Source organism: Massilia sp. X63 (assembly GCF_041023745.1).
GTDB lineage: Bacteria > Pseudomonadota > Gammaproteobacteria > Burkholderiales > Burkholderiaceae_D > Telluria.
Map to the genome: position 1 here is coordinate 571,821 of NZ_JBFTEF010000002.1, position 56,270 is coordinate 628,090.

The following is a 56,270-nucleotide window of genomic DNA, read 5'->3' on the forward strand; positions in this document are numbered from 1 at the left end:
CCTGACCGCGGACTTCGTCTACATCCGCCTGCATGGCGACAAGGAGCTGTATGCGAGCGGCTACGAAGACGCTGCGATCGCGGCCTGGGCCGCGCGCATCCACGCCTGGCGCAGCGGCGGCCAGCCGGAGAACGCGCGCCTGGTCTCGGACCAGGCGCCGCCGCAGCGCAAGGCGCGCGACGTCTACTGCTACTTCGACAACGACATCAAGGTGCATGCGCCCTACGATGCGCGGCGCCTGATCGCGGCGCTGGATGCGATCGCGGCGCAGCCGGGCTAGAATGGTCGTCCACCCACGCAGTGTTTGACCAGGAGGCTATTATGAAATTGCTTCGCGTCAGTACCGCTGTCCTCGCCCTGCTGTTTTCCACCACCGCCCTTGCCGCCGACAGCGCCCCCTTGAAGGTCGCCAACGGCATGCTCGTCGATCATGCCGGCATGACGGTCTACACCTATGACAAGGACACGCCGAATAGCGGCAAGAGCGCCTGCGTCGCCACCTGCGCCAAGAACTGGCCGCCGGTGCTGGCCAAGGGCAGCCCGCCCGCGCCCTACTCCGTGGTCACGCGCGAGGATGGCAGCAAGCAGCTGGCGCACGACGGCAAGCCACTGTACACCTTTGTGAAGGACAAGAAAGCGGGGGATAAGGCCGGCGACGGCGTCGGCGGCGCCTGGCACATCGTCCCAGGCAAGTAAGCAAGCAAGTGAGCAAGCAAGGGCGGCGCTCAGCGCCCTTGTTCGTGGATCTTGATGACCTTGCCGCTGCCCTTGCCGGGCGGCGGCGCGGGCGCGGCCGGCCCGCAGGTGTTGCAGCTGTTGCAGCCGCTGCCGCAACTGGCCGAGGTGTCCAGCCATTTCACGAGTGCCGACTGCTTGCCGCCCTTCGACAGGCGGTGCACGATGGCGCGGCGCCAGCTGTCCGGCAGGTACTTCGCGCCGGCGTAGAGCACGGCCAGCGCGACGATGATTCCGGCTACCAGCTCCTGCCACATGCTCAGCCCCCCGTGAAGTACAGCGTGACGCGATAGACGATGAAGGACGCCACGTAGGCCAGGCCGAACATGTAGCCGGCCATGATCCAGGCGTAGCGGCGGCTGCCGGTTTCGCGCGCCACGGTGGCCAGCGTCGGCAGGCAGTGCGGCGCATAGACGTACCAGGTGAGCAGCGACAGGCCGGTGGCCAGCGACCACGATTGCGCGATCAGCGGCGCCAGCGTCTTGCCGACTTCGTCGCCGCCCGACAGCGCATACACCTGGCCGAGGGCGCCGACCGCCACTTCGCGCGCGGCCATCCCCGGCACCAGGGCGATCGCGATCTCCCAGCCGAAGCCGATCGGGGCCAGGATGACTTCGAGGGCGCGGCCGATCATGCCGGCCACGCTGTAGTACACCGGCGGATGGATCGCGCCTTCCGGGGCGCCCGGGAAGCTCGACAGCACCCACAGCAGCACCATCATGGTGAGGATCAGGGTACCGACCCGCTTCAGGAAGATCTTGGCGCGCTCCCACAGGCCCATGGCCAGGGCGCGCAGCTGCGGCAGGTGGTAGGCCGGCAGTTCCATCATGAGGGCGTGCTGCTTGTAGTCGCTGCGGCGCTTCATGAACCAGGCCACCGCCATCGCGCTCAGGATGCCGGCCATGTACAGCACGAACAGCACCAGGCCCTGCAGGTTCATCAGGCCGGCCACCTCGCGGCTCGGGATGAAGGCGGCGATGAGCAAGGCATACACCGGCAGGCGCGCCGAGCAGGTCATGAGCGGCGCGATCATGATCGTCACCAGGCGGTCGCGCGGATTCTGGATGGTGCGCGCCGCCATGATGCCGGGGATCGCGCAGGCGAAGGACGACAGCAGCGGCAGGAAGGCGCGGCCCGACAGGCCCACGCTGCCCATGATGCGATCGAGCAGGAAGGCGGCGCGCGGCAGGTAGCCGACGTCTTCCAGCAGCAGGATGAAGAAGAACAGGATCAGGATCTGCGGCAGGAACACCAGCACGCTGCCGACGCCGGCGATGATGCCGTCGACGATGAGGCTGTGCAGCACGCCTTCGCCCAGCAGCAGGCCGACCTGTTCGCCCAGGGCGCCGACGCCCGCCTCGATCAGGTCCATGGGCGTGCCGGCCCAGCTGAACACGGCCTGGAAGATCAGGAACATCAAGGCCGCCAGGATGACCGGGCCGAGCACCGGGTGCAGCACCACGTTGTCGATCTTTTCGGTCAGGTTGCCGCGGTCGCCGCTGGTGGAAACGGCGAGATCGAGGATGCGGCGCACTTCGCGCTGGGTTTCCTCGACCGGCACCGCGTCGATCGCCGACAGCGGATTGGCCTGCACCTTCGTATCGAAAGCCATGCGGTCCAGCTCGGCCACCAGGCCTTGTTCGCCGCCGGCATGGATGGCGACGGTCTCGACCACCGGCATGCCCAGCGCCGCCGACAGCCTGGCGGTATCGATGGTGATGCCGCGCTTCTTCGCGACGTCGACCATGTTCAATACCAGCACCATCGGCAGGCCGAGGCGCTGGAGCTCGAGCACCATGCGCAGGTTCAGGCGCAGGTTGGTGGCGTTCACCACGCACAGGATGGCGTCGGGCGCCGATTCGCCGGCGCGCAGGCCGGCCACCACGTCGCGCGTGATGGCTTCGTCCGGCGTCTGGGCGCTCAGGCTGTAGGCGCCCGGCAGGTCGAGCACGCGGAACGCGCGGCCCTGGGGCGAGGTGAAGCTGCCCTCCTTGCGTTCGATGGTCACCCCGGCATAGTTCGCGACCTTCTGGCGCGAGCCGGTCAGGCGATTGAAGAGCGCGGTCTTGCCGCAGTTGGGATTGCCGAGCAGTGCGACCAGGGGCGTGCGCGACGCCACCTGTTGTTCCATGACACCCATTCGCTTATTCCGGCTTGATCGACACGAGCGCCGCTTCGAAGCGGCGCAGTGCGAAGGTGGACTCGCCCACCTTGACCGCCAGCGGGCCGCCCAGCACGCGCTTGAGCACGCGGATGCGCTCGCCCGGCACGAAGCCGAGTTCCATCAGGCGGCGCTGCACGTCGCCGGCGCCCTGCTGTCCCGTCGGCGCAAGGTGGATCACGGTGGCGCTCTGACCGGGCTGGAGGGCGTCGAGCGTGGTGAGGGAAGGAGCAAGGGTCATGGTCGCGTCCGGGTAGATAAGCAACTGGGTCAGATCGGCGCCAGACTAGGTGTAGCGCTGATGAGACAGATACGTGCATGATAAACCTAAATGCGAATTATTTCTATTTGCGCTTTGATCACAGACTTAAGAAAGAGCACATCCGCACAAAATTCCTGTTGCAAACGTCGCGAATTTTCCGCAGAATAGAACACGAATGAGATTGATTCTCATTTAAGTGATGAAAACGGCAAGGGAATCGAAACGATGATCGTCTGTGTCTGCAACAACATCTCCGACCGCGAAATCCGCCAGGCGGTCGACCTCGGCATCTCCTCGGTGGCCGAGCTGCACCGCGAACTGGGCGTGGGCACGATGTGCGGCAAATGCGTCAGCTATGCGCGCGAAGTGCTGAACGAACACCTCGACAGCAAGACCGTCGTCACCGAACTGCACCGGACGCCGCAGGCGGCCTGAGCGCGGTCCGTTTTCCCCTTCCACCCCGGCTACACCGGGGTGCGCACTTCCCCTGCGCCGTCCCGGGTTTGCTATGATGTTGACATTCACATCAGCGAAAGCAATCCATGAAGGGCGATCCCAACATCATCCGGCTGCTCAACGCGCAGCTGACCAACGAGCTCACCGCGATCAACCAGTACTTCCTGCATGCGCGGATGTACCGCCACTGGGGCTTCGGCAAGCTGGCCAAGAAGGAATACGACGAATCGATCGGCGAGATGAAGCATGCCGACAAGCTGATCGACCGCATCCTGATGCTCGACGGCCTGCCGAACCTGCAGGCGCTGCACAAGCTGCTCATCGGTGAATCGACCCAGGAAATGCTGGAATGCGACCTCAAGCTCGAGCGCGCGGCCCAGGTGACGGTCAAGGAAGGCATCGCGGCGGCGGAAGCGGCGGCGGACTACGTGACCCGCGACCTGTTCCTGATGATCCTCGAGGATACCGAAGAGCACATCGAGTGGCTGGAGACCCAGCTCGACCTGATCGTGAAGGTGGGCATCCAGAACTACCTGCAGAGCCAGATCGGCGAGTAAGGCTGTTCATCGTGACATTGGATCCCCGCCTGCGCGGGGATGAGGGCTTCGGGGCTACCAGCCTTTGACACGTCGTTCCCGCGAAGGCGGGAAGCCGGTCTGCCGGCAAACAGCTAGCGCCACTTCCGCATCCACTGGTCATAAAACCCCAGGTCGCGCGGAACCGCGCCCGAAATCGCGCAGATCGCGCCGGCAAATTCGTTGGCCCGCGCCAGCGACACATCCAGCGGCCAGCCGCGCATCTTCCCCAGCAGGAAAATCGCCGAGAAGGCATCCCCCGCCCCCACCGTGTCGATCACGAAAGGCGGCGCGGGATTGTCGCGGCTCAGGATCACGCCGCCGTCCACGCCGAAGTACACCGAGCCGCGGTGCCCCAGCGTGACGATCAGCGCATCGAGCGAGAACATCTGCAGCAGCGCCTGGCAGGAGGCGCGCACTTCTTCGGCCGCCAGCGCGGGATCGTCCGGCTTGATCTGGAAGTACCAGCTGAACAGCGCCTGCAATTCTTCTTCGTTGACCTTGGCGATGTTCGCTTCCTGCAGCGAGCGCGTGACGATGCGCTCTTCGACCTGGCCCTCGCGCAGGTTCAGGTCGAGGTAGCGCAGCGCCGGTGTGGCGCCGAGCAGCGCCATCAGGGTGGTGCGCGAGCGCTCGTGGCGCTGGGCCAGGGTGCCGAAATAGAAGATGCCCGGCTGCGCGCCCATTGCCTCCAGCGCGGCCTGCGCCTGGGCGCGGTCGATGAAATCGTAGGCCTGGTTCGGCAGGATCGTGAAGCGGTGTCCGCGCGCGCTGCGCTCGACCAGCACGCGGCCGGTCTCTTCGATGGCGTCGACCTGCAGGCCGGCCTCGCTCATCGCGAAGCGTTCGAATTCGGCGCGCACCGCCAGGCCCGGCTTGTCCTTGCCGATGCGCGTGAGCATCAGTTGCGGCGCCATGAAGGCGGCCAGGTGGCGCGCCACGTTGAAGGGCGCGCCGCCGACCACCTGCTCGGTGCTGAAATCGTCGACCAGCGCCTCGCCGAATACGAGCGTGGGGGCTGCCATGGCGTGGGCCGGGGCGCTCACGCGGCGGGCGGCGCGGTGTCGCGGAACGACGGGCGCTCGGCGAGCTTGTCGGCCAGGCGCGCCAGGTTCGGGTAGTCGCCGCGCCAGTCGATGGCGGGGAAGCGGAAGGCGAGCCAGCCCAGGGTGCAACCCACGGCGACGTCGGCCAGCGTGTAGTGGATGCCCATGCAGTAGCTTGCATCGCCCAGCCTGGCGGACATCTCGCGCAGGCCGGCCTCCACCTTGCTCATCTGGCGCTCGATCCACTTGGCGTTCTGCTGTTCGGGCGGACGTTCGCGCCGCTCGAGGAACACCAGGATGGCGGCATCGAGCACGCCGTCGGCCAGCGCTTCCCAGACCTTGACCTCGGTACGCTCGCGCCCGTTCGGCGGCAGCAGCTTGCAGACCGGGGAGATGGTGTCGAGGTATTCGGCGATCACGCGCGAGTCGTACAGGGTGCTGCCGTCTTCCATGACGAGGCAGGGGACCTTGCCCAGCGGGTTGACCTGCTGGATGGTGGTCTCCGCGGCCCAGACGTTTTCCTGCTCAAAGCTGAAATCAAGCTTCTTGTCCGCCATGACGACACGGACTTTGCGCACATAGGGACTGGTGAGGGAACCGATGAGTTTCATACATGCCCGAATAAGAAGATTGGATGCCAGTATAGCATCGCCATTTCGGCGCCCGTCTGCGCAGGAATGGCTTACCGCTCGGGCCGCGCGACGGCGCGCGCAAGGCCGGCCGCCCCTCCCGGTGGTAAAATCCGCGTTTTTGCACGGACCGTTCGCCATGACCTCTACCGTCTCTTCCCCTACCCTGTCGGCCCTGTCTCCGCTGGATGGCCGCTACGCGTCGAAAACCGACAAGCTGCGCCCGATCCTGTCCGAAGCGGGCTTCATGCACCACCGCGTGAAAGTGGAAATCGCCTGGCTGCAGGCCCTGTCGCAGGCCGGCTTCCCGGAGATCAAGCCGTTTTCGAGCGAAGCGAACGCCCACCTCGAGCGCATGGCCGCGAATTTCGGCGAGCCGGAAGCGGCGCGCATCAAGGAGATCGAGGCGGTCACCAACCACGACGTCAAGGCCGTGGAATACTGGCTCAAGGAGCAGGTGAAGGACGTGCCGGAACTGGTCGCGGCGAGCGAGTTCATCCACTTCGGCTGCACCTCGGAAGACATCAACAACACCTCGCACGGCATGATGCTGAAAGCCGCGCGCGACGGCGTGCTGCTGCCGGCGCTGCAGAACATCGTCGCCAAGCTGACCGAGATCGCGCACGTCAATGCCGATCTGCCGATGCTGTCGCGCACCCACGGCCAGACCGCCAGCCCGACCACCCTGGGCAAGGAATTCGCCAACGTGGTGGCGCGCCTGCAGCGCGCGGTCAAGCGCATCGCCGACGTCGAGATCCTCGGCAAGATGAACGGCGCGGTCGGCAACTACAACGCGCACCTGTCGGCCTACCCGGGCTTCGACTGGCCGGCGTTCTCGAAAGAGGTCATCGAGCAGCGCCTCGGCCTGGTGTTCAACCCCTACACCATCCAGATCGAACCGCACGACTACATGGCCGAGATGTTCGACGCCATCGCGCGCGCCAACACCATCCTGCTCGACCTGAACCGCGACATCTGGACCTATGTCTCGCTGGGCTACTTCAAGCAGAAGCTGCGCGCCGGCGAAATCGGCTCGTCGACCATGCCGCACAAGGTCAACCCGATCGACTTCGAGAACTCGGAAGGCAACCTGGGCCTGGCCAACGCGGTGCTGCGCCACATGGCCGAGAAGCTGCCGGTCTCGCGCATGCAGCGCGACCTGACCGATTCGACCGTGCTGCGCAACATCGGCGTCGGCTTCGGCTACGCGCTGCTGGCCTACGACAGCTGCCTGCGCGGCCTGAACAAGCTGGAAGTGAATGCAGCGCGCCTGGAAGCGGACCTGGACGCGAGCTGGGAAGTGCTGGCCGAGCCGGTGCAGACCGTGATGCGCCGCTACGGCATCGAGAACCCGTACGAGCAGCTCAAGGAACTCACCCGCGGCAAGGGCATCACCCGCGAGGCGCTGCAGGAGTTCATCGGCAAGCTGGCCATTCCGCAGGAAGCCAAGGACCTGCTGATGCAGATGACGCCGGCGAACTACACCGGCCTGGCTGCCGAGCTGGCGAAAGCCATCTGATTTCGCAGGGTGGTCGGCTTCGCCGACCACCCTGCGAAACCCTCTTCAATACTCCCACATCAGCTTCACTCCCAGGCGGCGCTCGATCTCGGCGCGGTACACGACCGTGCCGTATTCCCCATGCCCGCCGGTGAGATTCTCGCCGGTCACCGACAGCTCCAGCCCCGGGCGCATGCGCCAGCCGAAACGCGCGTCCAGCGCCGTGTAGGAAGGCACGTCCGGGAAGGACTTGCCCGCCACCTTGCGCAGCGTGAACTCGACGTCGCGCCGGTCGTCGATGCCGTAGACCGAACGCAGCTGGAAGGTATGCGCGGGGTCGCGCGCGGCCACGCGGGTGGCATTGATGTCGCTACTTCCCGGTTTCAGGCGCAGCTTCTGGTGCATGGCGGTCCAGCCGGCCGACAGGCGCCAGCGCTCGGCCGCCTGCCAGCTGCCCCAGGCTTCGATGCCGCTCGCGCGCCCTTCCATCAGGCTGTCGAAGGTGATGAAGCCGGCCGGATTGGTCTCGGTGGTGCGCAGGTAGTCGTAGTCGTGGTGGAACAGCGTCACCGAATACGAGAGCGGTGCCACCGGATTGCCGCGGTAGCCCAGCTCGAACACCTGCGCCACTTCGCCGCGCACCCGCGCGCCGCCGCGCAGCAGGAAGGGCGCGCGACCCGGCAGGTAGGTGTCGACGTCGAGGCGCGAAGGCGCACGCACGGTGCGCGATGCCGCCGCCCACAGCGCGTGCTGGGGCGACAGGCGCCAGGACAGGCGCGCGCTCGGCAACCACTCGGTGCCGGTGTATTCGTTGTATTCGAAGCGGCTGCCCAGGGTCAGGTACCAGTCCTGGCCCAGCTCGACCTCGTCCTGCGCGAACAGGCTGGCCCACTGCTGGGTGGTGCGGGCCGGCAGGAAGGCGACGGTCGCGCTGTTGTCCACGCGATCGCGGCTGCTGCGGTAGTTCGCGCCCCACACGATGCGATGCGCGCCGGCCGGCCCGTCGATCGGCGCCAGGGTGTGCTGGAACTGCAGGTCGGTGGTATACAGGCGCTCGCCGAACAACGGCTCGGTGCGGCGCAGCGTGTGGTCGAAGTAGGCCTGCGCCATCATGCTGGCGCCGCCGTCCAGCGCATGCTCCCAGCGCGCGGTCAGGTTGACGCCGTCCGATCGCACCCGGCCCAGGGTGGCCGGCACGCCGGGCGCGGCGATCTCGCCCGGCGCCGGCTGGTCGAAGCGGCCGCGGTAGGCATTGCCGATCAGGCTGAAACCGTCGGCGCCGCGTTGCCAGTCGGCGCGTGCGCCGACCAGGGTGCGGCGGTAGGCGTCATTGACCGGTGCGCCGCTGGCCAGCTCGCTGTCCTCGCGGTAGGTGGTCTTGCCGAAGGCGCGCCAGGCGATGCCGTTGGCGCTGGTGCCGCCGTGGCGGAAGCTGGCGGTGGCGCCGTCGCTCGCCGCCTGCAGCACGGCCAGGCTGCCTTGCGTGTCGCGCGCCGAACGGGTGGTGATGTTGATGACGCCGTTGACCGCGTTCAGGCCCCACAGCACGCCGCCCGGGCCGCTGATCACCTCGATGCGCTCGACGTCTTCGAGCAGCACTTCCTGGGCATCCCAGAACACGCCGGAGAACAGCGGGGTGTAGACCGAACGGCCGTCGATCAGCACCAGCAGCTTGTTCGAATAGCTGTTGCCGCTCTGGTTCAGGCCGCGCGCACTGATCGAATAACTGTAGCCGTTCACGCGCGCCACGTGCAGGTTTGGCGCCATCCGCAAGGCTTCCGGCAGGGTGGCGGCGCCGGAACGGCGGATGTCGTCGGTGGTGATGACGAAGACGGCCGCGGCGGCATCCTGCAGTCGCTCGGGGCGCTTGGAAACCGACATCACCGGGATGTTGGCCAGTTCTTCGATCGACAGGTCGGCCAGCTGGTCGGACTGGGTGGGTTGGGCATCGCGCTCGATGGCAAGTGCCGGCATGGCCAGCGGCAAGGTGAGGCAGGCGACGGCCAAGGGTTTGAGCAGGAAGGCGGGCGGGTGCGGCATGGTGTGATGTGTGATCATATTTTGCACACTGGCATTAAATAGTTTCGCCAGTCATTTCTGCTAAACATTCTGTTGAGACGATTTTACATTCCGCCGCCCTCTGCTGTGCAGTTTTTGCAATCCGTGCTAGTGTACCCAGCGAAAAATATCGCTTGGCAGCAGCATGGAATAAAGACTGGTATAGTGATTCCCGAAGCTTAGTCCTAACAAGTACAACTTTCCAAAAAATAATCTTTATGCGCCGTTATACCATCCTGGCCATCGTGCTGCACTGGCTGATTGCGCTGCTGATCATCGGGACCTTCACGCTCGGCCTGGTCATGACCGACATCCCCGGTATCACGCCAACCAAGCTGAAATACTTCAACTGGCACAAGTGGGCCGGCGTCACCGTGCTGCTGCTGGCCGCCCTGCGCCTGCTGTGGCGCCTGTTCCGTCATCCGCCCGCCTATGCCGACACGATGCCGGCCTGGCAGCGCGGCGCGGCCCATGGCCTGCACTGGCTGCTGTATATCCTGATGTTCGCGGTGCCCCTGTCCGGCTACTTCTACAGCCTGGCCACCGGCTATCCGATCGTCTGGTTCGGCGTGCTCGAACTGCCGGTGCTGATGGGACCCGATCCGGCGCTGAAGGTGGTGCTGAAGGATGTCCACTACTGGCTCAACATGCTGCTGGCGCTGCTCGTCGGCCTGCACGTGGCGGCCGCGTTCAAGCACCTGCTCGTGGACCGCGACGGCGTGATGGCGCGCATGCTGCCTTTCTCTACCCGTAAGGAGTTCTCATGAAGACAATCAAGGGCCTGTTGCTGGCCTCCGCGCTGGCCAGTGCCGTCGCCGGCGCCGCCGCGCTGAAGACCGACCCGGCGAAAAGCAGCGTCACGGCCACGTTCAAGCAGATGGGCGTGCCGGTCGAGGCGAAGTTCAAGCAGTTCAGCGCGCAGATCGACTACGACGCCGCCAAGCCGGCCGCATCCAAAGCCACGGTCGAGATCCAGACCGCCAGCTTCGACCTGGGCGACCCCGAGTACAACAAAGAGGTCACCAAGAAGGAGTGGTTCAACGCCGCCCAGTTCCCGAAGGCGAGCTTCGTCTCCACCGCGATTGCCCCGGCCGGCGCCGGCAAGCTGGACGTTACCGGCAAGCTGACCATCAAGGGCCGCAGCGCCGACGTGCGCTTCCCGCTGAGCGTGAAGAGCGAAGGCGGCAAACAGGTATTCGAAGGACGGCTGCCGATCAAGCGGCTGGCCTTCAACATCGGCGAAGGCGAGTGGAAGGACACCAGCATGGTTGCCGACGAAGTCGTCATCAAATTCCGCGTCACCGCGGCGCAGTAAGCACAGCAGCATCTACGTCAACTTCAGCAAGGATCGTTCATGAAAATCAAGCACCTGATCGCGGCCCTGGCCGCTTCGAGCACCCTCGGCGCCGGCCTCGCCTTCGCGGCCGACACCTACAAGATCGAGCCGAACCACACCTTCCCGAGCTTCGAAGCCGACCACATGGGCATCTCGGTCTGGCGCGGCAAGTTCAACAAGACCGACGGCACCGTGACCCTCGACCGCGCGAAGAAAACCGGCACCCTCGACATCACCGTCTACATCGACAGCATCGACTTCGGCCACGACAAGATGAACGCGCACGCCAAGTCGCCGGACATCTTCGACGCCGCCCAATTCCCGACCGCGACCTTCAAGTCGAAGGCGATCAAGTTCACCGGCGACGTCCCGACCTCGGCCGAAGGCGAACTGACCCTGCACGGCGTGACCAAGCCGCTGACCCTGGCCATCAACAAGTTCAAGTGCATCGACCACCCGATGCTTAAGCGCGAAGTGTGCGGCGCCGACGTGACCGGCAACTTCCAGCGCAGCGACTTCGGCATCAACTACGGCCTGCCGAAGTTCTCGCCGGAAGTGAAGCTGGCGATCCAGGTGGAAGCGGTCAAGCAGTAATCGCCGCCACCAAAGAAAAAGCCTCGGTCCGCAAGGAACGGAGGCTTTTTTTACGTCGGGACGACGCTGGTGCTTAGCGGCCGTCGCGGTCGGCGTCGCCCGGGATGGCGCGTTCGACCTTGTGCCATGCGGCGCGCGAGGCGTGCTTGGCCTGCTCCCAGCTCAGGCGCGAAGTGCCCTTGGTGCGTTCCCACTCGCTCGCCAGCTCGTTCTCGTGCATGTCGTAGCCACCCGGGTAGCGGCCTGCCGAGTTGTAGCCCAGCGCGTAGGCCGGAGCGTAATCGTCGTAGGTGTAGCCCGGGGTGTAGTACGGCTGGGTCTGGTAAGCGCTGCGCCAGTGGGCGTCTTCCGCCTGCGGGTTGACCATCTTGGCCACGCCCTTGCCGGCCATGCCGCCGACCGCTGCGCCGATGCCGGCGCCGGCCACTGCGCCCACCGGGCCGCCGACCGCGCCGCCCAGCACCGCACCGCCGACTGCCGCGCCGCCGGCTGCGCCGACACCGGTACCCAGGTGGTGGTCACGCAGTTCGTCGCCCGGTTTCGGGTTCACGACTTCGCCCGTGCCCTTGCCGGCTGCACCGCCGGCCAGGCCGCCGATCACGGCGCCCGCGGCGGTGCCGATCGGGCCTGCCACCGAACCGGCTGCCGCGCCCACTGCCGCGCCGCCGGCGCCGCCGACGCCTTGCGCCAGGTTATGGTCGTTCAGGTCGTCGGTCGCTTTCGGGTTCACCACTTCGCCCGCGCCGCGGCCGGCTGCGCCGCCCGCCAGGCCGCCGACCACTGCACCGGCAGCCATGCCGATCGGGCCTGCCGCCGCGCCGGCCATCGCGCCCACGGCCGCGCCGCTGCCGGCGCCGACGCCCTTGGCCAGGTAGTGTTCCGACAGGTCGTCGCCCGCTTTCGGGTTCACGACTTCGCCCACGCCCTTGCCGGCCATGCCGCCGGTGAGGGCGCCGATGGCGGCGCCCGCCACGGTGCCGACCGGGCCGGCTGCCGAACCGATGGCGGCGCCTGCCGCCGCACCGCCCAGGGCGCCGACGCCGGTACCGATGATGTGGGTGCCGCCGCTGTCGGTCCACGATTGTTCGATGTGGCGCGCATCTTCGTCCGAACGGGCATGCACGCCCATCACGATGCCGCCCTGCTTGATGCCTTCTTCGTAGTGCACGGCGCGTTCTTCCGGAATGCCGGCGCCGATCAGTGCGCCGATCAGGCCGCCGGTGATGCCGCCGGCGCCTGCGCCGGCCAGGGCTGCCGCCAGCGGACCGGCGACGACCACGCCCAGGCCCGGCAGCACCAGGGTGGTGCCGACGGCGGCGATGCCGGCCAGCACGGCGCCGATGGTGCCGCCGATGCCGGCGCCGATGCCGGCGCCTTCGGCGGCCTTGCTGCCCAGTTCAGTGTCGGTGTCGTGGAAGTGGGTCTTGCGGGTGGTGTCCGACATCATCAGGTTGACGTCGTCCTTGCCGTAGCCACGGGTCGAGATCGAGGAATAGGCACGCTCTGCGCTGGCACGGTCAGGGAACAGGCCGGTAACCATGCGGGAATTCTGGGTGCTGCTCTGGTTGTTATTCGAATCGTAGCTGCTCATGGCGCATCCTTTCAAAGGTTCAGGTACTAGGGACTGCAATCGGTATTCGGTATTGCAAGTGTTGAAACCTTATGCCCGGCACCGGACCTCTTCTGTTCGCTGACGCACCCTACCCGGTTCTTTTTACTCAACCGTACGGCGCGGAAGAACGGGCTTGCAGATTCGCCGTCTAACGTTCGTTGCCGCACCGACCTGAAGGGGACTGGTCTCTAGACTTTTCTCCATGGCCACGGCAATTCAATCGGCCTGGGGGTATGTTTTCTTACACTTGAAGGAGGTACACCATGTTATTCATCATTTGGATCGTTGTCGGTGGCATTCTGGGCTGGCTCGCCAGCATGGTCATGAAAACCGACGCAGAGCAAGGCATGATTCTCAATGTCGTTGTTGGTATCGTCGGCGCCTTCCTGGGCGGCTGGCTGCTGTCGCCGCTGTTCGGCTCGGGCACCATCAATTCGGACGACTTCAGCGTTTCGTCGCTGCTGGTCTCGTTCCTGGGTGCTGTCATCCTGCTGGCGATCGTGAACCTGCTGCGTCGCGGCCGCGTCCGTTAATCGGCGGGAGTGAGTAGCCCTTTTTAAAAACCAACGCCTCGTGCGTTGGTTTTTTTACGTCCGCATTTCCTATGTCACCAAAACGCTTCTGGACAATCCTGGTCACGGCCGCGCTCACGCTGGTCGGCGGTGTGCTCGTGCTGAATTTCATGCCGAGCGAAACGCAGATCGAAACCCGGCTGACGCGCCAGTACGACAGCAACGACCCGCAGTTCCGCCGCTCGCTCGGTGTGCTGCTCGGTCCGCCTATTCTCGAGGGCAACAAGGTCGAGGCCTTGCTCAATGGCGACGAGATCTTCCCGGCCATGCTGGAAGCGATCCGTTCGGCCGAAAAGACGATTACTTTCGAGACCTATATCTACTGGTCCGGATCGATCGGACGCGAATTTACCGAGGCCCTGATGGAGCGCGCCCGCGCCGGCGTCAAGGTCCACCTGATGCTGGACTTCATGGGCAGCATCAAGCTGGACCTGGCGCAAATCGACGCCATGAAGCAGGCCGGCGTGCAGGTGCAGCGCTACCACAAGCCGGTGTGGTGGAAACTGGCGCGCCTGAACAACCGCACCCACCGCAAGCTCCTGGTGATCGACGGCAAGGTCGGCTTCACCGGCGGGGTTGGCATTGCCGACCAGTGGCGCGGCAATGCCCAGGACCAGGATCACTGGCGCGACACCCATTTCCGCATCGAAGGGCCGGTGGTCGGCCAGGTGCAGGCCGTCTTCAACGATAACTGGACCAAGGCGACGGGCACCGTGCTCGACGGCCCGAATTACTTCCCGGCCCTGCAGCAGGTGGGCGACATGCCGGCCCAGATGTTCTCCAGCTCGCCGACCGGCGGCGCCGAATCGATGCACCTGATGTACCTGATGGCGATCACCGCGGCGCGCCACACCATCGACCTGTCGGCCGCCTACTTCGTGCCGGACGACCTGACCATCCGCACCCTGATCGAAGCCGCCAGGCGCGGCGTGCGCGTGCGCATCATCATGCCCGGCAAGTTCATCGACTCCGACCTGGTCAAGGCCGCCTCGCGAGAGCGCTGGGGCGAACTGCTGGCCGCCGGCGTGCAACTGGCCGAATACCAGCCGACCATGTATCACGTGAAGGCGCTGATCGTCGATAACTTGCTGGTGTCGGTCGGCTCGACCAACTTCGACAACCGCTCGTTCAGCATCAACGACGAAGCCAACCTGAATGTCCTGCACGAAGGATTTGCGCGCCGGCAGACCGCCATCTTCGAGGACGACTGGCGGCACGCGAACCGGGTGACCAAGGCCGAACACCGCGAACGGCCATGGTGGGAGCGCCTGACGACCGGCATCGCCTCTGTATTCAGTGCCCAGCTATAGTTTCTGCTCGAAAACTACGGGTTTGTCGGCACGAAATAGTGGTTGACGATGCGTATGTGGATTACGGATACTCTTGGATGCTCCGCGGAGCATTGAACGTCTAACACAAACCCCAGAGCAAGGCGCATCGTCGACGTTGGGGGTTGTGTCAGGCGTTCCAAGAGTTCCCACCTCCATAAAGACAAACGCGAATGAAAAAGACCCTCCTCTCGCTGGCCATCCTCACCAGCTTCGCCGCACAAGCGGACGAAGGCATGTGGATGCCGCAACAGCTGCCACAAGTAGCCAAGCAACTGAAAGCCGCCGGCCTCAAGCTGGATCCGGCCACCCTGACCAAGCTGACCGAATTCCCGATGGGCGCGATCGTGAGCCTGGGCGGCTGCTCGGCCTCGTTCGTCTCGCCGCAGGGCCTGGTCGTCACCAACCACCACTGCGTGTACAACAGCGTGGCGGTCAACTCGACCCCGGAGCGCGACCTGCTCGCCAACGGCTTCCTGGCCAAGACCCTGGATGAAGAGCTGCCGGCCGCGCCGGGCAGCCGCGTCTACGTGACCGAGGAAGTGGCGAACGTCACCAACCAGATCGTTACCCCGGAAGTCGCCAAGCTGAACGGCAAGGCGCGCATCGACGCCATCGAGAAGAACCAGAAGAAGCTGGTGGCCGAGTGCGAACAGTCGGCCGGCTACCGCTGCACCGTGGCCAGCTATTACGGCGGCCTGGAGTTCTACCGCCTGAAGCAGCTGGAAATCCGCGACGTGCGCCTGGTGCACGCCCCGCCGGCCGGCGTCGGCAAGTTCGGCGGCGACACCGACAACTGGATGTGGCCGCGCCACACCGGCGATTATGGCTTCTACCGCGCCTACGTGAGCAAGGACGGCAAGGCCGCCGAGTTCTCGAAGGACAACGTGCCTTACCAGCCGAAGCACGTGCTGAAGATCGCCGATCCGAGCGCCAGCGCCAAGGAAGGCGATTTCGTGATGGTGCTGGGCTACCCGGGCCGCACCAACCGCCACCGCCTGCCGTCGGAAGTCGAATCGACCTTCACCTGGAACTACCCGGCCTTCGTGCAGGCCTCGGGCGAGACCCTGGCCATCATCGAGCGCGAGACCAAGAACGACCCGGCCGCCAAGCTCAAGTACGCCGGCCAGATCGCCAGCGTCAACAACTACTACAAGAACCGCAAGGGCATGCTGACCTCGTACGCGGGCAGCGATTTCCTGCAGCGCAAGACGGCCGAGCACAATGCCATGAAGGCCTGGGTCAACGCCAACCCGGCCCGCAAGGCGCAGTACGCCGCCGACATCGCGCAGGCCGAACAGCTGATCGCCGAGCGCGACGCCAACGCCAAGAAGGGCTTCTTCCTGGGCTACGCCCAGCCGAAGTTCCTGTCTTCGGCACGTTCGCTGTACCGCCTGGCCAACGAGCGCACCAAGCCGGACGCCGAGCGCAAGACCGGCTTCCAGGAACGCGACATGCCGCGCTGGAACTCGGTCATCGCCGGCCAGGACCGCACCTACGACGAAAAGGTCGACAAGGCGCTGGTGCTGAACTTCCTGACCAAGTACAACGCGCAGCCGGCCGCCGAGCATGACGCCGCCTTCGACGCCGCCCTGGGCATCAAGCCGGGCATGACCGACGCCGAGCTGAAGGCCGCGCTGGACCGCATCTACGCCGGTTCGAAGCTGGCCAACAAGGAAGAGCGCAGCGCGTGGCTGAAGAAGTCGCCGGCCGAATTCCAGGCCTCGAACGACAGCTTCATCAAGGCCGCCGTCGCCATGTACGACGCGTCGATGCGCGACGAAGCCAAGGAAGAGGAACTGGCAGGCAAGATTCAGCAAGCCTACGGCAACTACATGCGCGCCAAGATCGCCTACATGTCTAGCCGCGGCCAGGCCGTCTACCCGGACGCCAACGGCACCCTGCGCGTCACCTTCGGCAAGGTGATGGGCCGTGACGTCGGCGCCGACGGCACCGGTTCCTGGACCGCGTTCACGACCCCGAAAGGCATCGTGGCCAAGCACACCGGCGAAGGCGAGTTCAACGCACCGGCAGCCCAGCTGGCGGCGATCCAGGCCAAGGACTTCGGCAAGTACGTCGATCCGAAGCTGAAGACCGTGCCGGTCAACTTCCTGGCCACGCTGGACATTACCGGCGGCAACTCGGGCTCGGCCGCGCTGAACTCGAAGGGCGAGCTGATCGGCCTGGCCTTCGACGGCACCCTGGATTCGATCATCTCGGACTGGGACTTCAACAAGGCCATGACCCGCTCGATCCAGGTCGACAGCCGCTACATGCTGTGGAACATGAAGCACGTGGACAAGGCCGATAACCTGCTCAAGGAAATGAACGTGCAATAAGCGCGCATTGCCTGCGAAAGCCACGCCGCCGCCAGGCCGCGTGGCTTTTTTTCGCTTCACCCCACCGATCGTGCAGTTCGTCGCGCCCCGGATGCAGGCATGCAGATCGGCGCGTTATGCTCCTTCCATCACCAGGAAAGGACGCACACATGAAGAAGGCATGGCTGTTCATCGGCGCGCTGCTGGCATCCGCCTGCACCCTGGCGCAGGAAGCCGCGGATCCCTACGCAAGATCGCGCGCCATCATCGAAGACCTGAGCCGCATCAGCGCCCCCACCGGGGTGCAGGACTCCTACAAGACCCGCATCGGCGGCGTCGACCAGTGGCTGAGCGTGCGCGGCCAGGACCGCGACAACCCCATGATCCTGTTCGTGCATGGCGGACCGGCCTCGCCGATCACGCCGACCATGTGGCAGTTCCAGCGCCCGATCGAGGAATACTTCACGGTGGTGAACTGGGACCAGCGCGGCGCCGGCAAGAGCTACGCCGAAGCCGATCCCGAGCAGGTGGCCCCGACGATCCGCATCGAGCGCTACGTGGATGACGCGATCGAGGTGGCCGAGCACCTGAAGGCGCGCTACGGCAAGCGCAAGCTGATCCTGATGGGCCACAGCTGGGGCACCATCGTCGGCATGCGCGCGGCGCTCAAGCGCCCCGACCTGTTCTACGCCTACGTCGGCATCGGCCAGGTGCTGAACGTGCGCGAGAACGAGCGCATCAGCTTCGAATACGCCTTCGAGCGCGCCAAGCGCGAGAATAATGCGGAGGCGATCAGGGAGATGTCCGCGATCGCGCCCTACCCCGGCGACCGGCCGATCACGCGCGAGCGCATCATCGTCGCGCGCAAGTGGCCGCAGTATTACGGCGGCCTGTCGGCCTTCCGCAGCGAATCCGGCTACTTCTTCCGCGGTCCCCTGCTCTCGCCGGAATACACGCCAGCCCAGGTAAAAGACATCGACAAGGGCAGCCTGCTGACCCTGGGCCGGGTGCTGCCGGAATTCCTCGAAGTGGATTTTTCGAAGGTAAAGCGCTTCCCGATCCCGGTCGTGATGTTCCTGGGCCGGCACGACTACACCACCCCGGCGGCGCCCACGGTGGCCTGGATGGACCAGGTGGATGCGCCCGCCAAGCGCATGGTCTGGTTCGAGCGTTCGGCCCATATGCTGCCGTGGGAAGAACCGGGCAAGCTGCTCGTCAGCCTGCTCGACGTGGTCAGGCCGCTGGCGAAGTAGGGTTTATCGCATCATCGCTTCCAGCTCGGCCGCGATCTGGCGGCCCAGCTGGTGGATGTGGAAGCCGTCGACGAAGCCGTGGTGGGCCTGCACCGAGAACGGCAGCTCCAGGCGGCCGTTCGGGCAGTCGCGGTACTTGCCCCAGGCGAAAGAAGGAATGTCCGGCTGCGCCAGCGAGGCGCTCGGATGCTGGATCGAGGTAAAGGCCAGCCACGGAATGCAGGTCACGAAGACCTGCTCTTTCGCTTGCAATGCTGTCCTGGCGGCGTATTCCATGTTCAGCGCCGCCATGCCGCTCGCCGCTTCACGCGCCGCGACGCCGCGCGCGACGAATTCGCGCAGGTCGTCGCTCCAGTCGAACTGGGCGAAATTCAGGTCATTGTGCTGGTTGACCACCGTGAAGGACGGTATCAGGCGCTCGATGCGGATCACATCGCCGTCGAGGATCCGGTAGCGGAAGTTTTCCACTTTCAGCACCGCGCGCAGCACGGCGCACAGCAGCACGTGGAAAGGCGCCAGGTCCTGCTCCCTGCACCAGGGGCGGAAGTCCGGCAGCTCCAGCGGAAAACAGATGTTGACCGCGGCGCTGTCCATCGCGTCGAACAGCGCGAAGCGGTCGCGCCGCCGTTCGAAATTCTCCAGCACCGGCTTGTCCTTGCGCTTACTGCGCCTTGTTCAGGCGGCTGTGGCGCACGCTGTACAGGAAATAGGTGGCCACGGCCACGCCCATCCAGATGAAGAACACGCGGAAAGTGGCAGGCGACAGGTCCTTCATGATGTACAGGCAGGCCAGCACCGACAGGCCCGGGACCACGTAGGGGCCGAAGGGCACGCGGAAGTTACCCGGCTCGCCTGGTCCCTGCTTGGCGCGGATCACCGGCACCGCGATTGAGACCACGATGAAGGCGGTCAGGGTGCCCATGCTCACCATGTCCCACAGGAAGGTGGCGTCGACCAGGCCGGCCACCGCGCCCACCACCAGGCAGACGATGATGGTATTGCTGACCGGGGCCAGGGTACGCTTGTTCACCTTCTGGAAGGTCTTCGGAATCAGTCCGTCGCGGCTGATCGCGTACAGGATGCGGGTCTGGCCGTAGATCGTCACCAGGGTCACCGAGAACACCGACACCACGGCGCCCGCCGACAGCACCAGTGCCGGCCAGGCCTGGCCGGTCACGTTCTGCAGGATCACCGACAGGCCGGCTTCCTGGCCCGCGAACATGTGCGAAGGCTGGGCGCCCATGGCGGCGACCGCCACCAGCAGGTAGAAGACGGTCACGATCAGGAGCGCGGCCAGGATCCCGATCGGCACGTTGCGGCGCGGGTTGTTGGTTTCCTCGCCGGCGGTGGCGATGGTGTCCAGGCCGATGAAGGAGAAGAACACGGTGCCGGCGGCGGCGGTCACGCCGGCCATGCCGACGAAGCCGCTGTCGGGATCCGGGTTGAAAAAGGGCGTGAAGTTGTTGGCGTCGAAACCGGTCAGCGCGATCACCGAGAAGAAGATCAGGATCGCCAGCTTGACCAGCACCATGACGGCATTGGTGGTCGCCGATTCCTTGGTGCCGCGGATCAGGAGAATGCAGCACATCGCGATCAGGATCACCGGCGGCAGGTTGAAGTTGCCGGGGTTGAAGTGGACGTTGTGGTGGTCCGACACGAACATCGGCGAGCGCAGGTAGGCCGGGATCTCCCAGCCGAAGGCATTCGACAGGAAGTTGTTCAGGTAGTCCGACCAGCCGATCGCCACCGCGCTTCCCGCCAGGCCGTATTCGAGCAGCAGGCAGGCCGCCACGATGAAGGCGGCGAACTCGCCCACGGTCGCGTAGGCGAAGGAATACGAGGAGCCGGCGGCCGGCACGCGGCCCGCCAGCTCGGCGTAGCACAGCGCGGTCAGGCCGGCGGTGAGGGCGGCCAGCAGGAAGGACAGGACCACGGCCGGACCGGCCTTCGGCACCGCCTCGACCATCGTGAAGAAGATGCCGGTGCCGATGGTGGCGCCGACGCCGATCATCGTCAGCGGGAACAGGCCGAGCGAGCGCTGCAGGCCGCCGCTGGAGCCGTCGCCATCGTCATGGTGACGTTCAGCTGTTTTGGTGCGGATCAGCTTTTGGCCCAGGGTCAGATTCACGGCAGGTCCTTTGGTATGGAGAACTTGGAGTCAATGCGGGCGCTCAAGGGAGATCCCATCAAAAGCTGCGATTATAGGGGTAGTTGTGTTTTCCCAATAAAATAGTTTGCGGAAAGATGCATTTACTCAGCATCTTTTGATAGAATGGACGCGTCCGAACTGCTTTGCTATCCAGTCCGGACCATTTTTTGGCTTTAAACATGCATTGTTTATACATCATTACAATGCATCCATAAGGAACACCTCATGATTTCGAGCGCCTCCCGTCCCTACATCGACGCTTCCGTTCCGGTCCTGCGCGAGCACGGCCTGACCATCACCACCACCTTCTACCGCAGCATGTTCGACGCCCATCCGGAGCTGAAGAACCTGTTCAACATGGGCAACCAGACCAGCGGCGCGCAGCAGCAGTCGCTGGCCTCGGCGGTGTTCGCCTATGCCGCCAACATCGGCAACGCCGCCGCACTCGGCCCGGTGGTGAGCCGCATCGTGCACAAGCACGCCTCGGTGGGTATCCGTGCCGACCACTACCCGATCGTCGGCCACCACCTGCTCGGCGCGATCAAGACCGTGCTGGGCGATGCCGCCACCGAGCCGCTCCTAAAGGCCTGGGAAGAGGCCTACACCTCGCTGGCGCGCCTGCTGATCGATGCGGAAGCGAAGATGTACGAGGAAGCCGGCGTGCAGCCGGGCGAGACGCGCCCAATGCGCGTCACGGAAGTGGTGCGCGAGAGCGACAACGTGATCTCGATCCGCCTGGTTCCGGCCGACGGCGGCGCCCTGCCGCCCTTCCGGGCCGGCCAGTACGTGAGCGTGGCGGTCGACTTCAGCGACGGCCACCGCCAGCTGCGCCAGTACAGCCTGTCCGATGCGCCTGGCAAGGACAGCCTGCGCATCTCGGTCAAGCGCGAGGATGGCGGCGCCCACCCGGCCGGCGAAGTCTCGACCTGGCTGCACAACAACGTGAACGTGGACGACGTGCTGCACGTCACCCATCCGTTCGGCGACTTCCTGCCCGATACCGAATCGAACGAACCGGTGGTGCTGCTGTCGGCGGGCGTGGGCGTCACCCCGATGATCGCGGCGCTGAACCGCATCGCCGCGGTGAACCCGGAGCGCCGCGTGATCTTCGCGCACGCCGCACGCAATGCCGCGCACCACGCGCACCAGGCCGACATCGCCGCCGCCAGGGCGCGCATGCCCTACCTGCACGTGGTGACCTTCCATGAAGAGGATGAGACGGCGGGCGCCCTGAAGGGCAAGATGGACCTGGAGCGCCTGCCCTCGTGGCCGCGCGGCGAGACCGACGTCTATATGTGCGGCCCGCTGCCCTTCATGCAGGCGCAGTGGAACGCCCTGCTGGCGGCAGGCGCACCGGCGAGCCGCCTGCACCGCGAAGTGTTCGGTCCGGACCTGCTGGACAACCTGCTCTAAGCCCAAGGGTGGGCGGGTCCCCCCGCCCACGCGCTGATCACTGCAATATGAAACTTCCCGGCTGTTCCGGCGATGCTTGAACGCGTGGGGTGATCTGGTCCAGTGGACCAGATCACAAGCCGCCCACGCTACGAAAATCAATCGAGGAGGTGCACGTTACGTCCGGTAACGCTGCGCTGCGCCGGATGCCCATACACCCGGATCCCACCCGAACCGCCGCCGTGCGCGATCAGCGACTGCTTGACCGTGGCGCGGATGCCGCCCGAACCGTCGGCCGCCAGGTCGGCGTCCTGCGAGGACAGCCCGGCCAGGTCGAGGTTGCCCGAGCCCGCCACGCGGGCATTCAGCGAGCGCACCGCGCCGCCGGCCTGCAGCACGCCCGAACCATCCACCTTGAGGCGCGCATAGTCGCCGCGGATCTCGCCGACGTTCATGCGGCCCGAGCCCGACAGGCCCAGGTCGGCGCTGGCGCTGCGCAGCTCGCCCGCGTCGAGCACGCCCGAGCCGCTCACGCGCGCATGCAGGCTGTCGACCGTCCCTGCCAGCGCTACCCGTCCGGAACCGCTCTTGCGCACTTCCAGCGGCGCGCCGTTCAGGTCGCGCACGACCACCTGGCCGGAACCCGATGCCCGCACTTCGCTCAGGCGCGGGGTGGTGTACACCACGCGCACCGGCGTCTTGCTGCGCAGCGGGCGATCGTTGGCGATCTTCAGCGTATTGCCGCGCGCCTCGGTGCGGATGTAGGGCAGCAGGTTGCCGTCGCTTTCCACCAGCAGCGAGGGCGCCGGACCGACCCGCACCTCGACCTGCATCGCGCCGCTCACTTCCAGCTCGCCGAGCGCCGCCACCTGGCGCTGGTCGCGCGCGGCCACGCCGTCGCCCTCAACGGTACTGTCGCTGAACACCGTATGCATGCGCACGTCGCCGTCGTTGGGGGCGACGATGATGGCGCAGCCGCCCAGGGAGGCGGCGGTGGCGAGGGAGGCAAGGGCAAGTAGGGTACGGGGCGAACGCATGGCGTGGATCCTTGATGGTTGTTGACAGGTGCGACTCTAACAATCACCCCACCGCGCCGCACGCCCGTTGCGACAGGCTGCACAAAACGCCGGCTGAGCTGCGACTGGACGCCGCGAGTCGCTGCCCTGCGATGCGCCTCAGCCTACCCGCATGCTGCCGAACAGCTCCTTGTGTTCGCGCGGCTGCGAACGCCAATACTGCGGCGGGGCGAACACCTGCTCGCCCAGCGTGACCGCCGCATGCCAGGGCCAGCGCGGGTCGTACAGCATGGCGCGCGCCAGCCCGATGAGGTCGGCCTGGCCCTGCTGCAGGATGCTTTCCGCGTGCTGCGCCTCGGTGATCAGGCCCACCCCGATGGTCGGCATGCCGGTCTCGCGCTTGATGCGCTGCGCGAACGCGAGCTGGTAGCCGGGTCCGACGGGGATCTTCTGCCGCGGCGACAAACCGCCGCTGGAGACGTGGATGAAGTCGCAGCCGCGCTCCTCCAGCTCACGGGCGAAGCGCAGGCTCTGTTCGATCTCCCAGCCGCCCTCGACCCAGTCGGTGGCCGAGATGCGCACCCCCACCGCCATTTCGGACGGCACCGCGGCGCGCACGGCCTCAAGCACCTCGAGCGGGAAGCGCATGCGGTTTTCCAGGGAGCCGCCGTACTCGTCGTCTCGGGCGTTCGACAGCGGCGACAGGAACTGGTGCAGCAGGTAGCCATGGGCGGCGTGCAGCTCGATGCCGTCCAGGCCCAGCGCCTGCGCGCGGCGGGCGGCATCGACGAAACCCTGCCTGATGCGCGCCAGGCCGTCGGCATCGAGCGCCAGCGGCGGCACGTCGCCTTCGGCATGCGCCAGGCTCGATGGCGCGACAGTCCGCCAGCCGCGCGGCTGGTCCGGGGCAATCTGGGCGCCGCCTTCCCAGGGCACCTCGGTCGAGGCCTTGCGGCCGGCGTGGGCCAGCTGGACGGCGAGCTTGATCGGCGAATGGCGGCGAATCGCGCCGAAGATCGGCGCCAGCGCTTGCTGGTGGGCGTCGGACCACAGGCCCAGGTCCTCCGGCGAAATGCGGCCCTCGGGCGTCACGGCGGTCGCTTCGATGATGAGCAGGCCGGCGCCGGACAGCGCCAGGTTACCGAGGTGAATCATGTGCCAGTCGGTGGGCTGGCCGTCGACGGCCGAATACTGGCACATCGGGGCGATCACGATGCGGTTGGAGAGTTGCAGGGGACCCAGGGTGACTGGGGAGAAAAGCATGCTGCTCATGAGGCCTCCGCGATGGGCAAAGGCTTCAGTCTAGCTTGAGGTGAAATTTAATGCTGCGGCCTTGCTTGGGGAAATTGGACTCCCGCCTGCGCGGGAGTGACGGTTGTACGGCCAACATCATCAACACGTCGTTCCGGCGAAAGCCGGAACCTTGCCTGATCAGCCGATCCGCGTGACCATCAAGCCAGCACGCAGGCCGACACGCACGTCGGGGTTGGGAAACACCACCAGCTCCTCGTCATGCTCCACGGTATATACCGTGTCGCCATCGGTCGCGATGACATCCCCCTTCTTCATCGGCGTGAAGTTCCAGGTCTCGCGTCCCACCGACATGGTAAAAGCATCCGACAGCTTGATCACCTGCCTTGCCGTCGCGAACACGTGCGGCGCGGCCCTGGCGGCCTCGCCGGGCAGGCCGCGCAGCAGCCGGTCCAGCGCGCGCGATGCATCGGCAAACTGCGACAGGTCGTTCTGCCCCAGCGTGCCGACCCGTCCCAGCTCCACGGTGCTGCCTGCGGCGCCGTGGAGCTCCGACGAATAGTAGCTGTAGGTGCCCACCGACTTCGGGTTCATGATGACGGCGCCGATCGCCGCCTGTCCCAGCCAGTCGATGAGCGCCTTGCGCGGCGTATCGGGAATGATCTCGGGCACGATCGCGAACATCGGATAGTGCGAAGGCCGGATCGCCGTGTGCAGGTCGAGGTGCCAGCGCCGCGGCCCGGCCCCTTCGAAGAAGGCGCAGGTGGCGGAGATGAGCGCATCGGCCCGCGCCGCTTCCGCGGCATGGGCCAGCGCCCCCCGGTCGCTACGGAACATGCGGTTCAGGTCCGCATCGATGAAGCGCTTGCCGGCCGCGATCGCGTCGATGTTGCCGACGCAGAGCATCAGGTCGACCGCCAGCGCCGAAGGGGTGCGCGACAGGGCTTCGATGAGCCAGGCCACCATCTCGATCGGCCCGGTCTCGTCACCATGCACGCCCACCGATACCAGCACGCTCGCGCGCGCGGCATCGGGCGTCGCGCCCTTCACCGCCAGGATGCCGGGGGCCGGCAGCGCGACCGCGAAGCCAGCCTCGGAAAAGCGCTGCGCGACCGAAGCGAAATCCGCTTCGGCCAGTGCGCGCACCGCTTCCGGCAGCGCAGAACTCACGTTCGCGCTCATCCGATCAGGCCGCCAGGCGGTCCGGGCTCGAACCTTCCGACAGCGCCCAGACGTCCAGCATGGCCTGCTCGAGCTCGACCGGCTGTGCGAAGCCGGTCAGGCCGCGCGCTTCCGTGACCTGCTTGACGGCTGCCAGCGGATCGCCGCCCTGGCCGGCACGCTCGATCACCTGCAGCAGCAGGCGCTGCTGGGTGCGGCGCAGGGCCTGCATCGCGTAGTTGCGCAGCTGTTCCTGCGCCTTGCTCTGCGCCGGCAGCTTCAGGCCGCGCTCCAGCATGTCGATGCCGGCCTGCTGGCGCAGGGCCATGCCGACCTGCAGGAACTGCGCCAGGCTCATGCCGCCCGGACGCTGCACCGAGACCGCCGCGAACAGGAAGGTAGCCAGCGACTCGATGGTCTCGACCGACTTCCAGGCCGCGGTGAAGGACGCCGGCAGGCCGCTGTGGCCGTCGGCTTCCGAACGGGCCGGGGTGAGCGAACGCAACTGGTCGGCCTGGCCGAACAGGGTGGACAGCTCGGCCATGCCGTCGGCGCCGGCCGGCAGCGACAGCACGCCTTCGATCACGGCGCGCAGCAGCGCACGGGTACGCGCATCGACCGCCATCGAAACGTCGCGCGGCACCTTCAGCGCGTCGGCGTCGAGTGCGTCGAACACCGGCGACAGGTGCAGCGCCGACCAGGCGCGGGCCCAGGCCTTGACCACGTCGGTTTCGTCGACGCGGTGCTCGGCAGCCAGGTCGCGCAGCATCAGCGGACCGCAGCGGTTGACCGCTTCGTTGGCCAGCACGGTCGCCAGGATGGCGTTGGCCAGCGGGTGGTTCAGCGGATTGCGGGTAGCGACCATCTGCGCCGGGAAATATGGACGCAGCAGCGATTCGGCCCACGACTCCTCGACCAGCGGCAGCGCCAGCAGGGTGCGCTTGAAGCGGTTCTTCACGTTGGCGATGACCACCGCCAGTTCCGGCGTGCTCAGGCCCAGGCCCAGTGCCTTGCGGCGGGCCAGCTCGGCGTCGGTCGGCAGCTGTTCCAGTTCGCGGTTGACGGCGCCTTCCGATTCCAGGTTGGTGATCAAAGCGGCGTAGCCGTCCACCACCGAGGCGGTGGCCTGCGCCTGCGCTTCGCGGGTCAAGAGGTGGGTCTGCTGCTTGTTGTCGCGCAGGACCAGCTCTTCCACCGCGCCGGTCATTTCGTTCAGGATGCGGTTACGGTCGGCTTCCGGCAGCTCGCCGGCGTTGACTTCGGTGTCCAGCCAGATCTTGATGTTCACTTCGTGGTCGGAGCAGTCCACGCCCGCCGAGTTGTCGATCGCGTCGGTGAAGATGCGGCCGCCGTTCAGGGCGAACTCGATACGGCCGGCCTGGGTGGCGCCCAGGTTGCCGCCCTCGCCCACCACCTTGCAGCGCATTTCGTTGCCGTTGACGCGGATGCGGTCGTTGGCGCGGTCTTTCACCTGGGCGTGGGTCTCGTTCGACGACTTGATGTAGGTGCCGATGCCGCCGTTGTAGAACAGGTCGACCGGCGCCAGCAGGATGCGGTGCATCAGTTCCTCAGGCGACAGCGAGCTTTCCTTGATGTCGAGGACGGCACGGATTTCCGGGCTCAGCTCGATCGAGCGCGCGGTGCGCGGGAACACGCCGCCGCCCTGCGAGATCAGCGACTTGTCGTAGTCTTCCCACGACGAACGTGCGAGCGCGAACATGCGCTGGCGTTCCTTGAACGAGACTTCGGTGTCCGGGTTCGGGTCCAGGAAGATGTGGCGGTGGTCGAAGGCCGCCACCAGCTTCAGCTGGCGCGACAGCAGCACGCCGTTGCCGAACACGTCGCCCGACATGTCGCCCACGCCGACCATGGTCACCGGGGTGGTGTTCATGTCGTGGCCCAGTTCGAAGAAGTGGCGCTTGACCGCTTCGAATGCGCCCTTGGCGGTGATGCCCATCTTCTTGTGGTCGTAGCCGTTCGAGCCGCCCGAGGCGAAGGCGTCGCCCAGCCAGAAGCCGCGCTTGACGGCGATGCTGTTGGCGATGTCCGAGAAGGTCGCGGTGCCCTTGTCGGCGGCGACCACCAGGTACGGGTCGTCCTGGTCGTGGCGCACGGTGTTTTCCGGCGGGACGATGTCGCCGCGCACGCGGTTGTCGGTCACTTCCAGCAGGCTGGCGATGAATTCGCGGTAGCATGCTTCGCCCTCGGCCGCCACCACTTCACGCGCGGCGCCGGTCGGCATCTGCTTGCACACGAAGCCGCCCTTCGAGCCGGCCGGCACGATGACGGCGTTCTTGACCATCTGCGCCTTGACCAGGCCCAGCACTTCGGTACGGTAGTCTTCCATGCGGTCCGACCAGCGCAGGCCGCCGCGGGCGACCGGGCCGCCACGCAGGTGCACGCCTTCGAAGCGGCGCGAGAACACGTAGATCTCGCGGTACGGACGCGGTTCCGGGGCCAGCGCCAGGTTGCTGGTGTCGACCTTGAAGATCATCTTCTCGCCGGCGTTCTGGAAGTAGTTGGTGCGCACGGTGGCCAGGGCCAGGTCGACCAGGGCCGCCATGATCTCTTCGGTGTCGGCGTGGTTCACGGTCGACAGGCCGGCCTTCAGCGCGGCCAGCTTGGCGGTGCCGGCGGCGTGCTGGGCATCGTCCAGCCTTGGATCGAAGCGCAGCAGGAAAGCGCTGACGAATTCCTTCACCAGGGCCGACTGGGTGCGCAAGGTCTCGGCCATGTAGCGCACCGAGAACTTCGAGCCCAGCTGGCGCCAGTAGCTGATGTAGGCGCGCACCAGCTGCACTTCGCGCAGCGACAGGCCGCCTTCGATGGTCAGGCCGTTCATGCGGCCGTCTTCGGCCTCGTTGTTGAACAGCGCGGTGAACAGTTCCTCGGCCACCGGGATGATGCCCGGCTTGACCAGCTTGGCGCCGCTTTCGTCGTCCACGGCCAGGGCGGTCACGTTGTGCACGGCGCCGTCGGCGGTCTTGAGGGTCCAGGTCTGCTCGCGGTCGACCGCGATGCCGGCGTTCTGCAGGGCCGGCAGGATGCGCGACAGCGAAGGCACGACCTCGCCCGAGTACAGGCGGATCGAGGCATCGATGCCGTTGGCGGCGTCGCCCGGCTCCACGCGTACGGCGACACGCTCGTGCTGGCCGTTCTTCAGCACCGCCTGCAGGTCGCGGAAAGCGGTTTCCGGCGCGGTGTTGGTGACAAAAGAGACCGGCAGGTTGGCGCCGAGCTTGCGCAGGCTGCTGCGCAGGCCGGCGTCTTCGATGGTGTTGGTGGACGCGGCGAAGCGGTCGTGCCAGCCGTCCAGTACTGCCAGCAGCGGTTGCTGGATGTCGGTTTCGAGGTCGAGCGGATAGCGGGCGGCATGCGCGATCAGGTAGACGCGCGCCAGCGGGCCGTCGGCCACCAGGGTCTGCACGCGCACCTCAACGGCGCCCGAGGTCTCCTTCAGGGCCTGGGCCAGGCTGGACGCCACCGCGGCGCTGTAGCGCTCGCGCGGCAGGTAGACCAGCACGTTCAGGTGGCGCGCATACACGTCGCGGCGCGCGAAGACCTTCGGGCGCGGCTGCTTGTACATCGACACGACCGACGAGCACACCTGGGCCAGCCATTCCGGATCGGCTTCCAGCGCTTCGGTGCGCGGCAGCGATTCGAGGATCTCGACGAATTTCTCGGCGCGGAAGCCTTCCTGGCGCACGCCGGCGATCGACAGCACCTTGGCGACGCGGCCGCGCGCGAACGGCAGGCGCGCCAGCGGGGTCGAGGTGGCGGCGCGGGTGAACAGGCCGACGAAGCAGTGCTCGCCCAGGATCTTGCCCTGGGCGTCGGTGTTGCGCACGCCGATGAAGTCGAGCGGCTGGTCACGGTGCAGGGTGCCCTCGACGTCGGCTTTCACGATCGACAGGGTGTCGGCGCGGCGCGACAGGGTTTCGAAGTCGCCCGGGATGTTGGCCAGGCAGGTGCCGTAGACCGGGTGCGCGGTGTCGGCCAGCACGCCGGTGCGGCTCGGGATGTCGCGCTCGAGTTCGCGCACGCCTTCCTTCACGACGTAGTAGGCGTAGCCGAAGGGCTCGAAGCCTTCGTTCTTGGCCCACTCGAGGAAGGCGGCCACTTCCTGGCCTTCCGGGGTGCCTGCGTTGGCGGCGGCGGCGGCCACCGCGGTCATGCGGTCGGCCATCTTGACGGCGTCGCGGTGCACGGTGGCGGCGTCGCTGGCGACCATGCGGATACGCGCGGTCAGGGAATCCAGTTCGGAGAATTCGAGCTCGTCGCTCATCAGGATCAGGACGATCGATTCCAGCGGCGCGCCGGCTTCGCCGACGGCGGTGGCCATGCCGCTGGCGTCGCGGCGCACCGGCAGCACGGCGTTCATCACGCCGCTTGCGGTCTGGCGCTCCTTGCGCAGGGCCATGACGAAGGAATCGACCAGGTAAGGCATGTCGTCGTTCAGGATCAGCAGGGCGGTCGCCATGCCGCCGCGGCCGTCCGAGTAGCGCATTGAGGCGATCTGGCAGCCGGTGCCGGTGCGCTGGGCCAGCTGCGAGAAACCTTCCCACAGCACTGGCGCCAGGCTCTCGGGCGCGGTGCCGGCCAGGTCTTCGTCGTCGAGCGATCCGAGCCAGGCGCTGATGAGCGCTCCCACCTGCGCGTTGGCGCCGGCGGCGGCATGGTTTGCGTTGACCAGCGCGAGGGTCTGGCTGCGCAAATCTTGAGGCATGTCTTTCATGTTGCTTCTCCAAAGTTTGTGTGCCGGGAGGCGCTATGGCTTGTGGCGTCGCGCCGTCCCGGCTTTATATGGACGGGGTTGTCCCGTCCGAATTCCGTGCGCGCCTTGAAACGGGGCGCGCCAATCCGTCATTAGAACATGCCGGCAGGGCCTTACGACAGGTCGTACAGGCCCGGCAGGCCGAGGATGCGTTCCAGCTCCTCGAGCGCGGCAGCGCACTCGATGGCCAGCTGCGGGTCGGCCAGGTCTTTCGGCTCGACCCGGTCGCGGTAATATTTTTCGACCCAGGCCACCAGCAGCGCGTACAGCGTCTCGGTCATGATCACGCCGCCGTGCATGGCTTGCGCCTCGTCGTCGGTCAGGGCGACGCGCAGGCGCAGGCAGGCCGGCCCGCCGCCGTTGCGCATGCTCTGGCGCAGGTCGAATTCGATCAGTTCGTCGATCGGGCCGCCTTCGGCGACCATGCCGCCCAGGTAGCGCGCGACGGCTTCGTTCTCGCGGCATTCGTGCGGCACCACCAGCGCCATGCGGCCGTCCGGCTTGGTCAGCAGCTGGCTGTTGAACAGGTAGCTGGCCACGGCATCGGCCACCGGCACCTGGCTGCTTGCCACGCGCACCGGCACCAGGTCGGTGTCGACCCCGGCCAGGGCGCGGCGCAGCGCGTCCAGGGTGCCGGCTTCGTCGACGAAGGCCTGCTCGTGGTAGAACAGCACGTTGCCGTTGCCGACCGAGATCACGTCGTTGTGGAACACGCCCTGGTCGATCACGTCGGGGTTCTGCGAGGCGAACACGGTGCGGGCCGGGTCCAGGCCGTGCAGGCGGGCCACCGCCTGCGAGGCTTCCAGGGTCTGGCGCGCCGGGTATTTCCTGGGGCTTGGCGCGGCCGGATCGAACTCGGCGCGGCCGTACACGAAGAACTCGACGCCGGCCGCGCCGTGCGCGCCGGCGAAGCGGGTGTGGTTGGCGGCGCCTTCGTCGCCAAAGGCCGGCACCGGCGGCAGCGCGTCATGCACCACGAAGCGGCTCGAATTCCCGAAGATCGCACGCAGGGTGCGCGTGGCCTGCACGTGCTCTTCCGAGCGGTGCAGCTTGTTGTTCAGGTTGGCCGGCGTGAAGTGCACGCGGCCGTCCTGGGAATCGGCCGAAGGGCTCACGGTGGCCGCGTTGGCGGTCCACATCGGCGCCGCCGAATAGGCGCAGGCCAGGATCACCGGCGCTTCGCGGAAGGCGCGCGCCAGCACGTCGGCGTCGGAGCCGGAAAAGCCGATGCGGCGCAGCAGGCGGAAGTTCGGGCGCGCCTGCGGCGGCATCACGGCCTGGGCGAAGCCGCGCGCGGCCAATGCGCGCATCTTGGCCAGGCCCTGCAGGGCGGCCTGGCGCGGATTCGAGGCGCTGCGCACGTTGCTGAACGAGGCGACGTTGCCGAACGACAGGCCGGCATAGTTGTGGGACGGCCCGACCAGGCCGTCGAAGTTGTATTCGCGGGCAGTAAGCATCGGCGGGATTGTCCTAGAAAGTCAGGCCGGGCGACAGCTTGGCCGGCATCTCGAGTTCCGCCGTCTCGATCGAGGCGACCGGGTAGGCGCAATAGTCGGCCGCGTAGTAGGCGCTCGGGCGGTGGTTGCCGGACTTGCCGACGCCGCCGAAGGGCGCCGAGCTGGCCGCGCCGGTGGTCGGGCGGTTCCAGTTGACGATGCCGGCGCGGGCGCGCACCGAGAAGCGCTTCCACAGCGCTTCGGACGGCGACAGCAGGGCCGCGGCCAGGCCGTACTCGGTGGCGTTGGCCACGCGCAGGGCCTCGTCGAAGTCCTTCACGCGGATCACCTGCAGCAGCGGGCCGAACCATTCTTCGTCCGGGATGCCCTGCGCGTCGGTGGTGTCGACGATGCCGGCGGTGACGAAACCGGCGTTCGGGTCGAGCTGCTTCATCTGCAGCAGCACCTTGCCGCCCTTCGCGGCCATGTCGGCCTGGGCCTGTACCAGGCGGGCGGCCACAAGGCTCGAGACGACCGGGCCCATGAAGGGCTGCGGATCGGCCTTCGAGGGGCCCGGCTGCAGGGTCGCGGCGATGTTGACCAGACGGTCAAGGAAGGCTTGGGCCTGCGGGCCATCCTCGATGATCAGGCGGCGCGCGCAGGTGCAGCGCTGGCCGGCCGAAATAAAGGCCGACATCACGGTGTGGTGCACGGCGGCGTCCAGCAGTGTGGGGTCGCTCGGGATGTCCCACACCACCAGCGGGTTGTTGCCGCCCATTTCCAGCGCCAGCATCTTGCCCGGCTTGCCGCCGAACTGCTTGTGCAGGGCGGTGCCGGTCTGGCTGCTGCCGGTGAACAGGATGCCGTCGATATCGGGATGCTGGCCCAGCGCCACGCCGGTGTCGCGGCCGCCGTTGACCAGGTTCAGCACGCCCTCAGGCAGGCCGGCCTGTTCCCACAGCTGCACGGTCTTGACGGCGGTGCGCGGCGCGTACTCGCTCGGCTTGAACACCACGGTGTTCCCGGCGATCAGGGCCGGCACGATGTGGCCGTTCGGCAGGTGGCCGGGGAAGTTATACGGGCCGTACACCGCGAACACGCCGTGCGGGCGGTGGCGCAGCACGGCATTGCCGTCGGCGACCTTGCTTGCCGACTCGCCGGTGCGGGCGCCGTAGGACTGGACCGAGATGTCGATCTTGTTCGCCATGGTCGTCACTTCGGTGCGCGCTTCCCACAACGGCTTGCCGACTTCCTCGGCGATGATGCCGGCCAGTTCCTCGGCATGTTCCTTGAGCAGGTCGCGGAAGCGCGTGCAGACCGCGATGCGCTGTTCGAGCGGCGTCAGCGCCCAGGCTTCGAAGGCAGCGCGGGCCGCGCCGGCGGCGCGCGCCACATCTTCAGCGGTGGAGGCATTGCTGGTCCAGGTCTGGCGGCCGGTCGACGGGTCGATGGTGGCCAGCTCCGGGCCGCTGCCGGCGAGCCATTCGCCGTCGATGTAGTTCGAGAGATTAGGCATTCGCGTTCTTCCTTGTATTGAGGGGCAGCGTGCGCACTTCCTCGCCGGCCTGCACGTGCAGCTGCGACAGTTCCTGGGCCGACAGTGCGATGCGGGCGGCGCCGGGCACGCCGCGGGTCAGGATCATGCGGAAATCGGTGAGCCTGGTGTTCGACACCAGCAAATGTTCGGTCTCTTCCTCGTGGACGCCTTCGACCGCCTCCGCCAGCACGCTGTCGCGCACCGCGCGCAGCTCGGACACGCGGCCTTGCAGCACCGGGCCGGCGTCGAAGATGTCGACGTAGCCTTCGTAGTGCATCCCTTCGTTTTCCAGCAGCTTGCGCGCCGGCTGGGTCGAGGTATGCACCTTGCCGATGACTTCGCGCGCCGATTCCGGCAGGTAGTCGACGTACAGCGGCTGGCGCGGCATCAGTTCGGCGATGAAGGATTTCTTGCCGAGCGCGGTCAGGCCGTCGACGTGGTCGAAGTCCATCTTGAAGAAATGCCGGCCCAGGCCTTCGTAGAACGGCGAGACGCCGTTCTCGTCCTGGTAGCCACGCATCTCGGCGATGATCTTCTCGGTGAACAGCTGCTGGAACTGGGCGATGAACAGGAAGCGGCTCTTGGACAGCCACTTGCCGTTGAAGCCGGCGCGGTACTGCGGCAGCAGGAACAGCGAGCACAGTTCGGACGAGCCGGTGAGGTCGTTCGACAGATACAGGGTTTCCATCCGCGTGAACACGTTCAGTTCGCGGCTGCAGTGCACCAGGGTGCCGATGCGGTAGTTGTAGAAGGGCTCGGTGAGGCCGACCGCGCCCTTGATGGCGCACACGCCGGCGATGCGCGCGTCTTCGGTATGCTCGAGCACGAACATGTAGTCGCGCTGCTCGGGCGGAATGGTTTCATTGAACGAGGCCACCGCGGTGGCGACGCGGTCGCCCAGCATCTTGCGGTCGGGCTTGAGCGTGGTCATGCCGCTGCCGGCCTGGCGCGCCATCTCGATCAGGGCGTCCAGGTCGTCGGTGTTTACTGCACGGATTACGAGCATCGGGTTCCCTCTCAGATGCGCACGCAGGTGACGCTATCGCCGGGCGACACGCCAAGCGCCTGCTGGGCGTCGCGCGACAGGCAGATCGCCTGGCTGGATTCGGCCGGCGGGCAGGCGGTGATGACGGCGCGGAAATTCGCTTCGCTGCTGGCCACGGCATAGGTCACCAGCTCGTCGGTACCGGCGGCGCGGCCGGCGCTCTCGACCTGGCGCACCTGCGAGGCGCAGAACGAGCGCAGCGCGTTCTTGTGGGCCTGCAGGATCGGGCCGCCGTCGAAGATGTCGATGTACTCGTCGGCCTCGAAGCCTTCTTGCGTGAGCAGCTTGAAGGCCAGTTGGCCGCTCGGATGGATCTGGCCCAGCGCGGCCTGGGCGTCGCCCGGCAGCAGCGGCACGTAGACCGGATAGTGCGGCATCAGCTCGACGATCAGGGTACGGTTGCGGGCGCCGTCGATGACGCGCTCGGCGTCCAGGAAGTCCATCTTGAAGAACTTGCGGCCCAGCGCGTTCCAGAACGGCGACTGGCCTTCGGCATCGGTGACGCCGGCCAGCGGCACGAAGAAGCGGTCGCCGAAGCGGTGCGGCGCCAGCACGGCGTACAACAGGCGCGCACGCGACAGCAGCGCGGCTTCAAGGCCGGCGCTGTCGCGGTTGCGGATGTAGAAGCCCGACAGGTGCGAGTAGGCGGTCAGCTCCGAGCACAGGGTCAGCGCATGCACGCTGTGGCTGATGTTCAGGTCGCGCGAGACCTGCTGGATCACGTCGTTGCGGAAAGAGAAATAGGTGCCGTTCGAACCGGCCGAGGCGTGGATCGACGAAGTGCCGACCACGTCGCGCGTGCGCAGGTCTTCCAGCACGAACTGGTACGACTCCTCGCTCGGAATGTCGACGTGGGCGGCGAACGAGGCGATCGAACGCTCGACCGCCGCGACGATGGCTTCGCGCGTGCGGGGCAGCGTGTGGACGCCGGGGATCGTCACCGCGCCCAAGGCCTCGAGGGCGCCGATGTCCGCGCGTTCAACCGGACGAACTACATACATGCGAACTCCTGGAAGAGATCAACTCAAACAGCGAAGCCGGCGCACCTGGACAGTGCGCCGGCCGATGCAGACTGCGCGTCAGGCGGCGATGAAGGCCTCGACGGCTTCACGCATGATGCGGTCCGCTTCCGCGATCTGCTCGTCCGAAACCACCAGGGCCGGGGCCAGGCGCACCACGTCCGGGCCGGCGATCAGGAGCATCAGGCCCATCTTTTCGCAGACCTTGGTGTAATCCTTGGAACGGCCCTTTTGCTCGCCCGCCATCGGCAGGCCGATCAGGAGGCCCAGGCCGCGCGGCTTGCCGAACACCTGCGGATAGTCGGCGGCCAGCTTCTCGAGGTTGGCGAAGATCCTGGCGCTGGCTTCTTTCACGCGCGCCAGGAAGGCCGGCTGGTTGATGGTCTCGACCACTTTGAGGCCGACGGTGCCCGCCAGCGGGTTGCCGCCGTAGGTGGTGCCGTGCGAGCCGACGTTGAAATGCATGCCGATTTCCTCGGTGGTCAGCATGGCGCCGATCGGGTAGCCGTTGCCCAGCGCCTTGGCCGAGGTCAGGATGTCCGGGGTGACGCCGGTGTCCATGTAGGCGTACAGGGCGCCGGTGCGGCCCACGCCCGACTGCACTTCGTCGAACACCAGCAGCGCGCCGGTCTTGTCGCAGAACTCGCGCAGGGCCTTCAGGTAGGCATGGTCGCCCGGGATCACGCCGCCCTCGCCCTGGATCGGCTCGACGATCACGGCCGCGACGTCGTCGGTGATGGCGGCGCGCGCGGCTTCGATGTCGTTGTACGGGATGTGGCTCAGTTCCTGCGGCAGCGGCTCGAAGCCTTCGGTGTACTTCGGCTGGCCGCCGACCGAGACGGTGAACAGGGTACGGCCGTGGAAGGACGACAGGCAGGACACGATGCGCGACTTGTGCGGGCCGAACTTGGTGTGCGCATATTTACGCGCCAGCTTCAGGGCCGCTTCGTTGGCTTCGGCGCCCGAGTTGCAGAAGAAGGCGCGGTCGGCGAAGGTGGCTTCGGTCAGGGCCAGGCCCAGGCGCAGCACCGGCTCGTTGGTGTAGCCGTTGCCCAGGTGCCAGACCTTGCCCAGCTGTTCGGTCAGCGCCGCGACCAGGGCCGGGTTGCAGTGGCCCAGGCTCGAGACGGCGATGCCCGAGGTGAAGTCCAAGTAACGCTTGCCTTCCTGGTCCCACAGGTCCAGGCCCGATGCGCGCACCGGCACCATGGCGGCCGGGGCGTAGGTCGGAACGAGGACTTCGTCGAAGGTCTGCCGGGTGACAGGCCGCGTGGTGACACCGGAGTCAAGGTTTGCGTTCATGGCTTCTTCCTCTTCAATGATCGGTTGTACGCGGGCCAATTGCCGCGCAGGTTAGGACCATTATAGGAAGCCACCCTGACAAGTTCTTGCAGAAGTGCGACAGGGATTTTCGTTTTTAGTCGAAGAAAGATTGTGGGAATGGCAAGCCCCTTCGGCACCCTGCCCTGGCGCTATTGTCCCAGCTTGCGCTGCCGCTCTTCGCGCGGGGTATTTCCGAACAGCGCGCCGAAGGCCGTCGAGAAGTGCGAGCCCGAGGAAAACCCGCACATCAGCCCCACCTGCACGATCGAATAATTGGTCTCGAGCAGCAATTTACGCGCCCGTTGCAGGCGCAGTTCGAGGTAGTAGCGCGAAGGCAGGCTGCCGAGATATTGCTTGAACAGGCGTTCCAGCTGGCGCCGCGAAATGCCGGCCAGCTGCGCGATTTCGTCGGTCGAGAGCGGCTCTTCGATGTTCGCTTCCATCAAGGCCACCGCCTCGGTCAGCTTCGGCTGCAGGGCGCCGAAGCGGGCCTGCAGCGCCACCCGCTGGCGCTCGTCCTTGCCGCGCACGCGGTCCACGCACAGGATCTCCTTGACCTGCGCCTGCAGCCCCGCACCGAACAGCATCTCGACCAGGGTCAGCGCGAAATCGATGCTGGCCGCGCCGCCGCAGCAGGTCAGCCGGTTGCGGTCGAATTCGTAGAGGTGGGGCGTGAACAGGGCCTGCTCGGCCAGTGCATTGGTGTCCGGATACAGCGCCCAGGGCAGCGCGGTGCGCACGCCGTGCAGGGCGCCGGCATCGGCCAGCCACAGCACGCCTGCGCCGACGCCGCCCCAGAACGGCGCCGCGCGGCAGCGCTCGACCAGGGCGCGGCAGTTGGCCGGTTTCAGGGCGGCTTCCGCCTCGTCGGCGACCAGCAGCACCAGGTGCCAATGGCGCTGGGCGTCGGCGCTGAATTTGTCGGGGCTGCGCACGTCGACGTGCAGCAGTTCGGGACCCAGCAGCTTGGCCGCCAGGCGCAGCGGCTGTACCAGGCCGGACCAGGTCAGCATGTCCGGCTCGCCCGCATTCACCAGCAGCACGCGCAGCGGCCGTTCCTGTGCCAGTTGGGACAGGTCAGCAGGCTGCATCGGGATGGATCGGCGGTGTCATCAGGGAAAACGGGCGTGGCGCCCGGCGGTACGCATCGGCCGTAATGATACCGGAGATAAAGGATGGTCGAAGAAGTGGCGCTTGCGGCCGCCTGATGCGCGGCTGGCTGCCGGCGTTGAACCCGCATTGAACCCGTAAATATTGCACCCGATGCAAAATGACCCTGCCATGACCCGGATTCAAACGGTGCGTGCCTTGTACAACGCTGGAAGCCGATTATAGTCGGCTCAGACGGTGCCTATCCGCCGGGGGCTCGGCCTGATTCTGGCGACGAGCATCCGGCGCACCAGTCGTCCATCCCACTCTCACTCTTGACCTGCTCACTAGGAGATTCACATGAACGTCAGAGATTTTCTCAAGTTCGGCGCCGCGGCGCTGGCACTCGCCGCCACGCTGGCCGGCTGCGGCGGCAACGACGATGATCCGCCGCCGCCCAGGCAAGGAAACATTGCCGAAGTAGCGAAGGAGCAAGGATTCAATGCGCTGCTGGCGGCCGTGACCAAGGCCGGCATTGCGGGCGCCTTGAGCGACGGTTCGGCACAACTGACGGTCTTTGCGCCAAGCGACCAGGCATTCGGCGACCTGGCAAGGAAACTGGGCTATGCCGACGCAAATGCCATGGTGAATGCCTTGCCTCCTGCGGCATTGCAGAACATCCTGAACTATCACGTTCTCGGCACCAGGAAACTGGCTGCCGACCTGAGCGCCGGAGGAGCGACGCAGGCCACCGCCTATACGTTTGCCGGCGCGCCCGCCCGACTGAATCTGGACTTCGGCAACGGTGCGAAGATTACGGACGCCGCACTCACCACGGCAAATATCGTAACGACCAACGTCCCCGCCAGTAACGGGGTCATTCACGTGGTCGACAAGGTGCTGGTGCCGCCGGGCGTGCTGAACATCGTCCAGATGGCCCAGGTCAACCCGCTGTTCAGCGCACTCGTCAACGCAGTCGTCGCAAGCAATCTGCAAGCGACCCTGTCCGGTCCGGGTCCGTTCACCGTATTCGCTCCCACCGATACTGCGTTTGCCAGTGCTCCGCAAAACCTGACCGCTGCCCAGCTTCGCACCGTGCTGACCTACCATGTGCTGGGAAGCCAGGTGCTGTCGACGCAGATTCCGTTCGGTACGAATGTTGCGACACTCGCCGGACAGAACATCCGCATCAACGCCGGCACGCCCCCGACCATCACGGATACCACCGCCGCCGGCGCCCGGATCGTCGCCGTCGACGTCAGGGCCAGCAACGGTGTCATCCACGTCATCGACAAGGTGCTGATCCCTGCCTTGTAGCATCGGCTGCCGGTGAAGTGCCTGTGGCGTTCACCGGCCCGCTCCCTTGCCCCCGGCCCCCTCCGGTTTCAGCCAAAGTCTTGCGGCCAGCTATAATCCTGCCCCATGGGGGAACGATATTTAAAGAGTGTCCGGCTGCTGGCCGAATGCATGCAAGGCTTCGAGCGTTTTTCCGGCGAATCGGTGCGCCAGCACGGGCTGACGCACGCGCAGTTCGATATCATTGCCACGCTGGGCAATACGCCCGGCATGAGCTACAAGGAACTCGGCGAGCGCACCCTGATCACCAAGGGCACGCTGACCGGCGTGGTCGAACGGCTGGAACAGAAAGGCCTGGTGGTGCGCGAACGCAGCAGCGACGACAAGCGCTCTTTCCATGTGCGCCTCACGCCTGCGGGCGACGCGGTGTTCGGCGATGTGTTCCCCAAGGTCATAGCACATGGCAAGCAGCTGTTTGCGCACTATGGCGATGCCGACTTCGACGCCCTGGAAAGCGTCCTGCGCAGGCTGCGCGACCAGATCGCCGCCGGCAGCCTCCCTCCCCACTCACCACAAGCAAAGGAATTGCCTTGAAAACATCCCTGATCGAAGGCAAAAAGCCTGCCCATTTCGACAAGCACATCATCGGCAACATTCTGCTCGACGTTGCGCCATTGGACGAAGTCAAGCAGGAAGCCATGCTGATCGGCGTGCGCAACGAAGCCGGCGAGATCTACCGGCTGATCGGCGCCACCAAGCTCAACAGCTTCATGAACGCCACCGAAGAATTGCTCGACCTTGGCCTGGTCGACGAACTGCAGGACACCGAAGAGCAGAAGGAAGGTTGCGACGCCATTTTCGGCGAGCCCTGAATCGTCGCCAGCCGTCGAAATAATGCCACAAAGCAATTTTTCACGACTGGACAAGAGGATCGGCGTATAATTTTTTGATGGACCGACTCTCCGCCCTCAAGAGCATCGCCGCCGGGGCCAGCCGCGGCGAACTCAGCTTTCCTACGAACGTCGATGCGACGCTCAAGCTGCAGCGTGCCCTGAACGAGCCAGACTGTCACACCGAGATGGCGGCGCGCCTGGTGCAGGCCGAGCCCCTGCTGGCCGCGCGCACCGTGGCGATCGCCAATTCGGTCGCCTACAACCGCGCCGGCCACGACGTCACCAATGTCCGCGCGGCCGTGCAGCGGGTCGGTTTCCGCACCCTGGGCGCGCTGGCCGCCTCGGTCATCGTGCGCCAGCTGGCCGGCGAAATCGTCGACCCCGGCCTGCGCGCCAAGGCCGACGCCCTGTGGATCCACTCGGCCCACGTGGCCGCGCTGGCCCAGGTGATCGCCCGCCGCGTTTCCTTCGTCGATCCGGAAACCGCGATGTTTGCCGGCATCGTGCACGAAGTCGGCGGCTTCTATGTGCTGTCGCGCGCCCAGGAATTCCCGGGGCTGCTCGACGGCGGCGCCGACGAATGGATCGAGCACGGAGAAGTGGCGATCGGCCGCGGCGTGCTGCTCAAGCTGGGCGTGCCGGTGCCGGTCATGGGCGCCATCGAAGCCCTGTGGAACGGCATGCGCGCCCTGCCCCCGGAAACCCTGGGCGATACCTTGCTGCTGGCCAAGGATCTGGCCCCCTTCCCTTCTCCGCTGCACGAGCGTCCCGGCGCCACCACGCTCGACTCGGCCGCCACCATCGACTTCACGATCGGCGAAGGTACTCTGGCGCAAGTCCTGGCCGAATCGGCCGACGAAGTGAAAAGCCTGACTGCCGCCCTGCTGTAAACGGGCGATACCGATACGGGCATCGGCCAGCGCATTCATCTCGGTGGCCCGCTGAGCGGACAAAAAAAATGCCCGTTCCACGGAACGGGCAAAGTCCAAAACTAGGGATGTCCTGAAAGAGACAGTTCCACTATAGGCTTCGCACCAGCCCGCTTCCGTGCGCTGCTTCACAGAAAACGGGTTTTCTTCGCCCTGGCGGCAACAGGCAAAAAAAACCCGCTCGGTGAGGAGCGGGTGAAGTCCAAAACTAGGGATGTCCTGAAAGAGACGGTTCCACTATAGGGTTTTCGGTACAGGCGCTCTGTGCGCTGACACACCCTGGAGTGCCTGATGCTTGCGGACCATGGTGGCATCATGCACGGGCAAAGCGTGCGCACAGCGCCAGGACAGTGTCGATGGCCGTGTTGTCACAGCCGATCGCCAGTCCCTCGCACAATTCCGGGGCGGTCAGGTTGCTCAGCACCAGGCCCGGCGGCATTTCGACCGCCAGGCGGGCGCCGCGCTCCCAGGCCAGTCGCGCGGTGTCGCCCCAGCGCACCTGGCGCGCCATATTGGTGGCAAGATCCTCGGCAATGCGCAGCGGATCGGCCAGCATGCGCGCCATGCTGCTGCTGAGGAAGGTCGTGCGCGGACGGCGTAGTGTGACCTGGGCGAAGGCGGCCAGCATCTCGCCGGCTGCGGCGTCGAACAGCGCGCAGTGCGAGGGGACGCTGACGGCCAGGCGTTCGGCCCTGCTGGCGCCTTGCGCGCGCGCCAATGCCATCACGGCATCGAGTGCGGCGTCGGCGCCGGAAATCACCAGTTGCCGTTCGGCGTTCAGGTTGGCCAGGTAGACCGGACTGGCCGCCGTGTGCACCTGGTCGATCAGGATGTCGAGTTGCGCTTGGGTCAGACCGACGATGGCCGCCATCCCGTAGCCATGGGGAAAAGCCTCGTCCATCAGCCTGCCTCGGCGCGCGACCAGCGCGACGGCGTCACGGTAATCCAGCGCGCCGGCGACGACCGCGGCCGGATAGGCGCCGATCGACAGCCCCGCCACCATGCTCGGCTGCGCGCCCAGCGCGATCAGGGTGCGTGCCATTGCCACGCCGGCAGTGAGCAGGCAAAGCTGCACTGCCCTGCTGGACGCCAGCGCATCCGGCGTGTCCAGCGCCAGCGGGTCGGTCCCGAGCACCTCACCGGTCTCGGCCAGCGTGCGCGCGGTCTCGGGATGGTCCGGCAGGCGGTGCAGCATGCCGGGACGCTGGGCGCCCTGGCCGGGGAAGGTGAACAGCACGGTCATGGCGCCTCCCACGGAGCGTCGGTCATGCGCGGTCCGGTATCGGTCTTGAGCAGCACCCGGCCGCCGTTCCTGGTCCATTCGGCAAAGGCAAAACCGCCATGCCCGGTATCGATCTGCAGGTCGACGCGGCAGGCGGCGTCCAGGCACGCATCCTGCAGCAGGCTGGCCTGGCTTGCCGTCAGCGGGCGCGGTGCGCGGACCACCAGATCGATATCGCTGGCCGGATGCAGGACCGGCCAGCCGGTCGCCAGGGCGAAGCCGAGACCGCCGGTGGGGCCCCACTGCAGGCCGCTGCGATCGAGCCGGGGAGCGAGCCGGCGCAGCGCAGCCAGGATCGGCGCCGCGCCTGGCTGCGTCAGCTCGCGCCGGACCAGTGTTTCGGGGCTGGCGCACACGCGTACCGCCGAGCGACGCAGCACGCCGGCCAGCCGTTCGCTGCGTGCTTCGCCACGCAGTCCTACCGGGAGCAAGGCGTCGCTGGCGGTGCGTGCGCGCCGCACCACGAGCGGACAGCCGCGGCGCTGCGCCGCCTCGGCCCACGACGGCAGGGCGCCGTCGGGCTCGAACGCCTGCCAGTCCGATACCCACAGCAGATCGTGTGGGCGCGGCGGTGGGAAATGGGCGTGCATGACGGCCTCAGGCGAACAGCGCCCTGGTGGCGAAGAACAGGACCGATGGTCCCATCAGGCAGCCGAGGCCCGTGTAGAAGGTCGAGGTCATGGCGCCGTAGGGCACCAGCTTCGGATCGATCGCCGCCAGGCTGCCGCATACGCCGCTGGTCGTGCCCATCATCCCGCCGTACACCATGGCGGTTCGCGGGTTGTCCAGGCCGATCGCCTTGGCGAAGAACGGCGCCCCCACCATCACCAGTACCGACTTGACCAGTCCCGCGGCGATGCTCAGTGCCACCACGTCGGAACTGGCGCCGATGGCGGCCCCCGTGACCGGGCCGACGATATAGGTGACCGCGCCGGCCCCGATGGTGGTCATGCTGACCACGTCGGTATACCCGAATGCATAGGCGACGCCAGCCCCGATCACGAAGGACAGCACCACGCCAAGCACCAGCGCGACGATGCCCGAGAGTCCGCAACGGCGCATGTCGGACAGGCTGGCGCCGTAGGCGGTGGAGACGATGGCGAAGTCGCGCAGCATGGCGCCGCCCAGCAGGCCCATGCCGGACAGGAGCTTCAGGTCCACCACGCCCTTGGTGCCGCCGGTCGCGGCGCCGGCCATGTAGGCCAGCAGCAGCCCGATCATGATGGCCAATGCCGAGCCGTGCAGGTGGCCGCGCGTCAGGCGCGCGGACAGGTAGTAGGAAATCCACATGGTCAAGCCGACCACCGCAAAGGCGGTCAGGAGGCCGTTCTTGGTCATTACCTGGACCAGGATGTCGTACATTGTATTCATGCCGTTCTCCCTGGATCAGCGTTGCGCACTGGCGGCGCCGGACGGGTCGGGGGCGCCGACCGGCGGGCCGGGAACGTAGCTGTCCTTGCCGATCTTCGCGACCAGCGGAATCAGCGCGAAGCAGACCACGACAGCCAGCACGCCGGCCAGGATGGCCGCGGGCCCGCCCTTGACGGCGCCGACCACGTTCTGCTGCGCCGCCATCGCGACCACGATCGGAATGTACATCGCCGTCCAGAATCCGATGCCTTGCTCGGATGCCTGGACCAGCATGCCGCGCCGCTTGAACAGGTCGGTCAGGAACAACAGCAGCAGCATGGCGAAGCCGACGCCGCCGACATTCGCTTTCACGCCAAGGATGACCCCAAGGACATCGCCGACGAACAGCCCGGCCAATGTGCAGAACGCGAGAAGTGCTACACCAAAAACAATCATGATCAGTCTCCAATAGATTGGTTGTCTTGCTTTTATTGTTGTGCTTACTGCTGCTGCCCGATGAGCAGCGTCGTGCTTGCAAACTGGTGCCGGTCTCCTTTCAGCCGTGAGGTGGGTGGCGTTGCCATTGGGCCCGCATCAGTTCGCGGACCTTGCGCGACGCGCCGCGGTTGTCGGCGTCGAGACGTCCGGTCAGGCCGCGCTCGGGCGTGGCCTGGATGTCCGCCAGCGCCGCCAGCAAAGTGCTGCGCACCAGTTCGACGTCGCCATCGGACGGTGCGTCGGCATCGGCCACCGACAGCAGGCGCCACAGCAGTCCGAGCGATGCGTAATTGCGGATGTCGTAGGCCATCGGCGGTACCTGGGCGGCGAGCTGCTCAAGCGCTTCGACCGAACGCAGCGTGATGCGGGCCGCCGACGCCTTGCCCATCGCGTGCACGCTGACCGCGTCGTCGTCGAACGCGATGATGCGGTTGGCCTGGTAGCCGTGCGCCAGGAAGCCGCCCGAAATCGCCTTGCCGACGATGAGCGCAATCACCGGATGTCCGGCCAGCCGCGCATCGGCATAGGCGGCGGCTGCGGCGGCGAGCGCCTGGTGGATGCCGAAGGCTTCCTCGCGCCGGCCGTAGGCCTGGCTGGTGACGTCGACAATCGCGACGATCGCGCTTTTGCTGTCCTGGTCGCGCTCGGCCTCGACCAGTTCACGCACGGCCTTGGCGATTTCCCATCCCTCGACCAGTCCGACCTCGCCGTCGCGTACCCGTGGGAAGCGATTGTCCGGATCAGGCACGACCGCGATGAAGCGTGCCGGGTGGCCGTCCAGCCTGGCGTCCGCGACGCGCAGCGCGTCGGTGTAGCCGGGGACGGGAGATGCCTGGTCGGTCAGCCTGGAAAACCAGGCCAGGCCGCGGCTGGGATTCGGATACGGCACGGTGCTCACGATGCGCTTCCTTTCTTGTAGAGGTGGCGGACGTTTTCCGCGGTGGCCTGGACCGAGGTATCGACCTCAGCCAGCCGGGCCAGGTAGTCGCGGAAGCGGTCGCTGCGATGCTGCTGCGGCACGCCGGCGCGCAGGCACTGCAGGACGGCGGCGTGGATCTGCGCCAGGTCGTCCTGCACGTACGCATCCACCAGCCCGGTCTGGTAGCGCTGCTCGCCGCCGGTCAGGCTCCAGATGAAGGGTTTGTCGCGCGAATCGAATTCGGCGATACCGGCTTCCTGCTCGATGACTTGCGGCCCGTTCAGGCCCAGGCGGGCATCCCGGGTACACACCAGGTAGCTGCACAATCCGGCGGCGATCGACATCCCGCCATAGCAGCCGACGTTGCCGGCGCTGACCCCGATGACGGGCTGATAGCGGCGCAGGTCGGCAATGCCCGCATGGATGTCGGCGATGGCGGCCAAACCGAGGTTGGCCTCCTGCAGGCGCACGCCGCCGGTTTCGAACAGGATGACGGCGCAGGTCGGCACGCCTTGCCGGTTGTCCTCGGCCGCCAGTTCCAGCGCAGCGGCGATCTTGGCGCCGCCCACTTCGCCCATGCTGCCGCCCTGGTAGGCGCCTTCGATCGCCAGCACGACGGCCGGCTGCTGCCCAAGGCTGCCTTTCATGACGACCACGCCGTCGTCGGCCTGCGCCGTGATGCCCTGCCGTTCGAGCCAGGGCGACTTGACGCGGTCGAACGGCCCCAGCAATTCATGGGCCGTGCCCTGGTCGAGCAATGCGGCGGCGCGCTGGCGTGCACTCAATTCGATGAAACTGTCGCGCTGCCGGAAATCGGTGGTGTTCATGGCTGTCGTACTCATGGTTTCTTCGCCTCTTCCATCGCCTCTTCCAGGCGCATGCGGACCACGCCCGGCGTGGCGCCGCAATCATTGATTTCGATGTTCACGGCCGGCAGGCCGGCGCCGTCGAACATCCGGTCCAGCACGGCGTTCCAGACCGCCTGCTTGCCATCGACCGAGGTCGTGACCGTGATGCTGGTGGCGCCGTCGCTTGCGGGTTCGACCAGCACTTCCAGGTCGCCGGAACCGACCACCCCGGCCATCGCGCGCCGCGGCGCCGGAGCGGCGGCGGCGAATTGTCTCGTAAATTTTTCCATCGTTAGTCCTTGCGCTGTCAGTTCGATCGTTCGTGCTGGAGGCGGTCCAGGAACAGGGTGGCGGCCAGCAGGTCCGCCGCGCCGCCGGGCGAGACGTGCAGCCCGACCATCAGCTCGTCCAGTGTGCGCAGTGCACGCTTGCCGCTGGTCGTGCCTGCGCCGCCGGCGCGCAGGACCTGCGCCGCCCCATCCTGTATGGCCGCCAGCGCATCGGTGCCGCCGCGCGACAGTACGCAGGTATCGTCGAGCTGTGCGATCAAGGCCAGCAGGCAATCGAGCCGGGCGGTGATCTCGCTGTTCCCCTGCTGGCGCGAGGCCCGCAGTTGCGGCAGGGCGCTGCCGATCACCGACGGGAAGCCCGCCTGGGCCTGGGCACGCGCGCCGCCCACACCGTAGCGCCTGCATGCGGCTTCGCCTTTGTTATCGGTCCGCACCGGGGCGAAACCATCGGGGCAGCGGGCGAGCGCGCCGGCACGGCGGGCGATGTCCGCGGGACAGGCCGCGCCCGGGACCTGGGCTGCGGCCGTGACCAGCAGGCCGAGCGCCCAGATCGCACCACGGTGGGTGTTGATGCCGCCGGTCGCCTCCAGCATGGTCGCTTCGCCCAGCCGGCCGATCTGCCCGATCCGTACGCGCAGCGTGAGCATGTCCGGTATCGTGCCGCCGGCCTGGGCCAGCGCATCGAAGGTCGGATGCAGCACCCGCGCCGAATGGCACATCAGGCTCCAGTCCATGTCGCTGTGCGCCCCGCGGCCGCGCAGGTCGACCAGGCCGGGCTTGGGCGTCAGCATGGCTTCATCGATCAGTGCGGCCACGGCGCCGTCGGCCAACGGGGTGGCGGGCTGGGTTGGCAGGCAGCGGTGTGCGCCGGCCTGGCGCGCTGTCAGGGTGTCCATGGTGTCCGGGGCGTTCATTACCAGCTCCTGAATTTCGCCGGGGGTGCGTACAAGCCCTCGGACCAGTCGACCAGGTCGCCGATGCTCTTGGCCGCCAGCAGCGAACGGGTAGCGTCGGCACGTCGCACGCCGATATCCTCGGGCAGGGCAATCAGCCCGGCACTGCGCATGCGCTGGGTGTCCTTGGGGTCATGGCGCATGCCGATGGGCGTGACGCCCGCGACGGCCGCCAGCATGGCCTTGCGCTCCTCGAGCGACTGCGCCTTGTACAGGTAGGCGATGCCCTCCTCGGTCAGCACGTGGGTCACGTCGTCGCCGTAGATCATCACCGGGGCGAGCGGCATGCCGGTATCGCGGCCCACCTGGACCGCGTCCAGGCTTTCGACGATGCTCGGCTGGCCGTTGTCCTGGAAGGTCTCCACCATCTGCACCACCAGCTTCTTGCCGCGGTTGAGTGGATCGGTCGCGTCGATCATCGCCATCCATGCCGGCGTGGCGTGGCGCCGCCCGTGCGGGTCGTGGCCCATGTTCGGCGCACCGCCGAAGCCGGTGAGGCGGCCGCGTGTCACGGTCGACGAATTGCCCAGTCCATCCATCTGCAGGGTCGAGCCGATGAACAGGTCGACCGCATACTGTCCGGCGAGCTGGCACAGCAGCCGGTTCGAGCGCAGCGAACCGTCACGCCCGGTGAAGAACACATCGGGGCGGGCGGCAACATAGTTCTCCATCCCCAGCTCGGCGCCGAAGCAGTGGACGCTCTCGACCCAGCCCGATTCGATGGCGGGAATCAGGGTCGGATGCGGGTTCAAGGTCCAGTTGCGGCAGATCTTTCCCTTGAGCCCGAGTTGTTCACCGTAGGTCGGCAGCAGCAGTTCGATCGCTGCGGTATTGAAGCCGATGCCATGATTCAGCGACTGCACTTCGTGGCGCTCGTATACGCCGCGGATGGCCATCATCGCCATCAGCACGTGAACGGGCTTGATGAGCCGTGGGTCGCGCGTAAACAGCGGTTCGATGAAGAACGGCTTGTCGGACTGCACCACGAAATCCACCCAGGAGCCCGGAATGTCGACCCGCGGCAGGTCGGCCGGATCGTCGACGATCTCGTTGACCTGGGCGATCACGATACCGTCGCGGAAGGCCGCGGCTTCGGTCAGGGCAGGCGTGTCTTCGGTGCTCGGACCGGTATAAAGATTGCCCTGGCGGTCGGCCTTGTAGCCGGCCACCATGACCACCTGCGGCGTCAGGTCCACATACAGGCGCGCATACAGCTCGACATAGGTGTGGATGGCGCCGACTTCCAGCTGGCCGTCCTTCAGGTATTGGGAGATGCGCAGGCTCTGCCCGCCGGCGTAGGCGAAGTCGAGCTTGCGCGCGATGCCCAGTTCGAACAGGTCGAGATGCTCGGGCAGGCTGACGCTGGGCATGATCAGGTGCAGATGGTTCACCTTCGCCGGATCCACCTGGACCAGCGCGCGCGCCAGAAAGTCGGCCTGCTTCTGGTTGTTGCCCTCCAGGACGACCCGGTCGCCCGGGGAGATCAGGGCTTCCAGCGCGGGAACGATCTGATCGGTCGAGATCACCCGGCCGGATGCATACGGTTGGGCAAGTGCGAGGCGGCGCTGTTTTTCCTGGCGCCTGCGGCTCCACTTGGGCGAAACCGGTGCTTCAATCTTCATGTTGTCTCTCCAAAACCGTCAACGTGAAGATCACGATAGACCGAGTTCGACACCCCATCAATCAAGCAGATAGCGATATCATTAACTTGAAGTTAAAGGTCCGCCAAGCTGCGAAAGCGCGTTGACTGCGCTATGCTGGGCAGGTGGGGTGCACTGAAGGTCCTGGTTTGCTGCGACAACATGATCATTGATGAAGAAATCACGCTCAAGAAGCTCGAAATATTCCTGACCTTCATGGAAGTCGGGAGTCTGGCGCGCGTCTCTGAAGTGCTCGGCCAGAGTGCGGTCAGCATCCACCGGGCCTTGCATACCCTGGAGGAAGGCCTCGGCTGCCCACTGTTCAAGCGCTCTGGACGCAACCTGATTGCCCTCGAAACCGCGCACGTCTTCGCCGAGCATGCGCGCAGGACGGTCGACGCTTGCCAGCAGGGCGTCAAGCGCGTACGCGAACTCGCAAATGTAAATGCTGCAAAACTGCGCATCGGCACGCTGCATTCGCTGACCCTGCACTGCATTCCACGCATCATCGTGGAACTCAAATTGCGCAAGCCGGACGTCGAGGTGAGCCTGACCATGGGCTCGAACCAGGCCCTGCTGCGCGACCTGAGCGAAGGCAACCTCGATGCCGTCATCATTGGCCTGATCGAGCCGCCCACGGGTGGCGACCTGGTGTCGGTTCCGATCTTCGACGACGCGATCTACCTGGCGGTGCCGGCCGATTCCCCCTTCGCCGCGCTTCCTGAAGTCGACCTGGCCGACACGCTGGACCAGAAGTTCCTGACCTTGAAACAGGGGTTTGTGACCGCGCACAGTTTCTTCCACGCTTTTGACGGCAGTGGACACAAGCCCAAGATCGCCATGGAGGTCAGCGACATTTTCTCGCTGATCAACCTGGTGGGCGAAGGGATGGGTTTTGCGTTGCTGCCCGGCCGGATCGCCTCCTTCAGTACCCGCATCAAGCTGGTGCCCTTGGCACGCCAGTTCGCGTCGAAGCAATCGATCACGCTGCTGTATTCCCAGCGGCGCGAGCGCGATCCGAATCTGCTGGCGCTGGCGGCCGAGTGCAGGATGTATGCGCGGCGAAAAGACCTGGTCGACCAAGTGCCTGGCGCTGCGCCGGCGCATTGTCGGTGAAGTTCGACATCGGATCGCCCTGCATCGTCTCGGGCCGTGCCAGCGCTGAAGGCGGCTGACTGGACGCGCGAGCTGATCGACGCTGCCCTGGCGTCCGGCCGTTTCGCCAACGAGCCCTGGGCCAGTTACCTGTAAAAGGGACGCTCCGGGCGAAAAAAAACCCGCTCCGGTTGGGGAGCGGGTGAAGTCCAAAACTAGGGATGTCCTGAAAGAGACAGGTCCACTATAGGGACCGCTTGACCGGGGTTCCGTGCGTTACCGCACATAAACTGCCAAATTGTCACATCGCTTTGATCTGGATGTAAACATGCCGCCGCGGCAGGGCCGCGGCGGCATGTTCGGGGAGAGAAGCTTAAACGACGGCGCCGTCGGTCTCGTCCTTTTCCTTGACCGGCTTGATCAGGTCTTCGCGCTTCACGCCCAGCCACATGGCCAGCGCCGCGGCCACGAACACCGACGAGTAGATGCCGAAGCAGATGCCGATGGTCAGCGCCATCGCGAAGTAATGCAGGGCGTGGCCGCCGAACAGCAGCATCGACAGCACCATGATCTGGGTGGAACCGTGGGTGATGATGGTACGCGAGATGGTGGAGGTAATCGCGTGGTCGATCACTTCCGGCACCGTCATCTTGCGCTGTTTGCGGAACATTTCGCGGATACGGTCGAAGATGACGACCGATTCGTTGACCGAGTAGCCCAGCACCGCCAGGATCGCCGCCAGCACCGTCAGCGAGAATTCCCACTCGAAGAAGGCGAAGAAGCCGAGGATGATGACCACGTCGTGCAGGTTGGCGATGATCGCCGAGACCGCGAACTTCCATTCGAAGCGCACCGACAGGTAGATGATCACGCCGATCACCACCATCAGCAGCGCGTTCAGGCCGTTCTGCGCCAGTTCCTTGCCGACCGCCGGGCCGACGAATTCGACGCGCTGCAGGCTGACGGTTTCCTGGCCGGCCGCGTTGAGGCAGCTGGTGCGGTTGACCTGCTCGCCCTTGTCGGTGGTCACCTGGGTCACCTTCGGGGTGCCCTGCTCGGAGGCGCAGACCGCGCCGAAGACGCGGCTCGAGGTGCCGGCCTGGTCCTGGCCGTTGACGATCGGCAGGCGCAGCAGGACGCTCTGGGCGGTGCCGAAACCGGTCACCTCAGGCGCTTCGTAGCCGATGCCGCGCAAGGTGGTGCGGATCTTTTCCTGGTCCGCCGCATGTGGATAGTGCAGCTCCATCAGGGTGCCGCCGGTGAACTCCACCGACCAGTGCAGGCCCTTGGTCCCCAGGAAGAACACGGCTGCCAGGAAGGTCACCACCGAGATCACATTGAGGATCACGGCGTGACGCATGAACGGGATGTCCCGTTTGATCTTGAAAAATTCCATGGTTTAGTCCTGCGCTCCCTGAGTCGCGTTTTGATTGCTGGGCGTGAAGCCCTCTTTCCATACGGTGCCGATCGAGATGCTCGTCAGTTTCTTCTTGCGGCCGTACCAGAGGTTGATGAGACCACGGGACAGGAACACGGCCGAGAACATCGACGTCAGGATGCCCAGGCAGTGCACCACGGCGAAGCCGCGCACCGGACCGGAACCGAAGATCAGCAGCGCCAGGCCGACGATCAGGGCGGTCACGTTGGAGTCGAAAATCGTGTCCCAGGCGTGCTTGTAGCCGGCGTTGATCGCCACCTGCGGCGTGGCTCCCGCGCGCAGTTCCTCGCGGATGCGCTCGTTGACCAGCACGTTGGAGTCGATCGCCATGCCGAGCGTCAGCGCGATTGCCGCGATGCCCGGCAGGGTCAGGGTCACCTGCATCATCGACAGCAAGGCCAGCAGGAACAGCACGTTGGCGGCCAGCGCCAGCGCGCTGACGAAGCCCACCAGGTGGTAGTAGACGATCATGAAGATCGCGATCGCCACGAAGCCCCAGACGGTCGAGTGCAGGCCGCGCTCGATGTTCTCGGCGCCCAGCTGCGGGCCGATCACGCGTTCCTCGACGAATTCCATCGGCGCCGACAGCGCGCCCGAGCGCAGCAGCAGCGCCAGTTCGTTGGCGTCTTCCGAGGTGCCCATGTTGGTGATCTGGAAGGTCGAACCCAGTTCGCTCTGGATGGTCGGGGCCGACAGCACGCTGTACTTGCCCTTTTCCTTCAGCAGGATCGCCATGCGCTTGCCGACGTTGTCGCGGGTGGCCTGGCGGATGCGGCGGCCGCCGTCGCCGTTCAGGTCGAGCGAGACGGCCGGCTGCTGGTTGGAGTCGAAGCTGGCGACCGCGCTCGAGATGTAGTCACCGGTCAGGATGATGTCCTTCGACACCACCACCGGGGCGCCGCGGCCCTCGGTGAACAGTTCCGAGTTCAGCGGGATCGCGGCGGTCAGTTCGGTGCCCGGGGTCACGGTCGAGTCGACCATGCGCAGTTCCAGGGTGGCGGTGCGGCCGATGATGTCCTTGGCGCGCGCCACGTCCTGCACGCCCGGCAGCTGGACGATGATGCGGTCGGCGCCCTGCTGCTGGATCAGCGGCTCGCTGGTGCCCAGTTCGTTGATGCGCTTGGACAGGGTGGCGATGTTCTGCTTCACGCCGTCTTCGACGGTGCGCTTGAGCGCTTCCGGCTTGAGGGTGACGACCAGCTTCAGCTCGGTGCCGTCGGCGGTCTCGGCGAACGCCAGGTCCTGGGATTGCGAGGCCAGCGCATTGCGGGCGGCGGCGCGGGTTTCGGCGTCGCGGAAGCGCACTTCGACGGCGTTGCCGGCGCGCTCGATGCCGGCGTGGCGGATGTTCTTGTCGCGCAGCTGGCTGCGGACCGAGGCCTGCAGGCCCTTCACCTTGGTGTCGAGCACGGCCTTGGCGTCGACCTGCAGCAGGAAGTGGACGCCGCCGCGCAGGTCCAGGCCCAGGTTCATGGGCTTGGCGCCGATCTTTTCCATCCAGGTCGGGGTGTTCTTGGCCAGGTTGACGGTGACGATGTAATCCGGGTTCTCGCGGTCGCGGTTGAGGTCGCGTTCGAGCGCCAGCTTGGCCTTGAACTGGGCGTCGGTAGTCGGGAAACGGGCGCGCACCGAGGTGCTGTTGCCGCTACCTTCGAGGCCGACCGTGGTCGCCGGAACACCATTGCGCTTGAGCGCATCCTCGACCAGGCCGACAGTGGCGCTGGTGATATTGACCGTCGATTTACCGGTGGTGACCTGCAGAGCCGGCGTTTCGCCGAAGTAGTTCGGCGCCGTGAACAACGCACCCAGCAGGAGCGCGACGGCGATCAATAGATATTTCCAAACGGGATAGCGATTCATAGTGTTCCAGCGTTCAATGTTGGGCACGACGCGGCCCTGTTCCAGCCAGGGCCGCTATTGGTGCTTACTGGGCTTACAGGGCCTTCAGGGTGCCCTTCGGCAGCAGGGTCACGACTGCATTCTTCTGCACCACGACTTCGGTGCCGGCTGCGACTTCGATGGTCACATAGGTATCGGCCACCTTGACCACGCGGCCCAGGATGCCGCCGGCGGTCGCCACTTCGTCGCCCTTGGTCAGCGCGTCCATCATCGCTTTCAGCTCACGCTGGCGCTTCTGCTGCGGACGGATCATGAGGAAATACATGACCACGAACATCAGGATCAGCGGCAGGAAAGTGGTCAGGCTACCCATCAGGCCAGGATCGGCTGCGGCCGTGGTTTGCGCGTACGCGTTGGAAATGAACACAAGGACTCCGTTGTTAAAGATATACAGTAAGGATTAAAAAATAAGCGGTGTATTCTAGCACCGGCGCTGGGGCCGGGGACAATCTGGAGGTATGTAGGTTTGTAATTCCAAATTGCAAGATGTTGCTGGAAAAATAAGTGCGGAGCGTCCGCGACCGCCAAAAAAAACGGGCTCCCGCTTGTGCAGGAACCCCATCTTGCAAGTCCAGCAGTTAGCGCTCGCTTACGCCATGGCCCGCTTACACCCCGCGCGAGCGGTCGGCGCGGAACTGGATCCGGAACTCGTTGAACTTGTCCGCATCGATCGCATCGCGCATCTCATGCATGATCTTCAGGTAGAAGTGCAGGTTGTGGATGGTGTTCAGGCGCGCGCCCAGGATCTCGTTCGAGCGGTGCAGGTGGTGCAGGTAGGCGCGCGAGAAGTTCTTGCAGCTATAGCAGTCGCAGCTCTCGTCCAGCGGCGCCGTGTCGTCCTTGTAGCGTGCGTTCTTGATCTTGACGTCGCCGAAGCGGGTGAACAGCCAGCCGTTGCGCGCGTTCCGGGTCGGCATCACGCAGTCGAACATGTCCACGCCGTTGGCCACGCCCTCGACCAGGTCTTCCGGCGTGCCGACGCCCATCAGGTAGTGCGGCTTGTTCTCCGGCAGGCGCGGGCCGACGTGGGCCAGGATGCGCTGCATGTCTTCCTTCGGCTCGCCCACCGACAGGCCGCCGATCGCCAGGCCCGGGAAGTCGATGTCTTCGAGGCCGGCCAGCGACTCGTCGCGCAGGTGCTCGTACATGCCGCCCTGGACGATGCCGAACAGCGCGTTCGGGTTCTCGCCGCGCTTGAACTCGTTCATCGAACGCTGGGCCCAGCGCAGCGACATGCGCATCGACTTGGCCGCTTCCTCGCTCGTCGCCGGACGGCCATCGATCTCGTAGGGGGTGCATTCGTCGAACTGCATCACGATGTCCGAGTTCAGCGAGCGCTGGATCTGCATCGACACTTCCGGCGACAGGAACTGGCGCGAACCGTCGATCGGCGAGGCGAACTTGACGCCCTCTTCCGTGATCTTGCGCATCGCGCCCAGCGAAAACACCTGGAAGCCGCCCGAGTCGGTCAGGATCGGACCATCCCAGCCCATGAACTTGTGCAGGCCGCCGAATTTATCGAGCACCGCCGTGCCCGGGCGCAGCCACAGGTGGAAGGTGTTGCCCAGGATAATCTGCGAGCCCACTTCCTTCAGCTCGACCGGATCCATCGCCTTGACCGAGCCGTAGGTCCCGACCGGCATGAAGATCGGGGTTTCGATGGTGCCGTGGTTGAGCTTCAGGCGGCCGCGGCGCGCATGCGACAGGCCGCTGGTGTCTTTTTTCAGTAAGGTAAATTCGAGCATCGTGTTCTATTAGCGTGAGCGCGTCGTGAGCAGCATGGCGTCGCCATAGCTGAAGAAGCGGTATTCGTTGGCGATCGCATGGGCATAGGCCTTGCGGATCTGGTCATAGCCGGCAAAGGCCGACACCAGCATCATGAGGGTCGACTTCGGCAAATGGAAATTGGTGATCAGGCGGGTGACCGTCTTGAAGGTGTAGCCCGGCGTGATGAACAAGGCCGTGTCGTTGCTGCCCGCCACCAGCTCGCCCGACTGCGAGGCCGATTCCAGCGCGCGCAGACTGGTCGTGCCGACCGCCACCACGTCGCGGCCTGCCGCCTTTGCCGCGCGCACCGCATCCACCGTCTCTTGCGCAATCGTGTACCACTCGGAGTGCATCTTGTGCGCCGACAGGTCCTCGACCCGCACCGGCTGGAAGGTACCGGCGCCCACGTGCAGGGTCACGTAGGCCAGCTTGATCCCTTTCTCAAGCAGGCGGTCGAGCAGCGGCTGGTCGAAGTGCAGGCCGGCGGTCGGCGCGGCCACCGCGCCCGGCTCCTTCGAATACACGGTCTGGTAGCGCTGCTCGTCGACCGCGTCGGCATTGTGCTCGATGTAGGGCGGCAGCGGCAGGCGGCCGTGGGCTTCGATCAGCTCGAACACGTCGCTGCCCTGCGCCGGGAAGTGCAGGGTGAAGAACTCGCCGGCGCGCTCGCCGACCGTGACGTCGAAAGCGTCCGCCAGGCGGATGCGGTTGCCCGGCTTGGGCGACTTGGATGCGCGCACCTGGGCCAGCACCGCGCGGTTGTCCAGCACGCGCTCGACCAGCACTTCCACCTGGCCGCCGGTTTCCTTGACGCCGAAGAAGCGGGCCTTGAGCACGCGGGTGTTGTTCATCACCAGCAGGTCGCCCGGCTGGAGCTGGTCGACGATGTCCGCGAAATGGCGGTCGGTGACCTGGTCGCCATCGAGCTGCAACAGGCGCGAGGCGCTGCGGTCCGGCAGCGGGAACTGCGCGATCCTCTCTGGCGGCAGGTCGAAATCGAAATCGGAAAGCGAGTACATTGTTGTCAATTCTGGGAAAATGGATGCTGCCAGCCTTACAATAGAGGCTGCAGTGCGTGCGGCGAACCCTCTATTTTACGCCAGCAGACGCCAGATTGCCGCAATATGCCCGCCACCAAGACCACATCCGCCCCGAAAACCATCGAAAGCAAGCTCGCCCGGCTGGGCCTGCGCACCGACATGGACCTGGTACTGCACCTGCCGATGCGCTACGAGGACGAGACCAAGGTCGTCTCCATTCGCGAAGCGAGCATGCGCGGCCTGCAGACCTGGCAGGTCGAGGGCGTCGTGGTAAAAAATGAAATCACGTATAAACCGCGGCGCCAGCTGCTGGTCCAGATCGCCGACGAGACCGGCGAGCTGCAGCTGCGCTTCATGAATTTCTACGGCAGCCAGGTCAAGCAGTTGTCCGAAGGCGTGCGGGTGCGCGCACGCGGCGAGCTGAAACACGGCTTCTTCGGGGCCGAGATGGTCCACCCCACCTATAAAGTGATCAACGAGGGCGCGCCGCTGCCGACCTCCCTGACGC

The 56,270-nt window shown here is 66.1% G+C and carries 51 protein-coding genes and 1 pseudogene (2 of these 52 cut by a window edge); 19 read left to right on the top strand and 33 right to left on the bottom strand.

Going from position 1 to position 56,270, the window contains the following annotated elements; all coding sequences use genetic code 11:
• Positions 1-280, top strand: a pseudogene (locus AB3347_RS06660) (DUF72 domain-containing protein) (it extends 610 nt beyond the left edge of the window).
• A gap of 41 nt (positions 281-321) precedes the next feature.
• A complete protein-coding gene (locus AB3347_RS06665) occupies positions 322-696 on the top strand; it encodes a hypothetical protein (RefSeq protein ID WP_369090991.1) in 375 nt (124 codons plus the stop codon).
• Positions 697-725: 29 nt separating this feature from the next.
• On the opposite strand, the gene AB3347_RS06670 is transcribed toward AB3347_RS06665, so the two are convergent.
• The 3 genes from AB3347_RS06670 to AB3347_RS06680 are packed head-to-tail and all read right to left on the bottom strand — an operon-like array spanning position 726 to position 3,137.
• Positions 726-992, bottom strand: coding sequence for a DUF6587 family protein (locus AB3347_RS06670; RefSeq protein ID WP_369090992.1), 267 nt, complete (start codon positions 990-992; stop codon positions 726-728).
• 2 nt (positions 993-994) lie between these two features.
• Positions 995-2,875: a ferrous iron transporter B gene (locus tag AB3347_RS06675; RefSeq protein ID WP_369090993.1), complete on the bottom strand. Its 1,881-nt coding sequence runs from the start codon at positions 2,873-2,875 to the stop codon at positions 995-997.
• 4 nt (positions 2,876-2,879) lie between these two features.
• Complete coding sequence (locus AB3347_RS06680) at positions 2,880-3,137, bottom strand: ferrous iron transport protein A (RefSeq protein ID WP_369090994.1); 258 nt, start codon at positions 3,135-3,137, stop codon at positions 2,880-2,882.
• 246 nt (positions 3,138-3,383) lie between these two features.
• Between AB3347_RS06680 and AB3347_RS06685 the strand changes: the two genes are divergently transcribed.
• Positions 3,384-3,593: a bacterioferritin-associated ferredoxin gene (locus AB3347_RS06685; protein ID WP_369090995.1), complete on the top strand. Its 210-nt coding sequence runs from the start codon at positions 3,384-3,386 to the stop codon at positions 3,591-3,593.
• Between the two features lie 107 nt (positions 3,594-3,700).
• Positions 3,701-4,171 carry a bacterioferritin gene (gene bfr, locus AB3347_RS06690; RefSeq protein ID WP_369090996.1) on the top strand — a complete coding sequence of 157 codons (471 nt, stop codon included), beginning with the start codon at positions 3,701-3,703 and terminating at the stop codon, positions 4,169-4,171.
• A 113-nt stretch (positions 4,172-4,284) separates the two neighbouring features.
• On the opposite strand, the gene AB3347_RS06695 is transcribed toward bfr, so the two are convergent.
• Together AB3347_RS06695 and AB3347_RS06700 are read right to left on the bottom strand one after the other, a co-directional pair.
• Positions 4,285-5,214, bottom strand: a complete 930-nt coding sequence (locus AB3347_RS06695; RefSeq protein WP_369090997.1) for a PfkB family carbohydrate kinase — start codon at positions 5,212-5,214, stop codon at positions 4,285-4,287.
• A 17-nt stretch (positions 5,215-5,231) separates the two neighbouring features.
• Positions 5,232-5,846, bottom strand: coding sequence for a glutathione S-transferase (locus AB3347_RS06700; RefSeq protein WP_369090998.1), 615 nt, complete (start codon positions 5,844-5,846; stop codon positions 5,232-5,234).
• 157 nt (positions 5,847-6,003) lie between these two features.
• Between AB3347_RS06700 and purB the strand changes: the two genes are divergently transcribed.
• Complete coding sequence (purB, locus tag AB3347_RS06705; RefSeq protein ID WP_369090999.1) at positions 6,004-7,383, top strand: adenylosuccinate lyase; 1,380 nt, start codon at positions 6,004-6,006, stop codon at positions 7,381-7,383.
• A gap of 45 nt (positions 7,384-7,428) precedes the next feature.
• Here the strand turns inward: purB and AB3347_RS06710 are convergent, their stop codons facing one another.
• Positions 7,429-9,420, bottom strand: coding sequence for a TonB-dependent receptor plug domain-containing protein (locus tag AB3347_RS06710; protein ID WP_369091000.1), 1,992 nt, complete (start codon positions 9,418-9,420; stop codon positions 7,429-7,431).
• Positions 9,421-9,638: 218 nt separating this feature from the next.
• Between AB3347_RS06710 and AB3347_RS06715 the strand changes: the two genes are divergently transcribed.
• From AB3347_RS06715 to AB3347_RS06725, 3 genes are read left to right on the top strand one after another with little or no spacing between them, the layout of a single operon-like run.
• Positions 9,639-10,187, top strand: coding sequence for a cytochrome b (locus tag AB3347_RS06715; protein ID WP_369091001.1), 549 nt, complete (start codon positions 9,639-9,641; stop codon positions 10,185-10,187).
• Entirely contained in the window at positions 10,184-10,735 is a 552-nt protein-coding gene (locus AB3347_RS06720; RefSeq protein ID WP_369091002.1) for a YceI family protein, read from the top strand. Before AB3347_RS06715 ends, AB3347_RS06720 begins: the two co-directional genes overlap by 4 nt.
• 39 nt (positions 10,736-10,774) lie before the next feature.
• Positions 10,775-11,350, top strand: a complete 576-nt coding sequence (locus AB3347_RS06725; protein ID WP_369091003.1) for a YceI family protein — start codon at positions 10,775-10,777, stop codon at positions 11,348-11,350.
• 73 nt (positions 11,351-11,423) lie between these two features.
• Here the strand turns inward: AB3347_RS06725 and AB3347_RS06730 are convergent, their stop codons facing one another.
• Complete coding sequence (locus AB3347_RS06730; protein WP_369091004.1) at positions 11,424-12,941, bottom strand: hypothetical protein; 1,518 nt, start codon at positions 12,939-12,941, stop codon at positions 11,424-11,426.
• Positions 12,942-13,225: 284 nt separating this feature from the next.
• On the opposite strand from AB3347_RS06730, the gene AB3347_RS06735 reads away from it, so the two are divergent.
• The 4 genes from AB3347_RS06735 (at position 13,226) to AB3347_RS06750 (ending at position 18,433) form a co-directional block, all read left to right on the top strand.
• The gene (locus AB3347_RS06735) at positions 13,226-13,495 is read left to right on the top strand and encodes a GlsB/YeaQ/YmgE family stress response membrane protein (protein WP_020656446.1); all 270 of its coding nucleotides are present in this window, start codon (positions 13,226-13,228) and stop codon (positions 13,493-13,495) included.
• A gap of 71 nt (positions 13,496-13,566) precedes the next feature.
• Complete coding sequence (cls, locus tag AB3347_RS06740; RefSeq protein ID WP_369091005.1) at positions 13,567-14,844, top strand: cardiolipin synthase; 1,278 nt, start codon at positions 13,567-13,569, stop codon at positions 14,842-14,844.
• Positions 14,845-15,035: 191 nt separating this feature from the next.
• The gene (locus AB3347_RS06745) at positions 15,036-17,201 is read left to right on the top strand and encodes a S46 family peptidase (protein WP_369091006.1); all 2,166 of its coding nucleotides are present in this window, start codon (positions 15,036-15,038) and stop codon (positions 17,199-17,201) included.
• Positions 17,202-17,350: 149 nt separating this feature from the next.
• The gene (locus tag AB3347_RS06750) at positions 17,351-18,433 is read left to right on the top strand and encodes an alpha/beta fold hydrolase (protein WP_369091007.1); all 1,083 of its coding nucleotides are present in this window, start codon (positions 17,351-17,353) and stop codon (positions 18,431-18,433) included.
• Between the two features lie 3 nt (positions 18,434-18,436).
• Here AB3347_RS06750 and AB3347_RS06755 read toward each other — a convergent pair whose 3' ends face one another.
• Positions 18,437-19,078 carry a CatA-like O-acetyltransferase gene (locus AB3347_RS06755; RefSeq protein WP_369091008.1) on the bottom strand — a complete coding sequence of 214 codons (642 nt, stop codon included), beginning with the start codon at positions 19,076-19,078 and terminating at the stop codon, positions 18,437-18,439.
• A gap of 16 nt (positions 19,079-19,094) precedes the next feature.
• Positions 19,095-20,561, bottom strand: a complete 1,467-nt coding sequence (locus tag AB3347_RS06760; protein ID WP_369091009.1) for an APC family permease — start codon at positions 20,559-20,561, stop codon at positions 19,095-19,097.
• 246 nt (positions 20,562-20,807) lie between these two features.
• Here AB3347_RS06760 and hmpA point away from each other — a divergent pair, with 246 nt between their 5' ends.
• Complete coding sequence (gene hmpA, locus AB3347_RS06765; RefSeq protein ID WP_369091010.1) at positions 20,808-21,995, top strand: NO-inducible flavohemoprotein; 1,188 nt, start codon at positions 20,808-20,810, stop codon at positions 21,993-21,995.
• Between the two features lie 137 nt (positions 21,996-22,132).
• Here the strand turns inward: hmpA and AB3347_RS06770 are convergent, their stop codons facing one another.
• The 10 genes from AB3347_RS06770 to AB3347_RS06815 form a co-directional block, all read right to left on the bottom strand.
• Positions 22,133-23,011, bottom strand: coding sequence for a head GIN domain-containing protein (locus AB3347_RS06770; protein ID WP_369091011.1), 879 nt, complete (start codon positions 23,009-23,011; stop codon positions 22,133-22,135).
• A gap of 138 nt (positions 23,012-23,149) precedes the next feature.
• A complete protein-coding gene (locus AB3347_RS06775) occupies positions 23,150-24,262 on the bottom strand; it encodes an NADH:flavin oxidoreductase/NADH oxidase (protein WP_369091012.1) in 1,113 nt (370 codons plus the stop codon).
• Positions 24,263-24,421: 159 nt separating this feature from the next.
• Positions 24,422-25,423 carry a succinylglutamate desuccinylase gene (locus AB3347_RS06780; RefSeq protein WP_369091013.1) on the bottom strand — a complete coding sequence of 334 codons (1,002 nt, stop codon included), beginning with the start codon at positions 25,421-25,423 and terminating at the stop codon, positions 24,422-24,424.
• Between the two features lie 4 nt (positions 25,424-25,427).
• Positions 25,428-30,137, bottom strand: a complete 4,710-nt coding sequence (locus AB3347_RS06785) for an NAD-glutamate dehydrogenase domain-containing protein (RefSeq protein ID WP_369091014.1) — start codon at positions 30,135-30,137, stop codon at positions 25,428-25,430.
• 152 nt (positions 30,138-30,289) lie between these two features.
• On the bottom strand, positions 30,290-31,633 hold the full coding sequence (gene astB, locus AB3347_RS06790) for an N-succinylarginine dihydrolase (RefSeq protein WP_369091015.1): 1,344 nt from the start codon (positions 31,631-31,633) through the stop codon (positions 30,290-30,292).
• Between the two features lie 13 nt (positions 31,634-31,646).
• Positions 31,647-33,128, bottom strand: a complete 1,482-nt coding sequence (astD, locus tag AB3347_RS06795; protein ID WP_369091016.1) for a succinylglutamate-semialdehyde dehydrogenase — start codon at positions 33,126-33,128, stop codon at positions 31,647-31,649.
• Positions 33,121-34,155 carry an arginine N-succinyltransferase gene (gene astA, locus AB3347_RS06800; RefSeq protein WP_369091017.1) on the bottom strand — a complete coding sequence of 345 codons (1,035 nt, stop codon included), beginning with the start codon at positions 34,153-34,155 and terminating at the stop codon, positions 33,121-33,123. Before astA ends, astD begins: the two co-directional genes overlap by 8 nt.
• Positions 34,156-34,166: 11 nt before the next feature.
• Positions 34,167-35,195: an arginine N-succinyltransferase gene (locus tag AB3347_RS06805; protein ID WP_369091018.1), complete on the bottom strand. Its 1,029-nt coding sequence runs from the start codon at positions 35,193-35,195 to the stop codon at positions 34,167-34,169.
• A gap of 78 nt (positions 35,196-35,273) precedes the next feature.
• Positions 35,274-36,515 (bottom strand): acetylornithine/succinyldiaminopimelate transaminase, encoded by a 1,242-nt coding sequence (locus tag AB3347_RS06810; protein WP_369091019.1) that lies wholly within the window; start codon positions 36,513-36,515, stop codon positions 35,274-35,276.
• A gap of 170 nt (positions 36,516-36,685) precedes the next feature.
• Positions 36,686-37,627, bottom strand: coding sequence for a GlxA family transcriptional regulator (locus AB3347_RS06815; protein ID WP_369091020.1), 942 nt, complete (start codon positions 37,625-37,627; stop codon positions 36,686-36,688).
• Positions 37,628-37,985: 358 nt separating this feature from the next.
• Between AB3347_RS06815 and AB3347_RS06820 the strand changes: the two genes are divergently transcribed.
• The 4 genes from AB3347_RS06820 (at position 37,986) to AB3347_RS06835 (ending at position 40,704) form a co-directional block, all read left to right on the top strand.
• Positions 37,986-38,942 carry a fasciclin domain-containing protein gene (locus AB3347_RS06820; protein ID WP_369091021.1) on the top strand — a complete coding sequence of 319 codons (957 nt, stop codon included), beginning with the start codon at positions 37,986-37,988 and terminating at the stop codon, positions 38,940-38,942.
• Positions 38,943-39,092: 150 nt separating this feature from the next.
• Positions 39,093-39,515, top strand: a complete 423-nt coding sequence (locus tag AB3347_RS06825) for a MarR family winged helix-turn-helix transcriptional regulator (protein WP_369091022.1) — start codon at positions 39,093-39,095, stop codon at positions 39,513-39,515.
• A complete protein-coding gene (locus AB3347_RS06830; protein WP_369091023.1) occupies positions 39,512-39,793 on the top strand; it encodes a hypothetical protein in 282 nt (93 codons plus the stop codon). Before AB3347_RS06825 ends, AB3347_RS06830 begins: the two co-directional genes overlap by 4 nt.
• Before the next feature lie 77 nt (positions 39,794-39,870).
• Positions 39,871-40,704 carry an HDOD domain-containing protein gene (locus tag AB3347_RS06835; protein WP_369091024.1) on the top strand — a complete coding sequence of 278 codons (834 nt, stop codon included), beginning with the start codon at positions 39,871-39,873 and terminating at the stop codon, positions 40,702-40,704.
• Between the two features lie 352 nt (positions 40,705-41,056).
• Here AB3347_RS06835 and mdcH read toward each other — a convergent pair whose 3' ends face one another.
• The 9 genes from mdcH to mdcA form a co-directional block, all read right to left on the bottom strand.
• Positions 41,057-41,986 (bottom strand): malonate decarboxylase subunit epsilon, encoded by a 930-nt coding sequence (gene mdcH, locus AB3347_RS06840; protein WP_369091025.1) that lies wholly within the window; start codon positions 41,984-41,986, stop codon positions 41,057-41,059.
• The gene (locus AB3347_RS06845) at positions 41,983-42,615 is read right to left on the bottom strand and encodes a malonate decarboxylase holo-ACP synthase (RefSeq protein ID WP_369091026.1); all 633 of its coding nucleotides are present in this window, start codon (positions 42,613-42,615) and stop codon (positions 41,983-41,985) included. Before AB3347_RS06845 ends, mdcH begins: the two co-directional genes overlap by 4 nt.
• A 7-nt stretch (positions 42,616-42,622) precedes the next feature.
• Positions 42,623-43,387 (bottom strand): malonate transporter subunit MadM, encoded by a 765-nt coding sequence (gene madM / locus AB3347_RS06850; protein WP_369091085.1) that lies wholly within the window; start codon positions 43,385-43,387, stop codon positions 42,623-42,625.
• A 24-nt stretch (positions 43,388-43,411) separates the two neighbouring features.
• Positions 43,412-43,831, bottom strand: coding sequence for a malonate transporter subunit MadL (gene madL / locus AB3347_RS06855; RefSeq protein WP_369091027.1), 420 nt, complete (start codon positions 43,829-43,831; stop codon positions 43,412-43,414).
• Positions 43,832-43,931: 100 nt separating this feature from the next.
• A complete protein-coding gene (mdcE, locus tag AB3347_RS06860) occupies positions 43,932-44,735 on the bottom strand; it encodes a biotin-independent malonate decarboxylase subunit gamma (RefSeq protein WP_369091086.1) in 804 nt (267 codons plus the stop codon).
• A 32-nt stretch (positions 44,736-44,767) separates the two neighbouring features.
• Positions 44,768-45,619 (bottom strand): biotin-independent malonate decarboxylase subunit beta, encoded by an 852-nt coding sequence (locus AB3347_RS06865; RefSeq protein WP_369091087.1) that lies wholly within the window; start codon positions 45,617-45,619, stop codon positions 44,768-44,770.
• Positions 45,620-45,630: 11 nt separating this feature from the next.
• On the bottom strand, positions 45,631-45,930 hold the full coding sequence (locus AB3347_RS06870; RefSeq protein ID WP_369091028.1) for a malonate decarboxylase subunit delta: 300 nt from the start codon (positions 45,928-45,930) through the stop codon (positions 45,631-45,633).
• A 17-nt stretch (positions 45,931-45,947) separates the two neighbouring features.
• Positions 45,948-46,844 (bottom strand): triphosphoribosyl-dephospho-CoA synthase, encoded by an 897-nt coding sequence (locus AB3347_RS06875; RefSeq protein WP_369091029.1) that lies wholly within the window; start codon positions 46,842-46,844, stop codon positions 45,948-45,950.
• Complete coding sequence (gene mdcA / locus AB3347_RS06880) at positions 46,844-48,505, bottom strand: malonate decarboxylase subunit alpha (RefSeq protein ID WP_369091030.1); 1,662 nt, start codon at positions 48,503-48,505, stop codon at positions 46,844-46,846. Before mdcA ends, AB3347_RS06875 begins: the two co-directional genes overlap by 1 nt.
• 180 nt (positions 48,506-48,685) lie before the next feature.
• Between mdcA and AB3347_RS06885 the strand changes: the two genes are divergently transcribed.
• Complete coding sequence (locus AB3347_RS06885) at positions 48,686-49,639, top strand: LysR family transcriptional regulator (RefSeq protein ID WP_369091031.1); 954 nt, start codon at positions 48,686-48,688, stop codon at positions 49,637-49,639.
• Positions 49,640-49,991: 352 nt separating this feature from the next.
• Here AB3347_RS06885 and secF read toward each other — a convergent pair whose 3' ends face one another.
• The 5 genes from secF to queA all read right to left on the bottom strand — a co-directional run bounded on the left by secF (position 49,992) and on the right by queA (position 55,741).
• Positions 49,992-51,014: a protein translocase subunit SecF gene (gene secF / locus AB3347_RS06890; RefSeq protein WP_369091032.1), complete on the bottom strand. Its 1,023-nt coding sequence runs from the start codon at positions 51,012-51,014 to the stop codon at positions 49,992-49,994.
• Between the two features lie 3 nt (positions 51,015-51,017).
• Complete coding sequence (gene secD / locus AB3347_RS06895) at positions 51,018-52,916, bottom strand: protein translocase subunit SecD (RefSeq protein ID WP_369091033.1); 1,899 nt, start codon at positions 52,914-52,916, stop codon at positions 51,018-51,020.
• Positions 52,917-52,989: 73 nt separating this feature from the next.
• Positions 52,990-53,322: a preprotein translocase subunit YajC gene (gene yajC / locus AB3347_RS06900; protein WP_369091034.1), complete on the bottom strand. Its 333-nt coding sequence runs from the start codon at positions 53,320-53,322 to the stop codon at positions 52,990-52,992.
• 238 nt (positions 53,323-53,560) lie between these two features.
• Positions 53,561-54,700 (bottom strand): tRNA guanosine(34) transglycosylase Tgt, encoded by a 1,140-nt coding sequence (gene tgt / locus AB3347_RS06905; protein ID WP_369091035.1) that lies wholly within the window; start codon positions 54,698-54,700, stop codon positions 53,561-53,563.
• Between the two features lie 9 nt (positions 54,701-54,709).
• Complete coding sequence (gene queA / locus AB3347_RS06910; protein ID WP_369091036.1) at positions 54,710-55,741, bottom strand: tRNA preQ1(34) S-adenosylmethionine ribosyltransferase-isomerase QueA; 1,032 nt, start codon at positions 55,739-55,741, stop codon at positions 54,710-54,712.
• Positions 55,742-55,846: 105 nt separating this feature from the next.
• On the opposite strand from queA, the gene recG reads away from it, so the two are divergent.
• Positions 55,847-56,270, top strand: the 5' portion of a protein-coding gene (gene recG, locus AB3347_RS06915; RefSeq protein WP_369091037.1) for an ATP-dependent DNA helicase RecG. 1,640 nt of this gene lie beyond the right edge of the window; only the first 424 of its 2,064 coding nucleotides appear in the window; it begins with the start codon at positions 55,847-55,849; its stop codon lies off the right edge, out of view.

Excerpts from the sequence above, each read along its gene's own strand:
- AB3347_RS06750 (WP_369091007.1), top strand. The coding sequence starts at position 17,351 with ATGAAGAAGGCATGGCTGTTCATCGGCGCGCTGCTGGCATCCGCCTGC.
- AB3347_RS06820 (WP_369091021.1), top strand. The coding sequence starts at position 37,986 with ATGAACGTCAGAGATTTTCTCAAGTTCGGCGCCGCGGCGCTGGCACTC.
- AB3347_RS06675 (WP_369090993.1), bottom strand. The coding sequence starts at position 2,875 with ATGGGTGTCATGGAACAACAGGTGGCGTCGCGCACGCCCCTGGTCGCA.
- AB3347_RS06810 (WP_369091019.1), bottom strand. The coding sequence starts at position 36,515 with ATGAACGCAAACCTTGACTCCGGTGTCACCACGCGGCCTGTCACCCGG.
- purB (WP_369090999.1), top strand. The coding sequence starts at position 6,004 with ATGACCTCTACCGTCTCTTCCCCTACCCTGTCGGCCCTGTCTCCGCTG.
- AB3347_RS06815 (WP_369091020.1), bottom strand. The coding sequence starts at position 37,627 with ATGCAGCCTGCTGACCTGTCCCAACTGGCACAGGAACGGCCGCTGCGC.
- queA (WP_369091036.1), bottom strand. The coding sequence starts at position 55,741 with ATGTACTCGCTTTCCGATTTCGATTTCGACCTGCCGCCAGAGAGGATC.
- hmpA (WP_369091010.1), top strand. The coding sequence starts at position 20,808 with ATGATTTCGAGCGCCTCCCGTCCCTACATCGACGCTTCCGTTCCGGTC.
- AB3347_RS06770 (WP_369091011.1), bottom strand. The coding sequence starts at position 23,011 with ATGCGTTCGCCCCGTACCCTACTTGCCCTTGCCTCCCTCGCCACCGCC.
- AB3347_RS06835 (WP_369091024.1), top strand. The coding sequence starts at position 39,871 with ATGGACCGACTCTCCGCCCTCAAGAGCATCGCCGCCGGGGCCAGCCGC.
- tgt (WP_369091035.1), bottom strand. The coding sequence starts at position 54,700 with ATGCTCGAATTTACCTTACTGAAAAAAGACACCAGCGGCCTGTCGCAT.
- AB3347_RS06885 (WP_369091031.1), top strand. The coding sequence starts at position 48,686 with ATGATCATTGATGAAGAAATCACGCTCAAGAAGCTCGAAATATTCCTG.
- AB3347_RS06720 (WP_369091002.1), top strand. The coding sequence starts at position 10,184 with ATGAAGACAATCAAGGGCCTGTTGCTGGCCTCCGCGCTGGCCAGTGCC.
- AB3347_RS06785 (WP_369091014.1), bottom strand. The coding sequence starts at position 30,137 with ATGAAAGACATGCCTCAAGATTTGCGCAGCCAGACCCTCGCGCTGGTC.
- AB3347_RS06715 (WP_369091001.1), top strand. The coding sequence starts at position 9,639 with ATGCGCCGTTATACCATCCTGGCCATCGTGCTGCACTGGCTGATTGCG.
- AB3347_RS06825 (WP_369091022.1), top strand. The coding sequence starts at position 39,093 with ATGCAAGGCTTCGAGCGTTTTTCCGGCGAATCGGTGCGCCAGCACGGG.
- mdcA (WP_369091030.1), bottom strand. The coding sequence starts at position 48,505 with ATGAAGATTGAAGCACCGGTTTCGCCCAAGTGGAGCCGCAGGCGCCAG.
- madL (WP_369091027.1), bottom strand. The coding sequence starts at position 43,831 with ATGATTGTTTTTGGTGTAGCACTTCTCGCGTTCTGCACATTGGCCGGG.
- AB3347_RS06875 (WP_369091029.1), bottom strand. The coding sequence starts at position 46,844 with ATGAACGCCCCGGACACCATGGACACCCTGACAGCGCGCCAGGCCGGC.
- astD (WP_369091016.1), bottom strand. The coding sequence starts at position 33,128 with ATGCCTAATCTCTCGAACTACATCGACGGCGAATGGCTCGCCGGCAGC.
- AB3347_RS06730 (WP_369091004.1), bottom strand. The coding sequence starts at position 12,941 with ATGAGCAGCTACGATTCGAATAACAACCAGAGCAGCACCCAGAATTCC.
- astB (WP_369091015.1), bottom strand. The coding sequence starts at position 31,633 with ATGCTTACTGCCCGCGAATACAACTTCGACGGCCTGGTCGGGCCGTCC.
- AB3347_RS06865 (WP_369091087.1), bottom strand. The coding sequence starts at position 45,619 with ATGAACACCACCGATTTCCGGCAGCGCGACAGTTTCATCGAATTGAGT.
- mdcH (WP_369091025.1), bottom strand. The coding sequence starts at position 41,986 with ATGACCGTGCTGTTCACCTTCCCCGGCCAGGGCGCCCAGCGTCCCGGC.
- AB3347_RS06670 (WP_369090992.1), bottom strand. The coding sequence starts at position 992 with ATGTGGCAGGAGCTGGTAGCCGGAATCATCGTCGCGCTGGCCGTGCTC.
- secF (WP_369091032.1), bottom strand. The coding sequence starts at position 51,014 with ATGGAATTTTTCAAGATCAAACGGGACATCCCGTTCATGCGTCACGCC.
- astA (WP_369091017.1), bottom strand. The coding sequence starts at position 34,155 with ATGCTCGTAATCCGTGCAGTAAACACCGACGACCTGGACGCCCTGATC.
- AB3347_RS06725 (WP_369091003.1), top strand. The coding sequence starts at position 10,775 with ATGAAAATCAAGCACCTGATCGCGGCCCTGGCCGCTTCGAGCACCCTC.
- bfr (WP_369090996.1), top strand. The coding sequence starts at position 3,701 with ATGAAGGGCGATCCCAACATCATCCGGCTGCTCAACGCGCAGCTGACC.
- AB3347_RS06685 (WP_369090995.1), top strand. The coding sequence starts at position 3,384 with ATGATCGTCTGTGTCTGCAACAACATCTCCGACCGCGAAATCCGCCAG.
- secD (WP_369091033.1), bottom strand. The coding sequence starts at position 52,916 with ATGAATCGCTATCCCGTTTGGAAATATCTATTGATCGCCGTCGCGCTC.
- AB3347_RS06845 (WP_369091026.1), bottom strand. The coding sequence starts at position 42,615 with ATGCACGCCCATTTCCCACCGCCGCGCCCACACGATCTGCTGTGGGTA.
- AB3347_RS06780 (WP_369091013.1), bottom strand. The coding sequence starts at position 25,423 with ATGAGCGCGAACGTGAGTTCTGCGCTGCCGGAAGCGGTGCGCGCACTG.
- AB3347_RS06665 (WP_369090991.1), top strand. The coding sequence starts at position 322 with ATGAAATTGCTTCGCGTCAGTACCGCTGTCCTCGCCCTGCTGTTTTCC.
- AB3347_RS06805 (WP_369091018.1), bottom strand. The coding sequence starts at position 35,195 with ATGTATGTAGTTCGTCCGGTTGAACGCGCGGACATCGGCGCCCTCGAG.
- madM (WP_369091085.1), bottom strand. The coding sequence starts at position 43,387 with ATGTACGACATCCTGGTCCAGGTAATGACCAAGAACGGCCTCCTGACC.
- AB3347_RS06710 (WP_369091000.1), bottom strand. The coding sequence starts at position 9,420 with ATGATCACACATCACACCATGCCGCACCCGCCCGCCTTCCTGCTCAAA.
- AB3347_RS06695 (WP_369090997.1), bottom strand. The coding sequence starts at position 5,214 with ATGGCAGCCCCCACGCTCGTATTCGGCGAGGCGCTGGTCGACGATTTC.
- AB3347_RS06700 (WP_369090998.1), bottom strand. The coding sequence starts at position 5,846 with ATGAAACTCATCGGTTCCCTCACCAGTCCCTATGTGCGCAAAGTCCGT.
- AB3347_RS06870 (WP_369091028.1), bottom strand. The coding sequence starts at position 45,930 with ATGGAAAAATTTACGAGACAATTCGCCGCCGCCGCTCCGGCGCCGCGG.
- AB3347_RS06735 (WP_020656446.1), top strand. The coding sequence starts at position 13,226 with ATGTTATTCATCATTTGGATCGTTGTCGGTGGCATTCTGGGCTGGCTC.
- AB3347_RS06775 (WP_369091012.1), bottom strand. The coding sequence starts at position 24,262 with ATGAGCAGCATGCTTTTCTCCCCAGTCACCCTGGGTCCCCTGCAACTC.
- AB3347_RS06680 (WP_369090994.1), bottom strand. The coding sequence starts at position 3,137 with ATGACCCTTGCTCCTTCCCTCACCACGCTCGACGCCCTCCAGCCCGGT.
- cls (WP_369091005.1), top strand. The coding sequence starts at position 13,567 with ATGTCACCAAAACGCTTCTGGACAATCCTGGTCACGGCCGCGCTCACG.
- AB3347_RS06745 (WP_369091006.1), top strand. The coding sequence starts at position 15,036 with ATGAAAAAGACCCTCCTCTCGCTGGCCATCCTCACCAGCTTCGCCGCA.